A 57,671-nucleotide genomic window follows, 5' to 3' on the forward strand; every position below is an offset into this window, starting at 1 on the left:
ATGGAGATAGACGGAGAGTTATGGCTTTGCAATTGGGGAGCGCTTGCCGACCGTGATGGCACCGTTATTACCGCCGGCGGAGCGCGCATTCCGCTTCCTTTTGAAGTGGCAAAAGGAATTCGTGCTGGCAGAGAACTCGGAGATGTGATGGCGGAATATACAGGAGAAAGAAACATCCGCCATAAAGAAGGAGCGATCGGTGTTTTTACAAACGGTTATGTCGATCGTGCCGGCATGTTTCGACATATTGTTCAGTTATTAGTCGGTCAGTATGAATTTTTTTGTCAAAATCACTGATTCGCGATATCATAAAAAAGACATAGAAAGGAGTTTTTATCAATGAAAACGATTGAAACAGCAGCACAATATGAGGAAGTGAAAAAAACAAAAAAAGCAATATTCGTTTTTTCTGCTGATTGGTGCCCGGACTGCCGATTTATTCAACCATTTTTGCCGGAAATCGAGCAGGCTTTTTCCGAATATGAGTTTTATTACGTTGATCGCGACCAATTGCTCGAAGTATGTCAGCAAGAAAACGTTTTTGGCATTCCAAGCTTTATTGCTTATGATAACGGCAAAGAGTTAGGCAGATTTGTCAGCAAAGATCGCAAAACGAAAGAGGAAGTTGAACGGTTTATCCAGAGCTTGTCATAATATAGGGGGCATATCCATGGATAGTAAACAAATGTATGAGGAAATAAAAAAAAGGCTTGCCCGCGATGATTGGACGTTTCAATTTGACCGAAAAAAGGATACGCTCCGCATTGAAGATAAAGAAACGAAAAAAGGGGTAACGATTTCGCTTCCGGGTGTCATTGCAAAATGGCACGAACAAAAAGACGAAGCCGTTGACGAAATCGTATATTACGTTGAACAAGCGCTAAATACCATGCATGAAAAACATACGCTTTCCGGCAAAGAAAAAGATATTTACCCGGTTATTCGCTCGACATCGTTCCCGACGGAGACAAAAGAAGGCATTCCGCTTCTTTATGATGAACATACGGCGGAAACCCGCATTTATTATGCACTTGACTTGGGCAATACGTATCGGCTGATCGATAAAAAGATGATGGAACAAGAACAATGGAATGAAGAACGAATAAAAGAAATTGCTCGTTTTAATGTCCGTTCGTTGGATGTTCATGTCAAAGAAGACAAAGTAGCCGGAAATACGTTTTATTTTGTGAATACAAATGATGGCTATGACGCAAGCCGCATTTTAAACGAGCCATTTTTAGCGAAAATGAAAAAGAAAATAACGGGAACGATGGCGCTTGCTGTGCCTCATCAAGATGTGCTGATTATTGCTGATTTGCAAAATGAAGTTGGATACGATGTGCTCGCGCAAATGACGATGAGCTTTTTTGCGAGTGGACGAGTGCCGATCACCGCTTTATCATTTTTATATGAAGATGGAGAACTCGAACCGATTTTTATTTTAGGAAAAAATTATCGCAAAAAATAAGGAAGAAAGGATGAGTGGGGATGAACGTATTTTATAACCGTCAAGGAGTCGGCGATGTACTGCTCGTTTCATTAAAACCGATTCAGCCAGATCAGCGGGCGTTTGAAAAAAAAGGAGACGTTGTCCGCATCTTTGATGAAAAAACTGGAGAAACAGCAGGATATAATATTTTTCAAGCTTCTACTTATCATCATTTTGACGGTAACGGCTTATTGGAGTTGAACGAGGAGCTTGTTTCTGTCATTAACAATATATTAAAGAAAAACGGTTGGAACGAAACGATTGAAGTCGATCTTTCTCCAAAATTTGTAGTTGGTTATGTAAAAGAGAAAAAGAAACATCCGAATGCGGATAAATTGAGCGTATGCCAAGTGGACGTCGGAACAGAAGTATTGCAGATTGTATGTGGCGCACCAAATGTGGAAGCAGGGCAAAAGGTCGTTGTCGCTAAAATCGGTGCGGTGATGCCAAGCGGACTTATTATTCAGGAGGCAGAATTGCGCGGTGTTCCTTCGTACGGGATGATTTGTTCCGCGCGCGAATTGGAATTGCCAAACGCTCCGCAAGAAAAAGGCATTTTAGTATTATCCGATGAATATGAAGTGGGTCAGCCATTTACTTGGTAATGCGATGATAGTCACTAGATGGATTCTAGTGACTTTTTTTCCGAAACGAATTTAACAGAAAGAGTGATTGAGCGATGAAATGGTTAAAACGATTCGTTCGTTATTTGCTGGAAACAGAGGAAGAAGAACAATACGTTTCGTCGCAGAAAAAACAGAGGGAGAAACTTTCTTCTTCCCAATTGGACGTAAAGGTGGCGTATCAATATCCAAAAGGAAACTTCCGGTTTCCGCTTATTCCAGATGAACCAACATCGAAGCGCCGTCATTCATCATTTCGTCAAGAACATCATGAACGTGTTTCTTCTGTATGGCATTCCGATCATTTGCCAAGACGTGTAAAGGAAAGCCAACAAGACCATTTGGCAGATTCAGAAAAAAAACAGTTCCGGCCTTCTGATGTGCTGTCTCCTGTTTATGGATATAAAAGAGTAACGAAAAAGAACGAACCTGTAATAGAATGGGAGCTGCCATCTAGCTCCATAGAACGTGCAACAGATCTATTGCCATCTGTACCGGAAGAAAAAGTAGATGAAATCAATGATCCGATACCAACGCCGTCGGAACGATTAGAAACAAGCGAAAAAGAATCAGTGGACAACGCTCCTCAAGAAAAAGAGGATGGATTTCAATCACCAAAAGGCGAAGAGGAAGAACAAATCGAAACGATCGCGGCGGAAAAGGAGACGAATTTACAAGAAACGGAAGCAGAAAAAAAAGAAGAGACAAAGACAGATATGCCCGAAAACGACCATCATACGAGCAAACAATCATCCCATTCGACACGTTCTCGCATTCCATACAATGTCATTATGCTAAAACAAGATCGAAAAAAGTGGGAAGAAAAAAGACAATCTGCTGCAAGTGGGTATCAATTCCCGTCCTTATCGCTGCTAGAGAGCCCCAAACGAAGCCAAGAAAGCGATGAGCAATGGATTCGCGAGCAATGTGAACGTCTGAATCGAACATTTGCCAGCTTCCATATTGGCGCAAAGGTGGTCAACACAACACAAGGGCCAACGGTAACGCGGTTTGAAGTACAGCCGGACCTAGGGGTAAAAGTAAGCAAAATTACGAATTTAGCAGATGATATTAAACTAAATTTAGCAGCAAAAGATATTCGGATTGAAGCGCCGATTCCAGGAAAACGTACCATCGGTATTGAAGTTCCAAACTTGAAAAGCCGGCCTGTATGGATTCGGGAAATTTTAGAAAGCGATGCGTTTCAAAACAATCCATCCCCGTTAACGGTGGCGCTTGGGCTTGACATATCGGGAGCGCCAGTAGTAACGGATTTAAAAAAGATGCCGCATGGATTAATTGCTGGAGCGACCGGCTCAGGAAAAAGCGTGTGTATTAATGCAATGCTTGTCAGTTTGTTGTACAAAGCTGCTCCACATGAAGTAAAATTGCTCCTGATTGACCCAAAAATGGTGGAGCTCGCTCCATATAATGATATTCCGCATCTTGTCAGCCCGGTCATTACGGATGTGAAGGCAGCAACGGGAGCGCTAAAATGGGCGGTGGAAGAAATGGAGCGGCGGTATGAAATTTTCGCACATGCAGGTGTCCGTGATATTCAAAAATACAATGAGCTCGTGAAACAGAAAAACGGTCCAGAACATCATCTCCCGTATATTGTTATTATCATCGACGAGCTCGCGGATTTAATGATGGTAGCGCCGGCGGATGTCGAAGAAGCGATTTGCCGCATTGCGCAAAAGGCAAGGGCGTGCGGAATTCATTTAGTTGTTGCGACACAACGCCCATCCGTTGATGTGATCACCGGGTTAATCAAAGCGAATATCCCGACAAGAATCGCCTTTTCTGTCTCATCCCAAGTCGATTCACGGACGATTATCGATACGAATGGTGCGGAAAAACTGCTCGGACGCGGCGACATGTTGTTTTTAGAAAATGGATCATCGAAAACGGTACGTGTTCAAGGAAATTACGTATCTGATGAAGAAATTGAGCGGGTAGTAGCCCATGTGAAAACGCAGATGGCGCCTTCTTATTTGTTTCAGCAGGACGATTTTGCCAAAAAGACGGTTGCTCATCATGAGGAAGATGAACTTTTTTATGAAGCTTGCGAATTCGTTGTGCAACAAGGAGGAGCTTCTACATCGAGTTTGCAACGTCATTTTCGCATCGGCTATAATCGCGCAGCCCGCTTAATAGAGATGATGGAAGAACAAGGAATCATTTCTGAAGCACGAGGCAGCAAACCGCGGGATGTATTAATTACTGAAGAGGAATTGGCGAATTTGCAAGAAAATAGTATGATATGATAGTACATCACATGAAGATATAGGCGAGGGAGCAGCGATGAAGGAAATCGAATTAAAATTGCAAGGGAAAATTAAACGATTAACGAATAAAACGTTTAAATTTGATGAGCGGATTCGCGATGGCTGGTTTTCCGCCGTTTATTTTTTAAAAACGCGTGAAATTGTCAAAGAGTTTTGTCCAAATAATATTGTTACGATGCAATTTTTTCAAAAGGAACATGCTGTATTATGTGGAACAGATGAAGTGATCGCACTCATCAAAACATTTGCGGATGAACCTGAGAAGTTAGAAATTTATTCATTAAAAGACGGGGATAAGATCAGTCCATTTGAAACCGTATTGACCATTACCGGCCCGTATCAAAATTTCGGGTTTTTAGAAGGGATTATTGACGGCATTTTAGCCCGGCGTACGTCAGTGGCGACGAACGTTTACAATGTCGTGAAAGCGGCGGCATTATCCGGTGTGCAAAAACCAATTATTTTTATGGGAGACCGCGACGATCATTACACTCAACAAGCCGGTGATGGCTATGCGGCGTTTATTGGCGGTTCAACGGCGCAAGCGACCCATGCGATGAATGAATGGTGGGGGAAACAAGGAATGGGAACAATGCCGCATGCGCTCATCCAGTTATTTGACGGCGATGTTGTTGCGGCGGCAAAGGCATATCACCAAAAATATCCAAATGATGACTTAATTGTGCTTGTCGATTACAATAATGACTGTATTACCGATGCGCTTCGCGTTGCCCGTGAGTTTGGCGATAAATTAAAAGGGGTTCGCGTCGATACATCGAGAACGATGATTGACCAATATTTTATTCGGCATCCGGAAGTGCTCGGAACGTTTGATCCCCGCGGCGTCAATCCACCGCTTATTTTTGCGCTCCGTGAAGCGTTAGATCGTGAAGGATTCCACCATGTGAAAATTGTCGTCAGCGGCGGATTTAATGAGGAACGCATTATCGAATTTGAAAAGCAAGGCGTGCCTGTTGATATGTATGGTGTCGGCAGAAGCCTTCTTAAAATTCATATTGGCTTTACCGGCGATAATGTATTGTTAAACGGAAAGCATCAGGCGAAAGCAGGGAGAAGATATCGCCCAAACCCGCGCTTAGAAAGAGTCGATTTGTCGGAAATATAAAGGTTGCTGATAGAAAGACCGTCCCATTCGTTTTCTTTTCGGATGTACTCATAGTTTTTAGAAGCAAACAATGATATAATGATGAAATGTGAGAATACATACGCCAAATGAAATAAATGGCAAAACTAGATGAACGTCATATACTGTCTTACAGATAGACGATTGTTGGAGGGCTTAATTATGACAGTTTACCATTTTGTTGGCATTAAAGGAACAGGAATGAGCGCTTTAGCGCAAGTTCTTCATGATATGAATTATACGGTCCAAGGTTCAGATGTTGAGAAGCGTTTTTTTACCCAAAAAGCATTAGAGGAGCGGGGAATTCCCATTTTGCCCTTTAACAAAGAAAATATTAAACCGGGCTATACGGTGATTGCAGGCAATGCTTTTCCTGATACGCATGAAGAAATACAAGCTGCTCATGAATTAGGAGTGCCTGTGATCCGGTATCATCGCTTTTTAGGGGAATTTTTGCAAAAGTTTACAAGCATTGCGGTTACGGGATCGCACGGAAAAACATCGACGACTGGCTTGCTTGCACATGTGATGCAAGGGGTGCATCCGACATCATATTTAATTGGTGATGGAACGGGAAAAGGGATAGAAGGAAGTAAATATTTTGTATTTGAGGCATGCGAATACCGCCGCCACTTCTTATCCTACTTTCCAGATTATGCAATCATGACAAATATTGATTTTGATCACCCTGATTATTTTGCCAATATCGACGATGTATTTTCAGCGTTTCAAGAAATGGCGCTGCAAGTGAAAAAAGGGATTATCGCCTGCGGGGATGATGAATACTTACAAAAAATTCAAGCAAAAGTGCCGGTGTTGTTTTACGGATTTGGGGATGATAATGATTTCCAAGCGCGCAATGTGGTGAAAACAACAGAAGGAACAGCATTTGACGTGTTTGTCCGCAATACGTTTTTTGCTTCGTTCGAAATTCCGCGATTTGGCGACCATAACGTATTAAATGCGCTTGCCGTCATTGCGCTTTGCCATTATGAAGAGATGGATGTCCGCATTATTCAAGAACGATTAAAAACGTTCCAAGGCGTAAAACGCCGCTTTAGCGAAAAAGTGCTCGGCAATCAAATTTTGATTGATGACTATGCGCATCATCCGCGGGAAATTATCGCAACGATTGATGCGGCGAGACAAAAATATCCGGGGCGCGAAATTGTTGCGATTTTTCAGCCGCATACGTATACGCGAACACAAACGTTTTTGCGGGAATTTGCGGAAAGCTTGCAGCAAGCTGACCAAGTATATTTATGTGATATATTTGGCTCTGCTCGCGAGCATCATGGCAAATTGTCGATTCATGACCTGCAGGCGCAAATTCCAAATTCCCGTCTCATTCAAGAAGATAATACATCTATATTAAAACAGCATGAAAACGCGGTATTAATTTTTATGGGCGCAGGAGATATTCAAAAGTTTCAAGAAGCATACGAGCGGACGGTTCGCTCATAATTTGGTGCTTTTTAGTAAAAATGAAAAACGAGCTAGGCATCCACTTGCCGGCTCGTTTTTTATCACCAAATTTATCATCTCACATTGTAAATAAGTAAGCATGTCTCGTAGGAAATTTCACTGCCTCGATATCCTGAAAGCTGCTTATTATGACCATGCCGCGATGAATGAGCGTTATGCAATGCCCTTGTTGGAATGGAAACATTGATTTCACATCATTTTTTGAATGAATATACTTGCAGGAATTTGTCGGATGGACGTCGAACGTTTGAAAAGGGAAAAATGTGGAGAACCCAAAACGGCTGCTAGCAAGGAGGAAATTAAGTGAAAATCATTTTATATGCCAGCATCGCGTTGATTGCCATCTCTTTTTTCATATTAGTCATTTATATCGCAAGAACATTAACGGTATTGCAGGAAACGATCCGCCGCTTAACGGCGACCATTGACCATTTAGACAAAGAAGTGCAGGGCATTACGACGGAAACGGCACAGCTGTTAAAGAAAGCGAATGCGCTTGCTGATGATGTTCAGAAAAAAGTGGAAGGATTGAATTCGCTTGTCCATGCCGTAAATGATGTCAGTTCTACCGTTCAGTCGTTCAACCATTCGTTGCAACAATTTTCTTCCTCTGTGACAAAGAAAGTAGATGCATACCAAGAAAAAGTAGTAAAAGTAATGCAATGGGGAAATGCTTTTATGGAAATATGGGAAAAATGGAAGGAAAGGAAGCAAAAAAAGACGAAGGAGGCTATGTTTAATGGCAAAAAATAATGGAGGATTTTTGTTAGGAGCGATTGTCGGCGGAATTGCTGGTGCGGTGACGGCGATGCTATTGACAAGCGAAAAAGGAAAACAATGGCTCGCTGAAATCAATGAAACAGGAAAATTAGAGCCGATGAAAACAACAGCAACAGAATGGTTAGAAGTCGCCAAAGAAAAAACGAAAGAAGTAACGAAATTTATTCCAATTGGAAAAACGAACGAGAAGATATCTTCTTCTGAATCCACAACGCCGTCGGAAACATCGGTCATCCCGATTTCGGTGCCGGCGAGCGAAAAGGATAAAGAAAATATAGAAAAATTGTTGAAAGAAGCAGAAGAAGCGTTCCATGATGCGGAGCAAAAATTGCAAAAACAAAATGAAACGGAGTGAGCAAAGTGGGAAAGAAGAAACTGGAGACGATTGAACAATTTCAAGAAGTGTTAAAAGAAGGGAAACGGTTTTTATTCATCAAACATAGTCTTACATGCCCAATTAGTCAAGCAGCGTTTCAAGAGTATGAAAAATTCGCAGCCGACTACCCGGAAGTGGATACATATTATTTGTTTGTGCAAGAAGCGCGTCCACTTTCGAACTATATCGCTGAAACGTTTGGTGTGAAACATGAATCGCCGCAAGCACTTTTGTTTGAAAATGGATCTGTCGTGTGGCATACATCGCACTGGAATATTACATATGACTCTCTAAAAAAAGAAGTAATACAAGCATGAATGGCATCTTTGGCCGAAGACTCCATTTCTAACATATAGCTGTAAAGACATGCACTTCCAAGCGTTTACGAAAGGATGGTGCATGTCCTTTTTTCTTTATTGTCCATTGGCGTTTGTTTCCGAGTGATTCGGACACTTTTTTATGCAATTCTCATAAAATATCTTATGCAATTCTTATAAAACACTTTATTACTTAAAAGCGTTTAATAAATAAAGTATTTTTTGATGACAACTGCTTCTGTTTCCATTATAATAATGACTAATTAAAAAATAATCAATCATAAAGTCCGTGACTGGAGTCATCGGGATAAGGTGGAAAACGGTTTTGAACTAAACTGCACGAAAGAAAGGATGGGAAAGCATGAGCAATAAGAGATTAGATGAGCTGCGCGCAAAGGTGGATGAAATTAACTTACAAATTTTGGAATTAATTAATGAACGAGGGAGACTTGTTCAAGAAATTGGAAAAATCAAGGAAACGCAAGGAACATATCGTTATGACCCAGTGCGTGAACGGAAAATGCTTGATTTAATTTCTGAGCACAACGATGGGCCGTTTGAAACATCGACATTGCAACATATTTTTAAAGAAATTTTTAAAGCTGGTCTTGAACTGCAAGAAGATGATCATCGTAAAGCATTGCTTGTATCGCGCAAGAAGCATCCGGAAAATACGATTGTTGATGTAAAAGGAGAAAAAATTGGCGACGGCAACCAATATTTTGTGATGGGACCGTGTGCGGTCGAAAGCTATGAACAAGTTGCGGCTGTTGCAAAAGCGGTGAAGAAACAAGGATTAAAACTTCTTCGCGGCGGTGCGTACAAACCGAGAACATCGCCATATGATTTCCAAGGACTAGGCGTGGAAGGATTAAAAATTTTAAAACGAATTGCCGATGAGTTTGACTTAGCTGTGATTAGTGAAATTGTCACCCCTGCGGATATTGAAATAGCGCTAGACTATATTGATGTGATTCAAATTGGTGCGCGCAACATGCAAAACTTTGAGCTTTTAAAAGCGGCAGGCCAAGTGAACAAGCCAATTTTGTTAAAACGCGGGCTAGCGGCAACGATTGAAGAATTCATTAATGCGGCAGAGTACATTATGTCGCAAGGAAACGGTCAAATTATTCTTTGTGAACGCGGTATTCGCACATATGAGCGCGCGACAAGAAATACGTTGGATATTTCTGCGGTGCCAATTTTAAAGAAAGAAACACACTTGCCTGTATTGGTTGATGTTACTCATTCAACAGGCCGTCGTGACTTATTAATTCCTTGTGCGAAAGCAGCGTTAGCAATTGGCGCGGATGGAGTAATGGCAGAGGTACATCCAGATCCAGCGGTTGCATTATCGGATTCGGCACAACAAATGGATATTGCTCAATTTAATGAATTTATGGAAGAAATAAGAGCGTTCCAGCGGCAAATGGTAAAAGCATAATGGAATTCAACGATCCCCCTTCAGCAATTCTCTGAAGGGGGAATTTTCTGTTTACTGCCATTTGGGTTATGATGTTTTTTTGGAATGTACGTTTCGCTTTCCAAGATGTAGCGCGGATTTCCTGAACTAATTTTCGTGAATGCATTATTTTATGAGAATTTGCGTTCGGTTGCAAAATATATCGAAAACGGAATGGAAATGGACCATAAAGTTATCATTGTTCATAGGTTGGGTATGATATACATAGAAAGTTTTCCTCAATATTAGTGAATTGTTTGTGAAAACATTTGCAAAATAGTTGCCAATTCGTTGCGATTCAGCCATAATGTATCGTATGATATTTTTGCATAAACGGATATTTGTTGTTATGAAAATAACAATCGATGTTTATTTATAAAAAAGAGGAGTGAAATCGATGAATGTAACGATTTACGATGTGGCACGAGAGGCAAACGTGTCGATGGCGACCGTGTCTCGTGTCGTGAATGGAAACCCAAATGTGAAGCCATCAACAAGAAAAAAGGTGTTGGAAGCGATTGAACGTCTAGGCTACCGGCCAAATGCGGTTGCACGGGGACTTGCTAGCAAAAAAACAACGACCGTTGGGGTTATTATTCCTGATATTTCTAGCATCTTTTTCGCGGAATTGGCACGTGGAATTGAAGATATTGCCACGATGTACAAATATAATATCATTTTAAGCAACTCTGACCAAAATAAAGAAAAAGAATTGCATTTGCTCAATACGATGCTCGCTAAACAAGTGGACGGCATTTTGTTTATGGGTGGAAACATTACCGAAGAGCATGTCAATGAGTTTCAGAAATCACCTGTGCCAATCGTGTTAGCCGCAACGATTGAACCAAATAATACCATTCCATCAGTCAACATTGATTATGAACAAGCTTCCTTTGAAGCGGTTACTTATCTTGTAGAAAAAGGAAACAAACGGGTCGCCTATGTGACGGGACCGACGGATGATCCAATAAACCAAAAGAAATTGGCGGGCTACCGCCGCGCTTTAGAAACGCATGGAATAGCCTATGACGAAGAGCTTATAATTGAAGGAGATAACTCCTATGATTCCGGCATTGAGGCATATGAAAAAATCGCTGAATTAGCCGAGAAGCCAACCGCTGTTTTTGCTGGAACTGATGAGATGGCGCTTGGCATTATCCATAGCGCGCAAGATCATGGCGTTCGCATTCCGGATCAATTAGAAGTGGTCGGTTTTGACAATACACGGCTTGCGACAATGGTTCGTCCTCGTTTAACGACGGTAGTGCAGCCGATGTATGACATCGGTGCGGTTGCGATGCGTTTATTAACCAAATATATGAATAAGGAAAACGTCGAAAACCATATCGTCGTGCTGCCGCACCGTATTGAATATCGTAACTCAACGAAATAACAAAAAGGGGCTATCGTTTTTGCTAAGCCCCTTTTTGTTTTTTATGAAGATGACAAAATATCATTTATTAGAAAATAGTTTGATCGGTTGATTTTTGTCGCTGACTGCGAATTGGATATAACGCTTTTTCTACCGTTTGAGCATTTTTTTCGGTAATTTCCGCTTTTCGTGGAATCGGTGGATATAGTGGTTCCGGATCATCCCATTCTTGCGGCAATGGGACAGGAGAACGCGATTGCCATTTATCAAGCCATGGCTTCGGTAAGTTTCCGGAAATATTCGATTGTTCTGTCATTTCCAACCAAATAAGCGCCCATGCCCGCGGAACGACGCGCCAAATATCGTAACCGCCGCCGCCAACTGCGATCCAACGCCCGTCACAATATTCGTGAGCGATTTGATGGGCGAGTTTCGGGATTTCACGGTATGTTTTCATCGTTACGGACAAATGAGTAAGCGGATCGTAATAATGAGCGTCCGCTCCGTTTTGCGTGAAAATCACATCGGGCCGGAAAAATTCCGCAATTTCTCGAAGCGCTTGTGTATAAGCATCAAGCCATGATTCATCTTCTGTAAACGCATCTACTGGAATGTTAAATGAATACCCATATCCTGCCCCGTGTCCGCGTTCGTTCACATTTCCTGTTCCGGGAAATAGATAGCGGCCTGTTTCATGAATGGAAAACGTACATACATTTGGGTCATCATAAAATGCCCATTGGACGCCGTCTCCATGATGGGCATCCGTATCGACGTAAAGAACGCGGAGTCCGTATTTTTCTCGAATATACTTAATGGCGACAGCGCTATCATTGTAAACGCAAAAACCGGATGCTTTGCCGCGAAAGCCGTGGTGAAGCCCGCCGCCTAAACTTAACGCATGCTTTGCTTTTCCGGATAGCACATAATCGACTGCAGTTAATGTGCTTCCTACCAACAAAGCGCTTGCCTCATGCATATTTGGGAAAATTGGCGTATCTTCTGTCCCTAGTCCGTAGTTTAAGGCTGCCTGTTCAGGCAACTGGCCTTTTCCAGCTGCTTTGACCGCTTCAATATATGATTGATCATGAATTAAGGCAAGTTCTTCGTCCGTTGCGACTCTTGGTGCGACAATTTGTTCATCTTCTAATGCATTCATCGCGCGCAATAAATCGTACGTGAGTTTAACGCGAAGTTGGTTAAACGGGTGCTCATCATGAAATTTATACCGAAGGAAATCATCACTGTAAATAAATACACAATCTTTTTTCATGACGAAACCCCCGGTAAGTTTGGCCATAACACCGTATAGCCAGCATTTTTTAGATCGTTAATAATTCCAATCGGATTCATTGTCTGCACGCGGAAGACAAGAATTTGGTAGTTTTCGTCTTCGTCAGGATATAAAAGAACGCTGGAAATATTCGTATGTCTTTTGGCGATAATAGCGGCCGCTTTGCTTAACATGCCGCTTTCATTAGGCACTTTCACTTCAATTTGTGAACTAGGTTGATGCGCCCCCGTAAGCTGAATGAGCGTATATAATAAATCTGTTTCCGTCACGATGCCGACAAGTTTGCCGTCTTGGACGATAGGTAAACAGCTGATTTTATGCTCGTAAAACAGCGCCGCTACTTCTTCCACAAAATCGAGCGGATGTCCGACGATGACGTCTTTTTTCATAATCGTGCTGAGCGGTTTTTGTAAATCTTCGAGATGTTCGTGAAGACGAAAAATAGAAGGGCTTGCATCGCGAAGATCTCGATCTGTTACAATGCCGATAACATGGTTTTCGGCATCAACAATCGGAATATGGCGAATGCGCAGTTGTCGTACTAACTGAATCGCTTCTGCAATCGTATTTGTCGGCTGGAGTGTAACGACAGGAGTTTTCATAATTTGTTCGACAATCACTGATTCCTCTCCCCTTTGTTGTCAAGAAAGATTTTTAATACATGTACCGATTCATAAAACGAAGGCGATCGAATTTTTGGATAGATTCTTGATCGACCCGTTTGCCGATGCGAACCATTAAGCAGTTAGCCGGATGGGAACAAATTTCAGGATCATCCGTTGCATACCAAACAAGCCCGCCGGCGTTCATCATTTTCTCCATTAATTTCCGGTATTCCCATACATTTAACCCCGTCCCTTTTAAATCCCAATGCCAGTAATATTCTGTTGTAATAATAATGTAATCTTCCATTGCATCATCCATCATCGATACAATCAGCAAATTTTTTCCTACCCCATAGCCGCGAAACTCCGGGATGACTTCAATCGCGCCTAACTCGATTAAATTTTCCATGTTTCCTTGTGACCAACGTTCAAGCGGGTCGGGATAAAGAAACGTAACATAACCAACAATGGTTTGGTTATGACGGGCGATAATAATTCTTCCTTCTGGCAGCTTTGCGATTTCAATGAGTGCTTTATGTTGCTGCGGCGGCTGGCGGAATGATGTCAAATCGTGATGAAATTCGTAACTTGCTAGTTTTTCAGCAGATACTGGGCCCTCAATAATTAATGCCCCTTTTGGGGTTTTTAGTTCTTTCGCATTATACGTTTTTTTATGTTCCATAGAGCACCACCTAGATTTGTCTTTCTGCTAACATTATACATGAAAAAACGACTGGAAGACCGGTTTCAAAAAAAGTTCATAAAAAATAAAAAGAAAATTTTTAAAAAATTGAGAATTCGTAAGAGATATACTATAATAGGACTGTAACCACTTACATAAGGGGGAGTCGGAGAATGAAAACGGAAGTACTACCGGTCATACAAGGGGACTATAATTTAAAAAATTATGAAGAAACATATAAAAATTTTGATTGGAAAGAAGTAGAAAAGGAATTTTCGTGGTTTGAAACAGGCCGGGTCAATATGGCGTATGAAGCGATCGACCGCCATGCGGAAACGTTTCGAAAAAATAAAGTAGCTCTCTATTACCGTGATGCATCGAGAAATGAAAAGTATACATTCAAAGAAATGAAAGAAATGTCCAACAAAGTTGCAAATGTACTAAAACAAGTAGCAGAGATTGAAAAAGGAGACCGCGTATTTATTTTTATGCCGCGCTCTCCGGAATTGTATTTTTCTGTATTAGGAGTCATTAAAACAGGCGCGATTGTTGGTCCGCTGTTTGAAGCATTTATGGAAGGAGCGGTGCGCGATCGGCTTGAGGATAGTGGAGCGAAGGCAATCATCACGACACCGGAACTGTTGCCGCGGGTTCCAGTCAATGATCTGCCTGAGCTGAAATACGTTTTTCTTGTCGGGGATAACATTGTGGAAGAAGGTCCGTATATTGACTTAAAGAAACGAATGAACGAAGCGAGCAAACATTTTGACATTGAATGGGTAGACCGCCAAGATGGACTTATTTTGCATTATACATCTGGTTCTACCGGCAAACCAAAAGGGGTTTTGCACGTTCACAATGCAATGATTCAACATTATCAAACAGCAAAATGGGTGCTTGATTTAAAAGAAGATGATATTTATTGGTGTACAGCTGACCCTGGTTGGGTAACGGGAACATCATATGGTATTTTCGGTCCTTGGTTGTGTGGCGCTTCAAGCGTCATTATTGGAGGACGTTTTAGCCCGGATGCATGGTATCAAGCGATTCAAGATTTCGGCGTAACAGTGTGGTATAGTGCGCCAACGGCATTTCGCATGTTGATGGGAGCCGGCGATGAAATTGTCAAAAAATACGATTTAAGCTCACTTCGCCATATTCTCAGTGTTGGAGAACCATTGAATCCAGAAGTCATTCGCTGGGGGATGAAAGTATTCGGGCGACGCATTCATGATACATGGTGGATGACAGAAACAGGAGCTCATCTTATTTGTAACTATCCTTGCATGGAAATTAAGCCGGGGTCGATGGGGAAACCGATTCCTGGTGTAAAAGCAGCCATTGTTGATGATCAAGGAAATGAGCTGCCACCATATCGTATGGGCAACTTAGCGATTAAAAAAGGATGGCCGTCGATGATGAAAACGATTTGGAATAACCCACAAAAATATGAATCGTATTTCATCGGCGATTGGTACGTTTCCGGCGATTCCGCCTATATGGATGAAGACGGATATTTCTGGTTCCAAGGTCGTGTCGATGATGTGATTAATACATCTGGAGAACGCGTTGGTCCATTTGAAGTAGAAAGCAAGCTAGTTGAACATCCAGCGGTGGCGGAAGCCGGGGTTATCGGTAAGCCAGATCCGGTGCGCGGGGAAATTATTAAAGCGTTTATTTCGCTTCGGGAAGGATATGAACCATCAGAGGAATTGAAAGAAGACATTCGCCAGTTTGTCAAAAAAGGATTGGCGGCACACGCAGCGCCGCGGGAAATTGAATTCCGCGACAAACTGCCAAAAACGCGAAGCGGAAAAATTATGCGCCGCGTCTTAAAAGCTTGGGAACTCAACTTGCCGACAGGGGATTTATCGACAATGGAAGACTAAGAAAAAAGCTGATCGATATGATCAGCTTTTTTTAATGGTTCTTCGAAGGGCTATCTGATGTTTTCTTTTTTCCTTGATTTGGTACAACGGCATTTTGTTCAGAAATGATGTTCGATGGTGGGGATTCATTGCCGCTTATATCTACTGCTGCCACATAATATGTTGCTTTTGGATGTAGATTGGAAAATGTTAAAGATTTCCCAGCTTTAACGATAGAGACAACACGAAACGGCGCTCCTTTTTGTTCCGCACAATATACACGATAGCCAATGACGTCGTTTTCGTGATGCGGCTTCCAAGTTATTGTTTCATTGGTTAGTTGGACGGCAGGCGGGTCTGGGTGTTTTGCGTTTTCTTTCATTTCACTAACCAATAGTGTTCCGTTCCACTCGGCGGAGTTTATATTGTAGATTCCTAGTTTTTTGAGCAATTTCTACCCCGCTTGAAACAAACTCGCTCGGTGTTGTATTAAGCGCGATGTACCGTTTGCCGTTGACTTCAACAAAGAGTCCTTCGATTAAATTATTGGTCCTTACTTGGCTTTGGGGTGAATTTTGTATTATATAAATCATAGTTGACTAATCCAGCTTTTTCGCATAAATCAGATGGAACGAACCCTGAAACTGTACAATATGCACGACGGACGATGCCGCCTGGCATATTGAATCGCGTTTTTGGAGCGATTAGCTGCGGCTTTACATCATAAGCCGCATTCATTAGTTGTGCCCATAATAGCTGGGTTCGTTTGCTATAGGATAACCCTTTATATTTTAGCTGCAGCGGTGCCGGAGTATCATATCCCATCCAAACGCCAAATGTAACGTTCGGATTTGTTGCAACAAACCATGAGTCCTGATTATTTTGTCCTGTTCCCGTTTTCCCAGCCCAATCCGCTTGGAATTTTAAATAATACGGGAGAGAGGACGCTGTGCCGTGTCGAATAACGTCTCTCATCATATCAATCATTAAATAGGATGTCTGCGGAGAAAAGACAGGAACAGGTTTGCTTTGATGTTCGTAAATGACTTGTCCATCTTTCGATACGATTTTTTCAATTAAATACGCATCGATAAATGTTCCGTAATTCGCAAATGTGGCATAGGCGTTGACATTTTCTTCTACTGTCACTCCCTTATCCGTTCCTCCGATCGCCAAGGCGACGTGGTTTTCTTCTGTTTTTGCCACACTGGTAATGCCCATTTTATGCAAATATTGTACTGGATGTTGATTCATGATCTTCATATATGTTCGAATCGCAGGAATGTTATAAGAATCCTGCAGGGCGCGTCGAGCGGTGACTAAACCGTGTGTTTTTCGGTCCGCATTTTTTGGAGTGTAATAACCTTTACTTGTCTTGATGCGCAATTCTGTGTCTGGGATGACGGAACCGGGCTGAATAATGCCCATTTCCATTGCTGGCGCATATACGAGCAGCGGTTTCATCGTCGAACCGTTTGATCGATATGCTTGTGTGGCGTGATTTAGCTGCTCTCGCCCGTAATCTCTGCCGCCGACAAAGCTAATAATTCTTCCTGTCTTATTTTCAATAAGGATTGCACCGACTTCGACAGGTTCCCGCTTTGCAATCGTTTTGCCCGTCTGTTGATCTTTTACGTATTGAATAATGTCGTCGCCGTAATATTGATAATTTGTAACTACTTTTTGCATGCGATCGTAAATATTTTTGTCAATCGTTGTGTAAATGTTATACCCGTTTTGGCGAAGCTGTTTTTCTGCTTTTGCTAAATAGCGTTCATAAAGAGATGCGTCTTGCCATAACTGCTGTTTCTCATACCCATCTTTTTGGGCTAAAACTTCCGCTAGCGCTTCTTTCGCACGCTTTTCAATTTCCATCGTGAGCCACGGATATTTCTCAAACGGTGATGGCTTTGGTGGCGCAAAATGTTTGGCGATATCATATTGCAGCGCTTCTTTATATTGCTTTTCGGAAATATAGCCTGCCTGTTTCATGCGTGTTAACACCGTTTTCATGCGATGCAATGCTGGGGATAAATCTTTTTTCACTTTTCCATCGCTTGTAAATGGCGTATAAACGAAAGGGCTTTGCGGAAGGCCGGCCAAAAATGCTGCTTGGGCTAGATTTAAATCTTTTGCATTTACTCCAAAAACGCCTTGGGCCGCTGCTTGGATGCCGGCAATGTTGCGCCCGGATGAGTTTCTGCCGAATGGAACGACATTTAAATATGCCTCTAAAATTTCATTTTTGCTAAAAAATTTTTCGAGGCGAAGCGCAAGCAATATTTCTTTCGCTTTCCGTTCAAACGACGCTTCATTGGTTAATATTTGATTTTTCACAAGCTGTTGCGTTAGTGTGCTTCCGCCTGTTTGCATTGCAGAGTTGGTAGCTTCTTGAAAAAGCGCCCGGATAATTGCTTTTGGAACAATACCATGATGTTCGTAAAAATATTCGTCTTCTGTTGCGATTATTGCTTTTATGACGTAAGGGGAAACATCTTTCAATTTTACTTCTTCTCTCTCTAAATCCGTGCGGAAATTTCCAAGATAAACGTTATTGGCGAAGTAAATATGCGTTGTTTCCTCATAGTTGTAAATATCTGTTTTCATTTCTTGATACGAAGGAAGCGGCATATCTTTTACTAAAAAAGCAAAATATCCGGCGCCAAGACCGACCGCAAAGCAAATGGCGCATAGCGCGAAAATAAGAAAAATAAGAAAAAGATTCCAACATACTTCATATGTAATGAGAAAATAACGCCATGCTTTCTCTAGGGAAAACGTTTGTTTTATATGCTCCATGGGCATTCCCCCTATATAAACAACAAATAAATGTAAACACAGTATATCATATTTTTTGTTGAATATTGCGGCTTTTTGTCATTTTTCTTTCATTATAAATGCGATCTGATTCGGTTTGACAAATTTATGAGAGTATGATAAAAACATGTATATCAAAAACGATATACATAAAAGCGATGACAGGAACGAGTAGTGTTTATCTCCCTGTTTCAGAGAGCTAGTGGCTGGTGTGAACTAGCACATAGATAAACACGAATTACCTCCTCGAGCAGCTTTTGCGAACGGATTGTCCAAGTAGCAAAAGACGGCATTTGCCGTTATCGAAATGAAGTGAGAAAGCGCTATGCTTTCTAAGTAGGGTGGTACCGCGATGTCAATCGTCCCTTCAGAGTTTAAGGGGCGATTTTTTTATGAAAAAATAAAAAAGGGGTGGATCAAATGGACTTGTTGCAAGAGTTGGAATGGCGCGGATTAATTAACCAAGTCACGGATAAGGAAGGGCTTCAGAAATTACTAAATGAGGAAAAAGTGACGCTATATTCCGGATTTGACCCTACGGCGGACAGTTTGCACATCGGACATTTATTGCCGATTTTAACGCTGCGCCGATTTCAGCTAGCTGGTCATCGTCCAATTGCGCTTGTTGGCGGTGCGACCGGGCTAATCGGAGACCCAAGCGGAAAAAAAAGCGAGCGTACATTAAATGCAAAAGAAACGGTGCAACAATGGAGTGAACGCATTAAAGAGCAATTGTCAAGATTTTTAGATTTTGACGCGAAAGAAAATCCGGCGAAAATCGCCAACAACTATGATTGGATTGGTTCGCTTGATGTGATTACTTTTTTGCGCGATGTTGGAAAAAATTTCGGGCTAAACTACATGCTGGCGAAAGAATCGGTGCAATCACGCATCGAGACAGGCATTTCGTTTACGGAGTTTAGCTATATGATTTTACAATCATTGGACTTCTTAAAACTTTATCAAAACGAACAATGTCGTTTGCAAATTGGCGGCAGTGACCAATGGGGAAATATCACAGCAGGATTAGAGTTAATCCGAAAAACGGAAGGAGATGCAAAAGCGTTTGGATTAACCGTTCCGCTTGTTACCAAAGCAGATGGAACAAAATTCGGGAAAACAGAGAGCGGAGCCATTTGGCTTGATCGGGAAAAAACGTCTCCATATGAGTTTTACCAATTTTGGATTAACACAGACGACCGTGATGTCATTAAATATTTAAAATACTTTACGTTCTTATCGAAAGAAGAAATTGAAGAGCTAGAAAAACAATTGCAGAAAGCTCCGGAACAGCGTGCGGCGCAAAAAGCGTTAGCTGAAGAAATGACGAAACTTGTCCATGGAGAAGAAGCCTTGAAGCAAGCGATTCGCATTTCAGAAGCGCTCTTTAGTGGAAGTGTGTCACAATTAACAGCCGAGGAAATTGAACAAGGGTTTAAAGACGTTCCTTCTTTTGAATATGAGGGAGAGGAAGTTCCGCTAGTGGAACTCCTTGTCATGGCGAAGATTGTGCCATCGAAACGGCAGGCGAGGGAAGATATTACAAACGGAGCGATTTACATCAATGGCGAGCGCATACAAGACGTCAATGCAGTGATTACAAAAGAAAACCGCATCGAAGGGCGTTTTACCATCATTCGCCGCGGAAAGAAAAAATATTATTTAATTCGCTACCAATAAAAAAACCCGGGAAGACCGGGTTTTTTTATTGGGAGATGATCACAAAACAGAAAAAATCCCTCCAGAACCATATCTGAAGGGATGCGGCGCATTAACGAGAGTAGAACTCAACGATTAATGCTTCGTTAATTTCTGCTGGCAACTCGGAACGCTCAGGTAAACGAGTATACGTGCCTTCCATTTTGTCTGCATCTAATGTTAAATAATCAGGAACAAAGTTGTTTGCTTCCAATGCTTCTTTAATGACTTGAAGGTTGCGAGATTTTTCGCGAACAGAAATCGTTTGGCCAGGTTTCACACGGTAAGATGGAATGTTTACACGGTTTCCGTCAACTAAAATATGGCCGTGCGTTACAAGCTGACGAGCTTGGCGGCGAGTGCGCGCAAAGCCTAAACGGTAAACAAGGTTGTCTAAACGTGATTCTAAAAGAATCATAAAGTTTTCCCCATGTTTACCAGGCATTTTGCCAGCTTCTTCAAACGTTTTGCGGAATTGACGTTCGTTTACGCCGTACATATGGCGAAGTTTTTGTTTTTCTTGCAATTGCAGACCATATTCCGAAAGTTTTCTGCGTTGACCTGGACCATGTTGACCTGGTGGGTAAGGACGTTTTTGCAACTCTTTACCTGTACCGCTTAAGGAGATTCCTAGGCGGCGAGAAATTTTCCACGTTGGACCTGTATAACGAGCCATTCAATGCTCCTCCTTTTGCTTTTATTTCGGGTAAAATAAAAGCAGGCGTGCGTCAACAATTATGGCCATTTTGTTTTCATGTATCCTCGCTCTAGCAGCTAAGAGTTACACGATACACCTCGTTATCGAGGAACAAAATGGAACCATAAAGGTGAGCACTAAGGCTGCTATATTTTACACAAAGGCTATTATATGATTTTTATAGAGCAAAGTCAATATTTTTATTTTCCTTATTTCGAGATAATATGATATAATAAAAGATGTAATTTTTTGAAAAGTTTTGTATATACTCCATTCTAACTAACTGGAATGAGAACATCAGTTTAGGTGAAAAGGGCGATGAAATTAGAAGAAGAAAAAGTATACGGAGCCTTTAAACAAAAATTTTTTCATTGGTTTTTAGCGTATGATGATTATGAGAATTTTTCCAATGTGATCACAGAATTGCTGTTACTACTCAAACAGGAGCTTATGATAAAGCAAGCTGCTTTTTTTGTGTTTGATCCTTTAAATAAATCGTTTTATCCGGAAGCAATCACGAAATCAGAAGAAAGTCACTCTCCTTTCTGTCATCAAATCCTGCCTGACAATATAGAAGCAATGGTAGATGACGAGCAGCAGACGATACAAATTCATGAAGATGAAAAATATATAACCGCGCAAATTTTCCTTCGTCTTTCTGAGGAGTTAATCGGGATGTTGCTGCTAGTGTATGATCGCCAGCTTTTCATAAGCAGAAAGATGCTAAAAAAAATCAAACAAGATTTTTCAACGCTTTTCCGAAGGTTCAGGATGATATCCCAAGGGCTTAGCGATGAAAAACGTTATGAACAGCTTCATCGATTTGCCGCGAAGATTCATTCATCGATGAAGATTGATGATGTGCTCGAGGAAATTATTAACACTCTTAAGCAAGTATATCCGTCCTTTACATACTATTTGCTTTTGTCGCACGATAATCAGCATCACGGGCATTTGCCAATCAAACCGCTTGTTTTTGATGAAAGCGACGAAAATATGGCAGCGATGCAGGCTTTTTTGACGGGGAGAATTCAGTTTGAAGACTCCATTTCGCTGCGTCGTTCCGTTTTGTATGCGCCGATTAAAGGAGTGCAAGGCGTTTACGGCGTTATTGAAATTATGGCCCCTTACATTATGGAGTTTCCAAAAAAGGAAATCAATTTTATTTCTTTGCTTGCCAATACGGCGGGAAGCGCGTTGGAAAATGCGAAATTGTATGAGCAATCCCGTCGTCTCGTTGCGGATTTGCAGTTAATTAATGAAACGATACACCAGTTGAATGCAAATTTGCGTCTTCAAGATGCCATTGAATTTATGGTAAAGCAAATTAAGCAATCGTTTTGTGCGGATGAAGTCGGTTTTTTCTGGTTTGAAGGGAGGAAACGAAAGCTATTACCTGGGAGCACACCATTTTTTCAATCCTGTAAATCCAAAAAGTATATTGAATTTGTGGAAAAGAAAATGAAAACGGAAAAGGATATCGTCTTTGTTGGAGATGCAAAGATTCATGCTTCTCTTTCCGTTCCTGTCTATCACTCTCTAATGGCTGCTCCTATGATTCAAAATGGGGAGCTAAAAGGAGTTTCGATTGTTTTACATCGCGAACCATACCATTTTACGTTTGAAATGTTTAAACTGTTGCAGTCACTGATTCAACATTCCACCCTCGCATTTACGAATGCGATGTTAAGAGAAGAGCTTGAAAAGCACGTTGTTACGGACTATTTGACGAAATTGTATACAAGACGTTATTTAGATGAACAAATCAAAACATCGATGCTTCATGATGAATTTGGAACGTTTATTTTAGTCGATATTGATAATTTTAAACAAGTAAATGATACATATGGACATCAAATCGGGGATCATGTGCTCGTTCAGGTTGCCAATATCATTCGTTCCAATATTCGTGCTAGTGACATCGGTGCTCGTTGGGGTGGGGAGGAACTCGCCGTCTATTTGCCGAAAGTGTCATTAGCCGTAGGAATTTCGATTGCGCATCGTCTTGCTGAAAAAGTAAGAAAGGAAACACATCCTCCTGTAACGATTTCATGCGGCATTTCGTATTGGAAAAAAAATCGCCCCGAAGAAGCGAAAGATTTATTTAAACGGGCTGATGAGGCGCTTTATGCGGCGAAAAGGACGGGGAAAAATTGTATTTTTGTGAAAGATTATGTTCGTCAATATAAAGTGTAAAAAGGAATCCGTTCATTCGGATTCCTTTCTTCTCGTATTGTTTTCTATCCTATAATGTCGCTATAATGGCATCGACGAACTTTTCCAAATATTTTTGATCTGTTTCATCAAAACGATTTTTGATCGGACTATCAATGTCTAGTACACCGATTACATTCCCATCTTTTATCATAGGTACGACAATTTCTGACTGCGATGCAGCATCACATGCAATGTGCCCTGGAAACAGATGAACGTCAGGAACGATGATGGTTTTTTTGTTTTTTGCGGCGGTTCCGCATACACCTTTGCCAAACGGAATGCGTACACAGGCCGGAAGCCCTTGAAACGGACCTAACACAAGCTCATCGTTTTCCGTTAAGTAGAAACCAACCCAATTGATTTGTTCGAAAAAATGATTTAATAAAGCGGAAGCGTTGGCTAAATTAGCGATGAAGTTTGATTCTCCTTCAATTAACGCACGCAACTGTTGAATGACAAGTTCGTAGTTTTCTTCCCGTGTTCCGTTATAAGCGACAGCATGAAACAATGTTTTTCCGCCTCCTTTATCCATATGAGGATATTCTATGGTGGTTATAGAAACTTTGTCAATCGAAAAACGCCTCTTTTAGCATAACGTCCGTTCCTTGATGTAAATCGTTTGCACTATGTGCGTCTGAACCATATATAATACGGATGTTTCGCTTCATTGCCTCGCGGATTACCCAGTTTGGCGGATACGGCTGCAAACAAAGCGGTTTCCTAGCACCTGCACCGTTATAGTCAAGCTCATAATCGCGGAGTTTTATTTCATCAAGAATCCGTAACAGCGGTTCCGTCATCGGTGAAGAACAAGGAAAGCGTTTTTGAAATTTATGGATAAGCGTCATATGGCCAATGCGTTTCGGTTTATACGGGCCAAGATTTGCGCGAATCGATTGCAAAACTGTATCGTAATACGCTTTGTACACATTGTCGATCGAGCCGAATAATGTTACGATATCGGCGAACATTTCAGAGCTGTAATCGATACAGACGTACTGTCCTTTGCAATAGAGAAAATGTACAGATAAAATGCCGTCATCTAACAACGATCCGACATCTTCTAAAAATCGTGCTGTTTTTTCTTCGAAACCGAGAATAAAATCGACTTCAAGACCGATGTGGATGATAATATCATTTTGATAACGTGCTTTCAAATCGGTTAATGATGCGAAATAATGATCGATTTGTTCGCGAGACATTGCGCTATCTTGATATGGGGTCGGATCGGTAAATCCTTCCGGAAGCGGGGCATGCTCTGTAAAAGAAATTTCTTTATAGCCAAGCATAATGGCCCGTTCAACGTATTGTTCTAGTGAATCGCCGCTTCCGTGCGGACAAAACGGGGTATGGATGTGCCCGTCACGCAAAATGACTCACTCCTTCCTTAATATAAGAAAAATGAAGATTTCTGTGAAAAAAATAAAAAATTTGGTCAAAAAATGTCGTTAACATGGTATCATAAAAACATTGAAAAAACATTACGCAAATTTTTGCCTTCTCGGTTAACCTCATTTTCTTTTGTGACTAACTCGGGTGCAAGGGGGCTATTTCTTGATGGAAATCGCAGTTATCGTTCTACTCCTTCTTGGCGGAGTAATGATATATAATCATGTGTATCGAAAAAAAATGTATAGCGAAATTGATCGACTGGAAGCGTGGAAAATTTCGATTATGAATCGACCGGTGCCCGATGAGCTTTCGAAAGTAAAACAATTGAATATGACGGGAGAAACAGAACAATTGTTTGAGAAGTGGCGGCAAAAGTGGGACGATCTCGTAGCTGTTAAGTTGCCTGACGTGGAAGAAAAATTATTTGATACAGAAGAATTGCTTGATAAATATCGTTATGCAAAAGCAAAAGCGGTGTTGCGTGAAATCGATCAGCTGTTGCGTCAAGCGGAAGAGGAAGTTCAACTCATTATTGATGAAGTGCATGAATTGATCGGCAGCGAGGAGCAAAACCGTACTGAAATAGAAGAGTTAAGAACAATGTATCGTGAAGCGAAAAAAACGTTGTTGGCTTATCGGTATACGTTCGGAGTTGCAGCGGCAAAGCTAGATGAAAAATTAGAAGAGATCGAATCAAAATTTAAACAGTTTGAAGAATTAACAGCATCAGGAAACTACTTGGCTGCGCGGGAAATCGTTCTTTCATTAAAAGGGGAACTAAACGAAGTTACAGAGATGATGAGCCATATTCCAGAATTATTAACAGAGTGTCAAACAACGATTCCAGCCCAGCTGGAAGAGCTTTACGATGGATATAAAGAAATGAAGCAGGAAGGCTATATCCTTGATCATTTACAAATAGATCGGGAAATAGTGCAAAAGCGGGAAAAAATTGAACAGTGTATGCAAATGATTGGCGATTTGCGAGTAGAAGAAGCAAAACAAGGGATTAATGAAATAAAAGAAGAGATTGATACATTATACGATTTATTGGAAAAAGAAGTAATTTCCCATCACTACATAAAAACAGAAATGTCTCGTATTGAAGAAATGTTGAACGAGCTCAACGAAGAAGCGAAAGAAACAAGTGAAGAAACATTGTTTGTACAGCAAAGCTATCGGTTATCGACAAAAGATCTTGAAAAATATCGCAGCATTGAAAAACAAATCCATCAGTTAATGAAGCGTTTTGAAATCATTCAAGCCCGCATTTTAGAAGCGAAAACCGCTCATTCGCTTTTAAAAGAAGAATTAGAGCAGCTGTTGGCGCAAATAGAAATGATGAAAGAAGAGCATGAGGAGTTTCGCAAGATGTTGCAAACATTGCGAAAAGACGAGCTAGTTGCCCGCGGAAAACTAGATGAGATGAGGAAAAAGCTATCGGAAGCAATGCGGCTTGTGCAAAAAAGCCGGTTGCCAGGGCTTCCAAAATCTTACGAATTGCAATTGTCAGAAGCAAAAGATAGTTTGATGAAAGTCGCGGTGCGTTTAGAGGAAAAACCGCTTAATATGTCTGCTGTCCATCAAGCGTTGGAGGAATCCGGAAACATGGTTCAGCGCGTATATGAACGGACAGTGGAAATGATTGAGCAAGCATCTCTTGTCGAAAAAGTGATTCAATATGGAAACCGTTACCGCAGTCGCTATCCTAGTGTAAAAGAAGGATTGGAAGAAGCCGAATTTCTATTTCGCCATTACGATTATGAACAGGCGCTAGAGCAAGCGGTAGCGGCTTTAGAAAAAGTGGAGCCTGGCGCGCTTCAACGCATTCAACAAATTTTTCGTGATGAACGTTCCAAGGAAGAATAAACGATTCGCAAGACCGATAAATATCACTGGATATATAGAGATATTTATCGGTTTTTTTGCGAATAATGTAAGTATAATATGTTTCGGTTGATGTTTAACGGCTTTCTTTATTATAATTACTTACTAGTGTATAATTTGTTAACGATAATCGGAGGATGGACGTAATGATCTATTTAGATAACAGCGCAACAACAAAACCGTTTCCTGAAGTGGTGGATTCATTTGTCACTGTGGCTACAAAGCATTTCGGAAATCCGTCCTCTCTTCACGAATTAGGAATGAAAGCGGAACGGCTATTAACGCAAGCTCGTGAACAAATTGCCGCGTTATTGCAAGTAAAACCGAGCGAAATTATTTTTACATCTGGAGGAACGGAAGCAAATAATTTTGCCATAAAAGGAGTTGCCTTTCAATATCGCCATCGTGGCAAACATATTATCACGACGGCGATTGAGCATCCATCTGTATCAGAGACTTGCCATCAATTGGAACAATTAGGATTTGAAGTGACATATTTGCCGGTGAATGAAAATGGTGTCGTTACAGTTGAGCAAGTAAAAAAAGCGCTGCGTGATGATACGATTCTCGTTTCGATTATGCATGTCAATAATGAAGTTGGCGCTATTCAACCTGTAGAAGAGATTGGTGAGCTGCTTTCGCGCTATCCAAAAACGATTTTCCATGTCGACCGAGTGCAAGGAATTAGTAAAGTACCGCTTGATATGAAAAAAGCGCATATTGATTTATGTACAATGTCGGCTCATAAGTTTCATGGGCTGCGTGGTGCGGGAATTTTATACGTTCGCCAAGGAATTCAGCTTTCGCCGTTGTTAGCGGGCGGAGGACAGGAAATGCAGCTCCGTTCTGGGACCGAAAATGTTCCGGCAATTGTAGCAATGGCAAAAGCGTTGCGGATGTCGCTAGAAAAATACGACAAACAAATCGGTTATTTACTTGAAGTCAAGCAAGCTTGGCTCAATGAATTAAAAGAGATTCCCTTTATTCAAATAAATACGCCATTAGAACATTCCGCCCCGCATATTATTAACTTTTCGTTAGATGGCATTAAACCGGAAGTGTTTGTTCATGAATTGGAAAAAAATGATATTTTTGTTTCCACTACATCGGCGTGTTCTTCGAAAAAGAAGGCGCCAAGTAAAACATTACTGGCGATGGGAATGGAGGACAAACGGGCGGAAAGCGGCATTCGCATTAGCCTTTCCTTTGAAAATACGCTCGAAGAAATCCCGATTGCTATCGCCGTGATGAAAAAGGCAATCGAAAAATTAAGAGAGGTAACGAGGTAATTGCTATGAAATATGACCGTATTTTAATTCGCTATGGAGAAATGACGACAAAAGGTCGAAACCGAAACTTGTTTGTTCGCCGTTTAAAAGATAATGTCGCTAAAAAACTTCATGCATTTCCGAATATTAAAATCGAATATATGCGTGATCGCATGTACATTTTACTAAACGGAGAACCACATGAACCGATTATTGACAAATTAAAAAATGTATTTGGCATTCATTCATTTAGTTTAGCAATGAAATGTCATAATGAATTGAACGAAATAAAAGAAACAGCATTGGCAGCTGTTAAGCAGCTTCCTCATGAAGGAAAAACGTTTAAAATAAGCGCGCGAAGAGTGGACAAGCAATTTCCATATGGAAGCAGCGAGTTAAATTATGAAATTGGCGCTCATATTTTGCGCAATACAGATGGGTTAACGGTAAATGTACATGATCCTGATATCGATGTCCGCGTGGAAGTTCGCCAAGAAGGCACGTATATCACGTGTCACGATATTCCAGGTCCCGGAGGCTTGCCGGTGGGATCGAGCGGAAAAGCAATGCTCATGCTTTCCGGTGGAATCGATAGCCCAGTTGCCGGGTATTTGGCAATGAAGCGCGGATTGGAAATAGAAGCGGTTCACTTTTTTAGTCCGCCGTTTACAAGCGATCGTGCAAAACAAAAAGTGATTGATTTAGTGAAAAAATTAACGACGTACGGAGGAAAAATAAAACTTCACATCGTTCCTTTTACAGAAGTGCAGCAAGCCATTTATACACAAGTGCCAAACGAATACTCGCTTATTTCAACAAGAAGAGCAATGCTAAAAATTACTGATGCATTGCGTCAGCGGCATCGAGCACTTGCGATTGTGACAGGGGAAAGCCTTGGACAAGTTGCCAGCCAAACTCTAGAAAGCATGTTTGTCATTAATGATGTCACCACAACGCCGATTTTGCGGCCGCTTGTATCGATGGATAAAATAGAAATTATCGACATTGCTAAAAAAATTGACACACACGATATTTCGATTCTTCCATATGAAGATTGTTGTACCATTTTTACGCCAAGATCGCCAAAAACAAAACCAAAAAAAGAAAAAGTGGTTCATTATGAAAGTTTTGTTGATTTACAACCGTTAATAGAGAAGGCGATCGCAAATACGGAAACGATGGTCATCGACGAACATTCCGCAACGGAAGATGAGTTTGAACAGTTATTCTAAATCTCAAAATTTACCAATGAGATAAATGCATGAAGCCATATGTTTTCACACATTCTATAGGTACAAGGAGGTGAAAACATATGGCACGCAACAACAATTCGAATCAATTGCTTGTTCCAGGAGCACAACAAGCTCTTGAACAAATGAAATACGAAATCGCTCAAGAATTTGGCGTAAAATTAGGCGCTGATACTACTTCTCGCGCTAACGGTTCTGTTGGGGGAGAAATCACAAAACGCCTTGTTGCTATGGCGCAACAACAATTAGGCGGTACTCAACAACAATTTTAATTGAATATATATGGCTACGAAGGCGGGTTTATCCCGCCTTTTATTATTTTTTAAAAATATTCAAAATATATAAATTATTTTGTATAATGTAGGTAGCATGCGCTAAATTGGCACCTATCATATTGTAAAGGGGAGTTGGAGAAAATGAAGAGGGAAGATTTCATCGCGCCGGAACGCTATAATTTAACGTTTGAGATCGAAAAACATGCGGTGGCTAATCCGGATAAGCTTGCTTTAAAATGGGAAAATGAACAAGGGGAAACACGGGAAATTACATATGGCGATTTAATCAAACACGCCAATCAAATTGGAAGCTCTTTATTAAAACGTGGGCTTGAAAAAGGGGATAAAGTGCTTGTTATGGTGCCTCGCTTAATTGAAGCGTATGAAGTATATTTAGGAACGTTAAAAGCGGGGCTGGTAGTCATTCCGAGTTCGGAAATGCTCCGCACAAAAGATCTGCAATACCGTATTTCCCATGGTGAGGTAAAAGCGATTATTGCGTATGAGCCATATGTGGATCAATTTGAACCGATCGAAAACATTGACCATATTATGAAATTCGTTGTCGGAAAGACGAAACCGAGCGGTTGGATCAATTTAGAGGAAGCGATGAAGGCAGAAAGCGATGAGCTTGTTGCGGCTGACACATCCCGTGATGATATGGCGTTTTTATCTTATACATCGGGAACGACCGGAAATCCGAAAGGGGTCGTTCATTCGCACGGGTGGGGGTATGCGCATTTGCGCATCGCTGCGAAAAATTGGTTATGCATCGAAGAAAACGATCTTGTCTGGGCGACTGCCGGTCCAGGATGGCAAAAATGGATTTGGAGCCCGTTTTTATCGACGCTCGGTTCAGGCGCCACTGGGTTTGTGTATTATGGCCGGTTTGATCCAGAAAAATATTTACAGCTTTTAAGCAAGTACGAAGTAAATGTGCTTTGCTGCACGCCGACGGAGTATCGGCTAATGGCAAAAGTGCCAAATATCGGCGATTATAAGCTTCCGCATCTCCGCAGCGCCGTATCAGCCGGAGAGCCGCTTAACAGGGAAGTGATTGATACGTTTGAAAAATATTTCAACATTCAAGTCCGGGATGGATATGGACAAACGGAAAATACATTGCTTGTCGGCGTTATGAAAGGTATGAAGATCAAACCAGGCTCCATGGGCAAACCGACGCCGGGAAACATCGTTGAGATTATCAACGAAAACGGGGAACCTTGCGCCGTCGGCGAAGTTGGCGATATCGCCGTCCACGTCAACACTCCAACGCTGTTTAAATATTACTATAAAGATCCGGAAAGAACGGCGATGCAATTCCGCGGTGATTATTATATTACAGGGGATAAAGCGAGAAAAGATGAAGATGGGTATTTTTGGTTTGAAGGGCGTGGAGATGATATTATCATTAGCTCCGGTTATACAATCGGACCGTTTGAAGTAGAAGACGCCCTTGTCAAGCACCCTGCGGTAAAAGAGTGTGCTGTCGTCGCTAGTCCAGATGAAATACGCGGTTATGTTGTGAAAGCGTTTGTTGTTCTTCGCGAAGGAGTAGATAAAAATGATCCGGCGCTGATTCCACAGCTGCAGGAGCATGTCAAACAGCTGACCGCACCGTATAAATACCCGCGTAAAATTGAATTTGTCGATGATTTGCCGAAAACGCCGTCAGGAAAAATCCGTCGCGTGGAGCTGCGCGAACGCGAGATGCGCCTTGCGAAGCAGCAATAAAAAAGTAAAAAAAGGACTGTTTCAAACAGGAAACAGTCCTTTTTTGCTCTTAAACGGCATTGTGGACGAAAGATTGTCTCCAGACTGACTCGTCTTATCAAAAAGCTAAATCACAACAAAAGCAAGAACATCCCAGCGGGCGAAGAACGGTTTACTTCCGAAGAGAATTTTCTTATAAAAACACTCGTTTTACTTTGTCCCAGAAAGAATTGTCTTTTAAACGGACGGTTTTAATCACTCTGTCGCTTAAGATGACATCAATTTTTTCGATATGTTGTATGCTTAATGCTTCATTATCTAAACCAATGATTGGAAAATGGCTTGTTTCATCGGACATTTTTAAAGTTAATTTTCGCTCTCCGCTTAAAATAAACGATGAACCGAGCGTCCGGTAACGGTTATTATTGAGTGAAGCTAATTCGCTTACTTGAAAGCAAGGAAGAAGCGGATCAACCACAGCGCCGTTTACCGATTTATTATATGCCGTACTTCCTGTCGGTGTCGAAATGATGATTCCATCTCCACGAAACGTTTCAAAGTGCAGGTCGTCAATAAATACGTCCATCGTTAATGTTTTAATAATTTGCGAGCGAATGGAACATTCGTTTAAACAGAAAAATGAAGCGGTGTCATCAATGGTAACTTGAATAATTGGATATTTTCTTACTTCCAGCTGTAAATTTTTTATTGCTTCTGCCATATGATCGATGTCATCAATTTGAAAGTCGCAGTAAAACCCGCGTGACGGAAGTGTGGAAATCCCGACATATAAACAATCGTTGCGAAATCCCGTTTGACGCACTGCTTGTAAAAACGAGCCATCGTCCCCGATACTGACGATGATATTCGCTTTTTTATGATCATCGACTACCACAAACGGACCTTGTTTTGCAAGCGTGATCAGTGGTTCTACTCGTTTCATCAGTTGTTCATCACGCTTATAAAAAAAATAAAGATGATTGCGCTCGTCTGCCATTTAAAACCCTCCCATTGTCCCGTTGTCATATTTTAGTCAATTGGTAATTATGGTACAATAAGTGAAGTATACATAATTTAGTGTAACACTTTTACACGAAATCTAAAAATAGTTGTTTTCATAGGGGGAAGAATGATGAATCGAAAGCGATGGATCGCGTTATTGATTGCTGTTGTATTATTTGTTTTTTCCGCCTTAGTAAACGTTATTACTACACTGTTAACAAGCGATGCGGAAAAATGGTCGGGAAATTGGCTTGCATTAGCGGAGAATGAGTTCAGCGAAGAGGTTCTTGAAGATGGCGATGAATTGCAAAAAATCGTTGTTCTTGAAGTAAATGGAGTCATTCAAGATGTAGAAGATACGGGGTCGCTATTTGCTGCAGCAGGATATGATCATCAATCATTTTTGCGAATGATTGAGCAAGCAAAAAATGACGATACGGTAAAAGCAATTGTATTAAGAGTAAATTCACCTGGGGGCGGCGTCGTGGAAAGCGCGGAGATTCACGACCAACTGCTGGAACTAAAAAAAGAAACGAAGAAACCAATTTACGTTTCAATGGGATCGATGGCAGCTTCGGGAGGCTACTACATTTCGACGGCAGGGGATAAAATTTTCGCAAGTCCTGAAACGATTACCGGTTCGCTGGGGGTGATTATGCAAAGTTTAAACTATGAAGGACTTGCCAAAAAGTATGGAGTAAAGCTTGTCACGATCAAAAGCGGACCGTATAAAGACATTATGAATCCGACAAGGGAAATGACGGAAGAAGAAAAGAAAATATTGCAGCAACTAATTCAAAATTCTTATGAGGGATTTGTGAAAGTGATTTCCGAAGGCAGACATCTTCCGGAAAGCGAAGTTCGAAAAATTGCAGATGGACGAATTTATGATGGAAGACAGGCAAAACAATTGCATTTGATTGACGAATTTGGTTATTTGGATGATACGATCGCCGCATTAAAAAAAGACCATCATTTGTCGGACGCGCAAGTGGTGAAATATACGAATGAATTTTCGTTTGGCTCCTTATTTCAAATAGCGTTCAATCGAAATGTAACGCCAAAGCATGAAGCAACCGAATTAATAAAATTGCTTTCTAAACCTTCTTCACCGCGCTTAATGTATTTATATGCTGAATAAAGGAAGTGGAAAAATGACCGAAGAGTATCTGCCAGTTTCTGTAGAGGCAAGAAATGAAACATATGTATCTTCTCATGTACGATATGCTGGGTTTTGGATGCGATTTTGGGCATATTTGCTCGATTTGCTTGTTGTCGCCAGTTTAAACCGTTTGCTTATTTTTCCGTTCTTTCATCTGCTGGATATTTCTGTTGATCGGACGAATATGTTTGCGCCAGCGACGATTGCTACGACCTTGACATTTTATGCATATTTTGTATTGATGACAAAATTCTTTCAACAAACGTTAGGAAAAATGGTGTTTGGATTAAAAGTGATTGATGAGTCTGGAAAGCCGTTAACATGGACGACCGTGTTATTTCGTGAAGTGATCGGGAAGTTTATTGCGAAAACGATTTTGTTTATCGGATTTCTTTTTGTCGCTTTTTCAGAAAAGAAAAAAGGGATGCACGACCAGTTTGCTGATACACTTGTCATTCATGAATAAACCTGTCATATTGGCAGGTTTATTTTTTTACGCACATGGTGACAATGGTATGTTGAAGGGGAGTGCTGATGTTGAAAATTGCGGTAAGTATAGTTGTCGCTCTTTTTCTATTGATTTTTGTTTTATCGGTGATGAAGTTGTCGATTACAATTCTTTTTCAACATGCACAAGATGATGATGAATGGAAAATTACGTTTCGAACATTATTTGGGATTATTCGATATACGATACATATACCATTAGTAAAAATAGAAACAGAGTCGCCAGGTATCGTCATTGTTCATAACAAAACGGTAAAAAATATTTCCGAAAGCAAGCCAAAACGAAGCAAGTATACGCTAGAGGATATTATCGATAGCTTTCAGAAAGCAAAGGAGTTTGCCAGACATGTCGTACGACTGAATGCAATTATAAAAAAATTCCTTCGTCATATATCCATTACGAAATTCGAATGGCAGACGAAAATCGGAACAGGAGATGCAGCGGCAACAGGGATGATCGTCGGATTAGGATGGTCGTTGAAATATAGTTTGGTTGCATTATTTAGCAAATATATGAAACTACAAACGTCACCTTGTTTAATGATTACTCCATCTTTTCATGAAGCAATTTCCGAAACGAAATTCGTATGTATGATTCATTTTCGAATCGGGCATGCTATGTTAGCAGGAATACGAGTTGTGAAATATTGGCGTGACTATCATTTGTCAGAAATAAAAACATTTGTCACCCAGCAAACAAATGAAAGCTACTAGGAGGAATATTGCATGAGCAATCATCCAATTCAAGGGCTTATGACAACAGCGATGGAAAATTTAAAACAAATGATTGATGTCAATACAATTATCGGTGATCCGGTCGAAACGCCAGACGGAAGTATCATTTTAACGGTTTCCAAATTAGGTTTTGGATTTGCGGCGGGTGGTAGTGAATTTATGATGGATGGCAATGGCAATGGCGCTAGTCAACAACAGGCTAGTGAGCATCCATTTGGCGGCGGAAGCGGCGGCGGTGTTTCCATTACGCCTATTGCCTTTTTGATCGTTAACTCTTCGGGAGTAAAACTGCTTCATCTTGACGAAAGCACTCATTTATATGAAAAGATATTGGATGTGGCACCGCAGGCGATTGAGAAAATTCAAGAGATGTTAAAGAAAAATAAAAAGGATTCGCCAACAGAAAAACACGATTTTGATATTTGATAAGTCGAAACCATTGAAATTTTTTGGTATTCCCTTTATGATGACAGTAGTACATATTTTAAGGGGGAAGACCAATGGCGCAAGTCACATTTAAAGGACAACCGGTAACATTAGTTGGTAATGAAGTGAAAGTGGGAGACAAAGCACCTGATTTTAAAGTATTGGCTAACGATTTATCGGAAGTCACGCTCGCTGATACGAAAGGCCACGTCCGCTTGATCAGTGTTGTTCCGTCGCTGGATACAGGTGTTTGTGATGCGCAAACACGCCGGTTTAATGAAGAAGCAGCAAAATTGGATAATGTGAAAGTATTGACGATTAGCGTTGATTTGCCGTTTGCGCAAAAACGCTGGTGCGGGGCGGCAGGTGTGGAAAACGTACAAGTTCTTTCTGACCATCGCGATGTTTCCTTTGGGCAAGCGTACGGCGTGCTGATTAAAGAATTGCGTTTACTGGCACGCGCGGTGTTTGTCATTGACAGCAACGATATTGTAACATATGTGGAATATGTGCCGGAAGTAACAAATCATCCGAACTACGAAGCGGCCATCGAAGCGGCAAAAGCAGCAAAATAACCGAAAAGACCTCGACTTGTTCGAGGTCTTTCCTATTTTATCGACACAGGCTTGCGATCGGCAAATGTTCGTTTATCCTTCTTGCTATTGGATTGTGCACATCGTACAATAAAATATTGGACACTTACGGAAAGGTGGAGGAACAATGGTAACTCCAGTAGAACGTTTGTTTACATTATTTGATGAAACAGCCAAAATTTTGCAAGATGAATTACAATGCACCTATTTAGAAGCGGTGGCGGAAACGGGAGAAAATGTGTTTCACGGCGATGTTCTTCAAGAAGAAGTGAGCGAAGTCAACGCGAAACGTCTCAAAAAACAATATGCCGACATTCAACTCGAACGGTTTACGAATGAAGAAATAAGAAAAGCGTTTCAGCTTGCGGTGTTAAAAGGAATGAAGGAATATACACAACCGCATCATCAAATGACCCCGGATGCGGTTAGTTTATTTATAAGCTATTTAGTCAATCAATTTACTCGCAAACATCTGGCGCTTACCATTCTTGATCCTGCCGTCGGTACCGCGAATTTGCTGACAACGGTGCTTAACCATCTTAAAGGGAAGCAAACGAAAAGTTACGGTGTGGATGTGGACGATGTATTAATCAAGCTGGCATATGTGAACGCGAATTTGCAAAAACACGCGATTCAGCTTTTTAATCAAGATGGGCTGCAGCCGCTATTTGTAGAGCTTGCCGATGTAGTCGTGTGCGATTTGCCTGTCGGTTATTATCCGCATAAAGAAAATGCTTCTCGCTTTGTATTAAAGGCGGAAGAAGGACATTCATACGCCCACCATTTGTTCATTGAGCAAAGCTTGTATTATACAAAGGAAGGCGGCTACTTGTTTTTCTTAATTCCAAATACATTATTTTCAAGTGACCAGGCGGCAAAATTGCATGAATTTATTAAAGAACATGCGGTTATTCAAGGATTGTTGCAACTACCGCTATCAATGTTCAAAACAGAAAAGGCAGCAAAAAGCATTTTTATTTTGCAAAAGAAAGGGGAAAACGTAAAAGCACCGAAAAAAGCGCTATTAGTGGAACTTCCTCGTTTTTCGAACAAACAGGCGATGCAGGCGATGATGAGAAAAATCGATGAATGGGTTACAGAAGAAAAAGGAAAGTAAAACAGTTCCCGATTGTCTCGGGGACTGTTTTTATTTTCGGAATATAGTAATTATTCTTATTTTCGGAAGATAAAAACATAAGCTTGTCACCGAATTATCACAAATAATTTGCTTGAAAGGGAGGATCAACAATCATACAATGAAAAAGTATAGTGAAATAATTAAAAATCGAACAAAATAACGATAGCGATAAATTAAAGGAGTTGTTTGAAATATGTCCAAAATTTTAGCGATTAACGCGGGTAGTTCATCCTTAAAGTTTCAATTATTTGAGATGCCGAGCGAAACGGTGCTAACGAAAGGAATCGTGGAACGAATCGGTTTTGACGATGCGATTTTTACAATTACGGTCAACGATGAAAAAATCCAAGAAGTGACAGCGATTCCAAACCATTCGGTAGCTGTGAAAATGTTGCTTGACAAGCTAATCAGCCACGGTATTATTCGTTCGTTTGAAGAAATTGACGGAATCGGTCATCGCGTTGTGCATGGCGGGGAGAAATTCAGTGATTCCGTGCTGATTACTGATGAAGTATTAAAGCAAATTGAAGAAGTATCTGAGCTTGCTCCGCTTCATAATCCGGCAAACATCATCGGTATTAAAGCATTTCAAGAAGTATTGCCAAATGTGCCTGCCGTGGCGGTGTTTGATACGGCTTTTCATCAAACGATGCCGGAGCAGTCGTTTTTATACAGCCTTCCATATGAGTACTATACGAAATTTGGCATTCGCAAATACGGGTTCCATGGTACGTCTCATAAGTATGTAACACAACGTGCTGCCGAATTGCTTGGCCGCCCGATTGAACAGCTTCGCCTCATTTCTTGCCATCTTGGAAATGGTGCCAGCATCGCGGCAGTAGAAGGAGGAAAATCGATCGATACGTCCATGGGCTTTACGCCGCTCGCTGGTGTGGCAATGGGAACGCGTTCAGGGAACATTGACCCAGCCCTTATCCCTTACATTATGCAAAAAACGGGAATGACTGCGGATGAAGTGCTTGAAGTATTAAATAAGAAAAGCGGAATGCTTGGAATTTCCGGTCTTTCTAGCGATTTGCGCGACCTTGAAAAAGCTGCGGCAGAAGGAAATAAACGTGCTGAGCTAGCGCTTGAAGTATTTGCTAATCGCATTCATAAATATATCGGTTCTTATGCGGCGCGCATGTGCGGTGTAGATGCGATCATTTTCACGGCTGGAATTGGCGAAAACAGTGAAGTAATCCGTGCGAAAGTCTTGCGCGGCCTTGAATTTATGGGAGTATACTGGGATCCTGCATTAAATAAAGTGCGCGGCAAAGAGGCGTTCATTAGCTATCCACACTCCCCGGTAAAAGTGTTAGTCATCCCGACGAACGAAGAAGTCATGATTGCGCGGGATGTTGTCAGATTGGCGAATATTGGTTAATATGGAATAAAAGCAGCCTTTTATGAAAGAAGGCTGCTTTTTTATAAAAAATTTTAATCAAATAGGTGATCGATATGAGCGTTACGGAACATAAAAAAGAAGCACCGCACATCGTCCGCTGTAAAGTCATTACGATTAGTGACACAAGGACAAAAGACACGGATAAGAGCGGAAAATTAATGATGGATTTATTAAAAGAAGCTGGTCATGAAGTTGTCAGTTATGAAATCGTAAAAGATGAAAAAGAAGCGATTCGCGAGGCGATTTTGCGCGGATGCGAACAGACAAATATCGATGTGGTGCTAACAAACGGCGGCACCGGCATCGCTAAGCGGGATGTGACCATTGAAACAGTAAAAGAAATCATCGAAAAAGAAATCGTTGGCTTTGGAGAGTTGTTTCGCATGTTAAGCTACACGGAAGATATCGGTTCAGCGGCGATATTATCGCGGGCGATTGCCGGTGTAGCAAACGATACAGCAATTTTTTCCACCCCAGGGTCGTCGGGAGCGGTACGCCTTGCGATGACAAAATTGATTTTGCCGGAGCTTGGCCATGTGGTGCGGGAAATAAGAAAAGATTTACGATGAAAGCAAAAAGTGTCCGTTTAAGGAATCGGACACTTTTTTGCCTGATTAGGTGTTTTTTTGTTTTTCAACTTCTTGATTGCGAAGGATAAATCGCTGAATTTTGCCGCTAGGCGTCTTAGGCAGTTCCGTTACGAATTCCACTTCGCGAGGGTATTCGTGTTTTGATAAACGATTTTTCACGAATAATGATAATTCTTGCGCTAGTTCGTCTGATGGAGTAAATCCATCCGCCAATACGACGAAGGCTTTGACGATTTCCCCTTTTAGCGGGTCTGGTTTTCCAACAGCCGCTGCTTCCACTACCGCTGGATGTTCGATGAGACAGCTCTCTATTTCAAAAGGCCCGATGCGATATCCGGCACTAGAGATGATGTCATCGGCCCTGCCTTGGAACCAAAAGTATCCGTCAGCGTCTTTCGTTGCCAAGTCTCCAGTGAGGAACCAGCTTCCTACTAATCTCTCAGCCGTTTTTTCAGGATCTTTCCAATAACCTTTGAACACGTTTGGAATGGAATTCGTGTTAAAAGCAATTTGTCCAACATTTCCGTCCTCTACCGGAACGCCTTCTTCGCTGAGCAGCGCGACTTCAAATCCCGGCAGCACCCATCCCATCGAACCAGGGCGTATCTCCATGTCAACCGCGTTGAAATTGCCGATCAGCATTAACGTTTCCGATAGCCCATATTGGTCGTGGACAGTAACCCCTAAATGTTTTTGGAAAAAGCGGATCACTTCCGGATTAAGCGGTTCTCCCGCGGAACTCATTGCCCGCACGCGGATATTGTATTTATTGATTAATTCTGCTCCTGCTGCGACCATCGCGCGATAAGCGGTCGGTGCGTAAGCGAAATTCGTTACGTTATATTTTTCCATAAGAGAATAGTACGTTTCTGGTTTAAACGGTCCTTCGTAAAAGACGATTGGCACGCCAAAGCACATTGGCGCAAATGTGCAAAAGATCAGCCCGTAAGCCCATCCCGGATCGGCTCCTCCTAAAAATACATCATCATCCCGTAAATCGACGGCGTATCGCATATAAGGATATATGTTAATGAGCAAGTTGTGCGACCACATGGCTCCTTTAGGCATTCCCGTCGATCCGGATGTGTATTGGATAGCTAGTAAATCATCCACAGTTGTTTCTTCGGTCTGATGATCGACAGACTCTTTTGAAAGCGTTTCCCAAAATGATAAATCGTTATGGTTATTTGTTTCATCAATGACAAAAATATGCTCTAATGTTGGCATTTTTTCTCTTGGAGGTAATTTTGAACGTTGTTCTTTATTCGTCAAAATCACTTTTGCTTCAGAATGATTAATCCGATATTCAATCGCCTGTGGACCAAACGCTGTAAATAATGGAACATAAACCGCGCCAACTTTCCAAGCAGCTAAAATATAAACGACCAGAGCAGGATTTTTAGGCAGAAGAGCGCAAACTCTATCTCCTCTTTTTACTCCAAGTTTGTGAAATACATTCGCCATTTGGTTCGACCAATCCCGCAATTCTCGATAGGTGATGGCTCGCTTTTCGCCTAAATGGTTTTCGTAAAACAGAGCAATGCGAGTTGGATCTTCTGCATAGCGGTCACATACTTCATGAGCGACATTGAAACGTTCACGTGGATTCCAGTCGTAATGTTGAAACACGGTCTCCCAAGAAAAAGAAGTGGTTAATGAAGAATGGGACGTTTTATTTGGCATTTATACCCCTCCACTGTTGTAAAAGGTAGAATCAATATCAATAATAATTGCAAAAGAAAAAATATTCAATATATTATTGAAAAACAAAAATAGTATATTGTATCCAGAGGCAAAAAAAGAAGGAGCATTTTTCCGACATCTTTTCGCTCCTTCATTGTTTTTATTGATGAGCGCGCATCGATACCGTTTGATTCATCCGATACCAAATCCATAAATCGTTGATGATCGAGGCGAGTTCGGCTATTTCCGAATTTAACCGGCATGAGCGCTCAAAATCGTTTTCATCACTCAACTGATCTTGTTTTTCGTTAATAATTTTTTCTAATTCGGCAATACGGTCGGGAATGGTTCCACGAATATTTTCCCATCGCAGCAAAATTGCGTGTTGTTCGTCTTCGCTATAATCCTCCCAGTCTTTTTCAAGTTTCGGCAATGGAATGCCAAGACGTTGATCATAAATGAAATATTGCTCCATGCTTCTCCCTCGCTTTCCCTTATTTTCTATTTTATAAAAAAGAACAGAAAGAACCAACTTTCAGTATTTTTATACTTTTTCATGAATAACTATTGAAAAACCTTATAAAAACTGATAAAGTGATAATATACTTCGTGAATATTTATTTATGTACAAGTATATTTATGTGAAAGGGAAGGGGAATACAATATGACGAATCCGAAACTTGTGCTGGCGTATTCCGGTGGTTTAGATACATCTGTTGCGATTAAATGGTTGCAAGAGCGAGGTTATGATGTCATCGCTTGCTGTTTAGACCTTGGAGAAGGAAAAGATCTTGATTTCGTGAAAGAAAAAGCGTTAAAAGTCGGAGCGATTAAGTCATATGTTATTGATGTCAAGGAAGAATTTGCTGATGAATATGCGCTTATTGCATTGCAGGCACATGCGCTTTATGAAGGAAAATATCCGCTTGTCTCCGCCTTATCGCGCCCGCTTATTGCGAAAAAATTAGTGGAAATTGCGGAATTGGAAGGGGCGGTTGCTGTTGCGCACGGATGTACAGGAAAAGGAAACGACCAAGTTCGCTTTGAAGTATCCATTAAAGCGCTAAATCCAAATTTGGAAGTGATCGCGCCGGTTCGCGAATGGAGCTGGTCGCGTGAAGAGGAAATCGAGTATGCGAAAAAACATGGCATTCCGATTCCAGTCGATCTAGACAGTCCGTTTTCGATTGACCAAAACTTATGGGGCAGAAGCAACGAGTGCGGTATTTTAGAAGACCCTTGGGCGGCTCCGCCGGAAGAAGCATACGAATTAACGGCAGCGTTGGAGAATACACCGGATGTGCCGGAAATCATTGAAATCGGTTTTGAACAAGGCGTGCCGAAGACATTAAACGGCAAGCCGTATTCGCTCGCTTCGCTAATTTTAGAGTTAAACGCCATTGCCGGAAAACATGGGGTTGGACGCATCGACCATGTCGAAAACCGCCTAGTCGGCATTAAATCGCGCGAAGTGTATGAATGTCCTGGAGCGATGACGTTAATTAAGGCGCATAAAGAATTAGAAGACTTAACACTTGTAAAGGAAGTAGCGCATTTTAAACCGATTATCGAGCAAAAATTAGCGGAAGTCATTTACAACGGTTTGTGGTTCTCACCAATTAAAGACGCGCTTGTCGCTTTCTTAAAAGAAACGCAAAAGAACGTAACCGGCGTGGTGCGTGTGAAGCTGTTTAAAGGGCATGCGATTATCGAAGGGCGCAAATCAGAGTTCTCCTTATACGACGAAAAGCTTGCGACATATACGGCGGATGACCAATTTGATCATCAAGCGGCCGTTGGCTTTATTTCCTTGTATGGATTGCCAACGAAAGTATACAGCATCGTCAACAATCAAAAGAAGGTGAACGTGTGAAAAAGCTTTGGGGAGGACGTTTTAAGAAAACAGCGGAAGAGTGGGTCGACGAGTTTGGCGCGTCGATCCCATTCGACCAAGAGTTAGTCGAAGAAGACATAGAGGGCAGCATTGCTCATGTAACGATGCTTGGCAAATGCGGAATTTTGTCAAGTGAGGATGTGGAGAAAATCAAGGCCGGACTGTTTACACTGTTAGAAAAAGCGAAACAAGGCAAGCTCGAATTTTCTGTTGCCTACGAGGATATTCATTTAAATATTGAAAAAATGCTTATTGATGAAATTGGCCCTGTCGGTGGGAAACTGCACACAGGAAGAAGCCGCAACGACCAAGTGGCAACCGATATGCATTTATATTTGCGCAAACGCGTAACGGAAATCATCGCGCTTATTCAAGAATTGCAAAAGGTGCTTGTCGAAAAAGCGGAGGAGCACGTGGAAACAATTGTACCGGGATATACACATTTGCAGCGGGCGCAGCCGATTTCGTTCGCCCATCATTTGCTTGCGTATTTTTGGATGCTTGAACGCGACCGCGAGCGATTCCGTGAATCATTAAAGCGCATTAATAAATCACCGCTCGGGGCAGGAGCGCTTGCTGGAACAACATTTCCAATTGACCGTCATTTGACCGCGGAGCTTCTTGGCTTTGACGGCATCTACGAAAACAGTATCGATGCGGTGAGCGACCGTGATTTTATCATTGAATTTTTAAGCAACAGCTCCATGCTGATGATGCATTTATCACGTTTTTGCGAGGAGCTTATTCTTTGGTCAAGCCAAGAGTTTCAATTTATTGAAATTGACGATGCGTTCGCCACAGGAAGCAGCATTATGCCGCAAAAGAAAAATCCGGACATGGCAGAATTAATTCGCGGAAAAACGGGACGGGTATACGGAAATTTATTAGCGCTTTTGACAGTGATGAAAGGAACGCCGCTTGCGTACAACAAAGATATGCAAGAAGACAAAGAAGGCATGTTCGATACGGTGAAAACGGTCACTGGATCGCTGAAAATCTTCGCTGGTATGATTAAAACGATGAAAGTAAACGTCGATGTTATGGAAAAAGCGACAAAACAAGATTTTTCGAATGCAACGGAGCTTGCCGACTACTTAGCCAACAAAGGGGTACCATTCCGCGAGGCGCATGAGATTGTTGGCAAACTCGTGCTAATTTGTATTGAAAAAGGCGTATTTTTAGCCGATTTGCCGCTGGATGTCTATAAGGAAGCGTCACCGTTGTTTGAAGAAGATATATATGAAGCGCTTAAGCCATACACCGCTGTTAACCGCCGCAATAGCGCGGGCGGAACAGGTTTTTCCGAAGTAAGAAAAGCGTTGGAAAAAGCCAAAAAAATAGTGAACACTCCGTAGCGGATGCTGCGGAGTGTTTTTCTTTATTCTTTTTCGGTTCGCACGACAAGCACATCGCACTTCGCATAGCGGGTGATATGTTCGGAAACGCTTCCAATTAACAGGCGTTCGACTGCGTTTAATCCTGTTGCTCCACAGATGATCAAATCAGCTTTATATTTTTGCGCTACATCTTTAGCGATTTTTACTTTTGGGGAGCCAAATTCAATGTCGATGACCACATCGTTTAATCCAGCGTCCAACGCTTGTTGTTGGTAACCGTTTAAAAGCTCTTTTGCGTATTCTTCAGACCGTTTAACGGCGGTGCTGTCATACAATTCAAATGGGGCGGCAAAGCTCCGTAAATCAATGACGTGAGAAAGAATGAGTTTCGCATTATTACGTTTAGCAATTTGTATCGCTTTTTTGAATGCCCATTCCGCTTCTTTGGAACCATCAATGGCAACAACAATCGTCTTATACGTCATTGGCATTGTTCTCCACTCCCTTTGGATAAAAGTGCTATCTCTATTATTAGTATACCTGCATACAAGCAATGAGAAACTACCATATGTATGATATTTCTATGAACGAGGAGGGATATAATTATGGAAAAAAACTATAGAAAAGATTTCGATTATGATGAAGATGCAGTAAAAATGGTTAGCGAGCAAATTATGGATGCATATCATAGCGGGGTTGTTGATCGTGATGAACTTCACTATAATCCAAAGCGTGAAGTTGGTGAATAATTTCCACTACATCATGGTGTTTATGCGCCATGATGATTTTTTTTAAGCGAGATGGATGCGTTTAGACATATCTTTATAGTAAAGTAAAGACAGGAAGTTGTTAAGGTGAGGAGGAGTAGATGTGCGACATGCCCTCATCACAGCCGGAGCGAAAGGGCTGGGGAGAAAAGTAACGGAACTGTTGTTAGAAAAAGGATATTCGGTAACCGTCAATTATCGGAGTGATGAAACAGCGGTACAATCACTGCAAGAAAAGTATGCTCATCTAAAAGAGCGGCTTCAATTTGTTCGCGGTGACGTCACAAAAAAAGAGGATTTATCTGCGCTTGTGGACGCGGCGTTAGATCGGTTTGGGCGGATTGATTTTTTAATTAATAACGCAGGGCCGTATATTTTTGAGCGAAAAAAATTAGCTGATTATACAGAAGATGAGTGGTACGAAATGATTGAAGGAAATTTAAGTGCGGTATTTCATTTATTGAAAAAAACGATTCCAGTGATGAGAAAACAACGATTTGGCCGCATTATTACATATGGTTTTCAAGGTGCGGCAGGAGCGCCGGGATGGCCGAACCGATCCGCGTTCAGTGCCGCAAAAGTCGGGTTAGTGTCATTAACGAAAACAATCGCGCTAGAAGAAGCGGAATATGGCATTACAGCTAATATGGTTTGCCCAGGCAATATTGTTGGAGAGATGAAAGAAGCGACGATCGCCTATTCGCGTACAATAAAAGACAATGAGACACCAATTGGGCGCTCGGGAACAGGGGAAGATATCGCTCGTGTTGTTGCTTTCTTATGCGAAGAAGATTCAGACATGATTACAGGAGCGATCATCGATGTGACAGGAGGAGTAAATGTTATTCATCGATACTGGACATAAGCGCATTTTTCCAAAAATCACCTTGCTCGATGCAGTGGGGTGATTTTTCTGTTTTTCTATGTTCCATTGGATGTGAAAAAAAACATTTGATAGATAAAAGTGATCGTTTATTTAAGTGAAAATAGGAGAAAGATAAGTAATGATGATCTCACCTTTTATTAACAAAATAATATGTTATAGTAAGCAAATGAGCTAGGAGGAATTCGTTGCAATGAAAATCGGTGTTCCAAAAGAGATAAAAAATAACGAAAACAGAGTAGCGATCACACCGGCCGGAGTAATGACATTAGTGAAAGCAGGACATGAGGTATATATAGAAAAAGGAGCGGGGCTTGGTTCAGGATTTTTCGACGAAGAATATGAAAAAGCAGGAGCAACGATTGTTTCATCCGCGCAAGAAGCGTGGTCGGCCGAAATGGTTATGAAAGTGAAAGAGCCGCTTCCACAAGAGTATTCTTACTTTCGCGAAGGTCTTATTTTATTTACGTATTTACATTTAGCGGCGGAAGAAGCGCTAACGAAAGAATTAATCGAAAAAAAAGTAGTCGGAATTGCTTACGAAACGGTGCAGTTGCCAAATGGCTCGCTTCCATTATTAACTCCAATGAGTGAAGTGGCGGGGCGAATGTCCGTACAAGTAGGAGCGCAGTTTTTAGAAAAACCGCATGGCGGGAAAGGAATTTTATTAGGAAGTGTACCAGGAGTGCGCCGCGGAAAAGTAACGATTATCGGCGGCGGGGTTGCTGGAACCAATGCGGCGAAGATGGCAGTTGGTCTTGGAGCGGAAGTGACGATTTTAGATATTAATCCAGATCGGCTCCGCGAGCTCGACGATTTATTTGGGGATCGTGTGACGACGTTAATGTCAAATTCGTATAATATTGCCGAATCGGTGCAACAGTCTGATTTAGTGATTGGTGCGGTGTTAATTCCGGGAGCGAAAGCGCCAAAACTCGTCACAGAAGAAATGATTCGTTCGATGTCACCAGGTTCTGTTCTTGTGGATATTGCTATTGATCAAGGAGGAATTTTTGAAACGACCGATCGCGTTACAACCCATGATGATCCAATCTATGTGAAACATGGAGTTGTTCATTACGCAGTAGCGAATATGCCTGGCGCGGTGCCAAGAACGTCAACATTTGCGCTGACAAACGTTACCGTACCTTACGCGCTGCAAATCGCTAATAAAGGATATCGAGAAGCTTGTTTGCAAAACGAAGCGTTGTTGAAAGGAATTAATACGTTGAACGGTTATATTACGTATGAGGCGGTAGCGCAGGCACATGGATTGCCTTATAAAGATGCGAAAACATTGCTACAACAATTATAATCTTGTTTTCGGCAAAAAGAGCGGCCTTTTCGGCAACATCCCGAAAGACCGCTTCTTTTATTTATCTGTCTTTAAACGATTATAAGCTCTTTTGGATATTTCGTTAAAATTCCTGCACCGTTATCGGTAATGAACACATCGTCTTCAATACGCACCCCGCCGACAGAAGGAACATAAATGCCCGGTTCAATGGTAAACGTCATACCGCGCTCTAGCGGCATCGTATTTGTTGCATTCATAGATGGATATTCATGTAATTCGATGCCTAAACCGTGACCGACGCGATGTGTAAAATATGGACCATATCCTGCCTGTTCAATAATCGATCTTGCGGCTCGGTCGACATTGCCGATTTCCACGCCTGGTTTAGAGGCATCAATCGCCGCAAGTTGCGCGCGCAGAACCGTATCATAAATCATTTGCTGTTCCTCTGTCGCTTCACCGAAGACGACCGTTCTTGTAATATCAGAGCAGTAGCCGTCCACAATGACGCCCAAATCAAATAGAACAAAATCACCGCGTTGAATGGCTGTCAGTCCCGGCACACCGTGTGGGTTAGCGGTGTTTTTGCCGGTCAGTACCATCGTGGCAAACGACATTTCCCGTACGCCTTTTTTCTTCATTTCGTATTCGATGGTTGCGATAATATCTAGTTCTGTTTTCCCTTCGGCAATTGCGTTTACTCCTACTTCGACGGCATAGTCTGCAAGTTCTGCCGCCTGGCGCAATACGACAATTTCTTTCTCCTCTTTGATCATTCGCAATTGCCGCAGCTTTTCTTCCGCGTTTATCCATGAACGCGCTTGGAAATAGGTATGAAGCAATTCGTATCGTTCGAGAGAAAGATGGCTTTTTTCGACAGCAATTCGCTCTACAGCAATATTTCTTGAGCGAACATGCTGCCCAAGAAGCTGCCATGGATTGTCTGTATCGGTGTAATCAATAATTTCGTATGCCCATCCAGCTTGCTTTACGCGCGCCGTTTCCATTTGCGGGCAAATTAATGCCGGCTCTTCTTGCGGAAAGATGAGCAACGCTAAAAGCCGCTCGTGAGGGTCGCAATAAAACCCGCTTAAATAAAAGACATTCGGACTTGACGTAATAAGCGCAAATGAAATATGTTGTTCTTGAAGCCACTCGGAAAATAATTGAAGCCGTTTGTTCATTCTGCACCCTTCCTTTCTATATACTTTGAGAGTAGCAGGAATATAAGAAAATGTAAATGTTTATAAGCGTATGGGCAGGGAAATGCATCCACCACCGCGAATAATAATGATGAAAGGAGAGGATGATCATGAAAGTAACATATCATGGACATTCCGTCGTAAAAATTGAAACAAATGGGAAAACGATTTTTATTGATCCATTTATTACAGGTAACGGCGCGACAGATTTAAAATTGGAAGATGTGAAAGCAGATGTCATTTTGCTTACTCATGGTCATGGCGACCATGTTGGGGATACAGTGCAGCTAGCTAAGAAAAATAATGCGCTCGTCGTTGCTCCTTTTGAATTAGCTACATATTTAGGATGGCAAGGAGTAAATACCCACCCGATGCATATCGGGGGAGCGCATCAATTTGATTTTGGAAAAGTGAAATTAACGCAAGCGTTCCATGGTTCCGGTTATGTGACAGAGGACAAGCAAATTATTTATTTGGGAATGCCGGCTGGAATTTTATTCACCGCCGAAGGCAAAACGATTTATCACGCTGGAGATACGGGATTGTTTTCGGATATGAAACTGATTGGTGAGCGCAATTCTATTGATGTCGCATTTTTGCCGATCGGAGATAATTTCACAATGGGACCGGAAGATGCTGCGGTTGCGGCGGAATGGCTTCGCGCGAAAATAGTCGTGCCGATTCACTACAATACGTTCCCGGTCATCGCCCAAGATCCGCACCAATTTGTTGCGCTGCTTCCTGATGGCGTAGGACGTGTATTAAAACCAGGAGAAGGTATTGAATTATAAATGAAAAAGCGTCTCTTATGGAGGCGCTTTTTTTAGGAACAAGTGTGTTTGGTCGTTTCATTGAATTGAATTTGCTCCACCCGTATAATGAAAATAAGGAGACTATGTAAAGGGTGAAGAAACTTGGCGATGACAAAACACGAACAAATTTTGCAATATATTAATAGTTTACCGGTCGGTGAAAAAATTTCTGTGCGGCAAATTGCGAAAGAAATGGGGGTAAGTGAAGGAACCGCCTATCGCGCCATTAAAGACGCGGAAAATAAAGGGTATGTGAGCACGATTGAACGGGTCGGTACGATTCGGATTGAAAAGAAGAGGAAAGAAAATATTGAAAAACTTACGTATGCAGAAGTGGTAAACATTGTTGATGGGCAAGTGTTAGGCGGGCGCGAAGGATTGCATAAAACGCTGAACCGGTTCGTTATTGGCGCGATGCAGCTGGAAGCGATGATGCGCTATACAGGCGCTGGCGATTTGTTGATTGTCGGAAACCGTACGAAAGCGCATGAACGGGCGCTCGAAGCCGGAGCAGCCGTATTAATCACCGGCGGATTTGATACAGAAGACCATGTAAAAAAATTAGCAGACGAATTACAGCTCCCGATTATTTCGACAAGCTACGATACGTTTACAGTAGCGACGATGATTAACCGGGCGATTTATGACCAGTTAATTAAAAAGGAAATTGTTCTTGTCGAAGATATTTTAATACCGCTTGAAAAAACAGCATATTTATATACGACCGATCCGATTGAACGTTGGTATGAGCTCAATCGTGAAACAAGACATAGCCGGTTTCCAGTTGTGGATCAGCAGTTAAAAGTGCAAGGAGTTGTTACTACAAAAGATGTGCTTGATTTTGACCGAAAATTGCCGATTGAAAAGGCGATGACAAAGCACCCGATCACGGTAAAAGGAAAGACATCGGTCGCCTCCGCTTCCCATATCATGGTATGGGAAGGCATCGAATTATTGCCAGTTGTTGACGAACATAACCGGCTTCAAGGAATTATTAGCCGCCAAGACGTATTAAAAGCGCTTCAGATGATTCAACGCCAGCCGCAAGTTGGTGAAACCATTGATGATATTATTACAAGCCAATTTCAGGAAGCCAATAGTGACGGGAAAGAGGAGATGTTTCGCTGCACGATTACTCCGCAAATGACGAATCATTTAGGAACACTATCGTATGGAGTATTTACAACGATTGTGACGGAAGCGGCTACGCGCGCGCTTCGGGCATATAAACGCGGAGATTTAGTGATTGAAAATATTACGATTTATTTTATTAAACCAGTGCAAATCGAAAGCACGATCGATGTGAAAGCGAAACTGCTAGAAATTGGACGGAAATTTGGAAAAGTCGATGTGGAAGTATATAACGAAGGTGTCGTTGTTGGAAAAGCGCTAATGATGTGTCAATTAATTGACCGTTAGAAGTCGTATCAAAACGGGACGCGATTTACGCCCCGTTTTTTGCTGTTTGTTTTGCTTCTTCCAAAACGAGAGGCAAATAATGCTTATAGGCGCGATAGCCCGCCCACGCGCTTCCGGCGCCAATTAGCAAGAAAATAGTACCGATAATATAGGTGACGGTGGAAGAATGGAGAAAAAACTGATTTAATCCGAAAAAGAACACGAATAGACCGAGAGCAATGCTTGATTTGGCGGAAAGCCAGCGTCGTTCCATCGGACGGTGGGAGCGAAAATACTTTATTTTATAATAGACGTAGAAAGAAAAGGAAAATATAATGAAAATTACGAGCGTTGGCATAAATAGAACCCTCCATTATTTCTTTCTACCTTATTGTACATAGAAATGAGGAAGAATTCTAGCAATGACCTTTCTTGTTCGCGTATAATGAAAAAAAATACAGCCGCAAAAAAAGGGGAAGAAAGATGAAAGAGAAGTGTTTGGAAATTTTAAGAGCGATTCATCAATTTGATACGATAATCATTCATCGACACGTACGTCCAGACCCTGATGCGTACGGCTCTCAAGGAGGATTGGCTGAGATTTTGAAAGCCTCTTTTCCAGAAAAAACGGTGTATACGGTTGGACAGGAAGAAGAGTCGTTGCAATTTTTACGGCGGATGGATGTCATTGAAGACAAAACATATGAAAATGCGCTCGTGATTGTTTGTGATACGGCAAATACAGATCGGATTTGCGATGATCGTTATCGGCTTGGCAAACAATTGATTAAAATTGACCATCATCCAAACGAAGATCCATATGGAGACATATTATGGGTAGATACAAACGCAAGTTCCACAAGCGAAATGATTTATGAATTTTATTTAGCTGGTAAAGAAGAAGGACTTGTGATGACAAAAGAAGCGGCACGTCTTATTTACGCGGGGATTGTCGGAGATACAGGCCGTTTCCTTTTCCCAAGAACGAGCGAAAAAACGTTTCGTTATGCAAGCGAACTGATTCAATATGGATTTTCATTGACGGAGCTATATGATGGATTGTATCGTACGAAGTTGAATGTGGCGCATTTAAGTGGATATGTGTTGCAAAATTTTACGGTATCGGAAGAAGGAGTGGCAGCGATAAAAATGCCGAAATCGCTGCTTGAGCAATATGGCGTTACTGCTTCCGAAGCTTCGCAGTTAGTTGGCCTTCTTGGCAATATCGAAGGAGTTGTCGCATGGGTATTTTTTATCGAGGAAGAGAAAGAAATTCGCGTCCGCCTTCGTTCCAAAGGTCCGATTGTCAATGAAGTAGCGAAAAAATACCGCGGCGGAGGCCATCCGCTTGCCGCAGGCGCTTCGATTGATTCTTGGGATGATGCGGACCGCGTCATTGAAGATTTGAAAGCAGCGTGTCTTTCTCAATAAAGTGAAGGAATGTCCCGGTATAGCAAGATCCGGGACATTTTCTCTTTATGAGGAAGGCAGTGGCTTTAATTTTAGTTCAATCGCTAAGGTAGTAAAGACAAACATCTGATAAATTTCCAGCTTATACGGTTGCTCGTTGATGGTGTATGTTTTATTTTCAATAGCCCGCTTTAGCAACTCCCGGCTGTTATAAACGGTTTCAATATCTTTTGCTTTTAAGTGGGAAACATCCTCCTTTACGCTTTCTTCAATGCGAAACGTCGTATAAGAGTCAAGTTTATATTGCTCCGCGTTGACGAGGTGAACAGAAATTTCTTGTACCATCAATTTTTTTTTGTTTATTTTATTTTGTTTGACGTAGTCTTCTTGCCAAATGCGGATTTCATCTTCCAAATCGGCAATTTTGTCTTGAAGTTCGATGATTTTTCGAACTTGTTTTTCTTGCAAGACGCCGAATAAATGTAAAAAAACAAACCAGCTGATGAGCGCTCCGATCACAACGCCGGCAAAAAAACGCTGCCATGTTGGATAGCGGTAATAAGGCGGGATTCTCATGAAGAAATATGCTCCTGTGTCAGCCAAGTAATAATGGTAACGCCTGTCTGCGCGCCTCCCATCGCGGAAAGAATGAGAAGAAACTGTTTAATAATGTCGCGAGTTTCCCCAAAAAAGAATCCCCGTTCTACCATATAAAACGTATCGAACGTTCCTCCAATGGCAGCAACCACAGCCCAAATTCGCAAATCGCCGGCAAATCGATACATTGCCGTAAGCGGCTGTTCTCCGCTTAAAAACGCGCCGAGCGCCCCGATCATCGCACCGCCTAACAGCACGCCTACAGCAATAAAATAACTTTGAATAAAAGCAGGCAAAAATGGCATCTTTTCGCTCATACTCGTCCCACCCTTTCTTTTACTATGTATATGGACGATCGAAGAAGAGTATGTTTTGCAATGAAAAAGTTTTGTCCACTATAATGGAGGAAAAGGAGGGGGAGATTGTTGTCGTTTGTTCACCTTCACGTTCGCAGCTGCTACAGCCTGTTAACAAGTCCAGCGAAAATCAGCGATTTAGTAAAAAAGGCAAAAGACCTGCAATTTTCTGCGCTGGCATTAACTGATGAAAATGTATTGTACGGAGCAATTCCTTTTTATATGGAATGTAAACGTTACGGCATTCGGCCGATTATTGGGATGATCACAGACATTGTGCTGGAGGGGGAAAGCACATATCCGCTCGTTTTATTAGCAAAAAACGAAACAGGCTATCAGCATTTAATAAAAATAAGCAGTACGATTCAAACGAAAACACAAGAAGGAATTCCAGAAAAATGGCTATGGCATTATCGTGGCGGATTAATTGCACTAACCCCAGGAAAAAGCGGGCAAATTGAAACATTGCTTGCCCATAACGAAATAACAAAGGCAAAGCAAGTGTTAGAACGATATAAGCAAATTTTTGGAGATGATTTTTACCTTTCCGTACAGCGAGGAGAAAATAAGCAGCAAGAACCGTATGAGCAGCAGTTGATTCATTTAAGCAACGAAACCAATACCCCGCTTGTGGCAACAAACGATGTTCAATATATTGAAAAAGAAGATGCGTTTGTGCAGCACTGTTTATTAGCGATCAAACAAGGCGCGGTGATAAAAGCGGGGATGGCGACAGATGGAGAACGATATTTAACATCGCCAGAGGAAATGAAAAAACGGTTTTCTGATTTGCCTGAGGCGTTGGAAAACAGCTGGAAAATCGCGGATCAATGCCATCTTCATATCAGTTTTGACACATTAAAGCTGCCGAAATATCCTGTTCCAGAAAATGAATACGCAGATCATTATTTGCGGAGTCTTTGTCTGAAAGGACTATACGAACGAGTTTCGTCCCCTTCTGATGTTTACATCAAACGGCTTGAATATGAACTCGATATCATTCAGCAAATGAATTTCAGCGATTATTTTCTTATCGTTTGGGATTTTATGAATTTCGCTCGAAAAAAAGGTATTGTTACGGGTCCAGGGCGAGGATCGGCAGCAGGATCGCTTGTCGCGTATACGCTTTATATTACAGACATCGATCCGATTCAATATGGTCTATTATTTGAGAGGTTTTTAAATCCAGAACGGGTGTCGATGCCGGATATTGATATTGATTTTCCCGATGATCGGCGCGAAGAAGTTATTCAATACGTCGCCAATAAGTATGGACAACAATATGTGGCGCAAATCATTACGTTCGGTACGTTTGGCGCTAAAGCGGCCCTCCGGGACATTGGCAAAGTGTTACAGATTGATTCGAAAGAGATGGAAAACATCATCAAGTATGTTCCTAACAAACATGGAATAACGATTCAAGAAGCATATCATCAATCATTTGCTTTTCGCCAAGCGGTTCAAGCTTCTTCCTTGTTGAAACAATGGATTGCAATCGCAATGAAGGTCGAAGGACTTCCGCGCCATACTTCGACACATGCGGCGGGTGTGATTATTAGCAGTGAGCCGCTTTCCCAAATCGTTCCACTGCAGCAAGGCCATGGTGAATTATATTTAACGCAATACCCGATGGACGTGTTAGAGCGGCTAGGTCTATTAAAGATGGATTTTCTTGGCTTGCGCACGTTAACATTGCTTGAACATATATGCCGTCTTATTCAGCAGCAAACCGGAAAAACCATCGATGTGCGTTCCATTCCGCTTGATGATCGCAAAACATACGAGCTGGTCAGCAAGGGAGACACAAATGGGATTTTTCAGTTAGAGTCGGATGGGATGAAGCAGGTATTAAAGCAATTGAAGCCGTCACAATTTGAGGATATCGTGGCGGTGAACGCGTTATATCGGCCTGGACCGATCGATTACATCCCTTCGTATATAAAGAGAAAGCACGGAGAAGAAAAAGTTTCTTATCTTCATCCAGATTTAGCGCCGATTTTAGCGCCGACATACGGTGTTCTTATTTATCAAGAGCAAATTATGCAAATCGCTGCGAACATTGCCGGTTTTTCGCTAGGAAAAGCAGATTTATTGCGCCGGGCAGTCGCAAAAAAGAAAAAAGAAATTTTAGATCAACAGCGGAATGAGTTTGTACAAGGCTGTATCGACCAAGGTTATGACGAAAGGTTTGCAAATGATGTATATGATATGATTGTCCGTTTTGCTAATTACGGGTTTAACCGAAGTCATGCCGTTGCTTATAGCATGCTTTCTTACCAACTTGCTTATTTAAAAGCCCATTATCCGCTTTATTTTTATACAGCATTATTAACGAGCGTGATCGGAGACGAAGAAAAAGTATCTTTATATATTTATGAAGCAAGACGAAAGCAGATTGAATTATTGCCGCCTTCAATTAATCAAAGCCGTTATTCTTTCTCAGTGGAGCATGAAAAGATTCGCTACAGTTTAGCCGCGATTAAACATGTTGGAATAGCGGCAGTCAAAGCGATTGTACAAGAGCGAAAAAAGGGGCTTTTTGCGGACTTTTTTGATTTTTGTGTTCGCTTATTCGGAAAAGGCATCAACCGAAAAACGATAGAATCTCTTATTTTGTCAGGCTGCTTTGATGAATTTGGAATCGAAAGAGCATCATTATTAGCAAGCGTCGATGTTGCTTTAGAACATGCGCAGCTTGTTGGTCCGTATGTCGAAGAAGGATTATTTTCAGATATATCATTGAAGCCAAAATATGTAGAAGCACCTGCTTTGTCATTAGAGGAAAAGTTAATGTACGAAAAAGAATTGCTCGGTGTTTATGTTTCTCCTCACCCAACATCTGCTTATCGGAAGGTGTTCCGTTTGGATGGTGTCCGCTCAGTCATGAGTGTAATAAGAGAAAAAACGGACTTTCCTGTTAAAGTGGGTGTATATATTGTGGAAGAGAGAAAAACACGTACGAAAACAGGAGAGGAAATGGCTTTCTTTACGGTTAGTGATGAAAGCGGGGAAATGGATGTGGTTGCGTTTCCAGATGTATATCGTCGTTATTCTTCAGTTTTAAAAAAGGGAACAGTGCGATTATTAGAAGGAAAAGTGGAGGTTCGTAAAGGGAAAGCGCAGCTGGTCATTCGCAAAGCAGACGTACCTGCGATGGAGGCGCTTTATGTAAAAATTCGTCCGGAACATATAGCGTCTGGAAAATTGTTTACGCTAAAAGAGCTGCTGCAAAAATATCATGGAAAAACGCCTGTCTTTCTATATTACGAGCAAGAGCAAAAGATGGTGAAGCTTACGGAAGAATATGATGTCGCTTTAACAGATGAATGTATCGCTTCATTGAAAGCGCTGCTAGGGGATGAACATATTGTAGTAAAATAATTTATTTCTTTACTATTTTTCAATTTTGTTATATCGTATAAGCATTAAGTGGTCAGACCAGTGATGGGAATTAGAGGAAGGGAATACATGATTTCGTTAGAATTTCCTGAACAATGCATAGAGCAAGCATGCAGGGAGGGGTAACAAGTAAAAGACGCAAAAGTATATATTGAAACGCTTGAACAAATTCGGCGGATGATCAAAGAGGACGGGCTTGTTGCAGGCGATAAGCTTCCATCTGAGCGTGAGTTATCGGAACGATTGCAAGTCGGTCGCTCTTCTGTGCGCGAGGCGTTAAGAGCGCTTGAATTTCTTGGTTTAATTGAAACACGAAGAGGAGAAGGAACGTATATCAAAGAAGTTGGGAATCATCAGCTTATTAATTTACTCGGAATGTTTATTTTACAAGATGAACGAGCAAAAGAAGATTTAGCAGAAACGAAAAGGCTTATAGAACAGCTTTGTTTGCAGCTTGCTTGCCAACGATGGACAGAACAGGAATTGGCTCAACTTGAAAAAAGCGTTCGACAAAAAACGATCGGTTATGAGCTTTTTTTTAAGTGGGTGACAGAGGCTTCGCAAAACTATTTGCTCGAACGGATTTGGCGCGTGCTCCATAACTTTTCGCAAACAATCTATGGTGTGTATACATTTCCAGACGAATTTTATGAACAGATGCTAAAAGCGTTTGCGAAGCGGGATGTTGCCGCTGTGACGAAAATTTGGGAAACATATACGCAAAATCGATTGTCGAAAGAAAGATGACACCATTTTACAAAAAATATAACTTATTTCCGATACAGTAGTAATGATAGAGTGAAAAAGTGGAGGAGGGAGCACCTCATGTGGAAAGACTTGTTTATAAAAAAGAAGAAATATGCATCGATTCCTTCCGAAAAAGTGAGAAGTGAAGTTCCAGAAGGAATTATGACAAAATGCCCCAAGTGCAAAAAAATTATGTATACGAAAGAGCTGGTAAAAAATTTGCGGGTTTGCATGAGCTGCGGTTATCATCATACGATGCCGTCCCGTGAACGAATTAATAGCTTGTTAGACGAAGGAAGTTTTCATGAATATGATGCGGATATGGTGTCAGTGAATCCATTGCAGTTTCCAGGATATATAGAAAAACTCGAAGAAGACCGCCGCAAATCGAACCTAAACGAAGCGGTCATTACTGGCGAAGGAACGCTAAATGGATACCCGATTGTGATCGCTGTGATGGATTCGGCGTTTCGGATGGGAAGCATGGGTTCTGTTGTTGGTGAAAAAATTACGAGAGCGATTGAAAAAGCGAGAGAGCTCCATGTACCATTTCTTATTTTTACAGCTTCCGGCGGCGCGCGCATGCAGGAAGGAGTATTAAGTTTAATGCAAATGGCCAAAACAAGCGCCGCTTTAAAATTGTTTAGCGATGAGGGCGGGCTTATTATTTCGGTGATGACACATCCGACTACCGGAGGGGTATCCGCAAGTTTTGCCTCGCTGGGAGACTATAATTTTGCGGAACCAGGAGCGCTCATTGGCTTTGCGGGCCGACGCGTGATTCAACAAACGGTGCGGGAGGAACTTCCAGAAGACTTTCAAACGGCAGAGTTTTTATTAAAACACGGGCAGCTTGATGCCGTCATTCATCGTCATGATTTAAAAGATACATTAACGACCGTGCTTGATATTCATCAAGGAGGAGGGGGACACGGATGGTGGCAGAGTTAGAATTTGAAAAGCCGCTTATAGAATTGCGCAAAAAAATTAGTGAGTTAAAAGAATTTATGAAAAGCACGGATGTAGACCTTTCATCGGAAATTGAAAAATTGGAAGCGCGACTTGCAAAATTGGAAAATGACATATATGCGAATTTAACTCCATGGGACCGCGTTCAAATTGCGCGTCACCCGAATCGTCCGACAACGCTTGATTACATTGAGCGGCTGTTTACTCATTTTTTGGAATGCCATGGTGACCGTTGTTTTGGAGATGATGAGGCAATTGTTGGAGGGATCGCCAAATATGACGGTCTGCCTGTGACAGTCATTGGTCATCAGCGCGGAAAAGACACGAAAGAAAATATTCGACGTAATTTTGGAATGC

General features: G+C 41.6%; 54 protein-coding genes, 1 pseudogene and 1 other annotated feature (2 of these 56 only partly in view). Of the genes and pseudogenes, 40 read left to right on the forward strand and 15 right to left on the reverse strand.

What is annotated here, in order from left to right:
* The 12 genes from QSJ37_RS12645 to ccpA form a co-directional block, all read left to right on the forward strand.
* Positions 1–297: the 3' portion of a DUF84 family protein gene (locus QSJ37_RS12645; protein WP_285755459.1), read on the forward strand. 222 nt of this gene lie to the left of the window's left edge; only the last 297 of its 519 coding nucleotides appear in the window; its start codon lies beyond the left edge, outside the window; it ends in the stop codon at positions 295–297.
* 42 nt (positions 298–339) lie between these two features.
* Complete coding sequence (locus QSJ37_RS12650) at positions 340–654, forward strand: thioredoxin family protein (protein WP_015864839.1); 315 nt, start codon at positions 340–342, stop codon at positions 652–654.
* Between the two features lie 16 nt (positions 655–670).
* The gene (locus tag QSJ37_RS12655) at positions 671–1,468 is read left to right on the forward strand and encodes a DUF1444 domain-containing protein (protein WP_285755460.1); all 798 of its coding nucleotides are present in this window, start codon (positions 671–673) and stop codon (positions 1,466–1,468) included.
* A 20-nt stretch (positions 1,469–1,488) separates the two neighbouring features.
* Entirely contained in the window at positions 1,489–2,094 is a 606-nt protein-coding gene (gene ytpR, locus QSJ37_RS12660; protein ID WP_285755461.1) for a YtpR family tRNA-binding protein, read from the forward strand.
* 74 nt (positions 2,095–2,168) lie between these two features.
* Positions 2,169–4,382: a DNA translocase FtsK gene (locus QSJ37_RS12665; protein WP_285755462.1), complete on the forward strand. Its 2,214-nt coding sequence runs from the start codon at positions 2,169–2,171 to the stop codon at positions 4,380–4,382.
* 37 nt (positions 4,383–4,419) lie between these two features.
* Entirely contained in the window at positions 4,420–5,529 is a 1,110-nt protein-coding gene (locus QSJ37_RS12670; RefSeq protein WP_285755463.1) for a nicotinate phosphoribosyltransferase, read from the forward strand.
* Between the two features lie 180 nt (positions 5,530–5,709).
* Positions 5,710–7,011 carry a UDP-N-acetylmuramate--L-alanine ligase gene (gene murC / locus QSJ37_RS12675; protein ID WP_285755464.1) on the forward strand — a complete coding sequence of 434 codons (1,302 nt, stop codon included), beginning with the start codon at positions 5,710–5,712 and terminating at the stop codon, positions 7,009–7,011.
* 324 nt (positions 7,012–7,335) lie between these two features.
* Complete coding sequence (locus QSJ37_RS12680) at positions 7,336–7,785, forward strand: DUF948 domain-containing protein (RefSeq protein WP_285755465.1); 450 nt, start codon at positions 7,336–7,338, stop codon at positions 7,783–7,785.
* Entirely contained in the window at positions 7,772–8,167 is a 396-nt protein-coding gene (locus QSJ37_RS12685) for a YtxH domain-containing protein (RefSeq protein ID WP_285755466.1), read from the forward strand. The genes QSJ37_RS12680 and QSJ37_RS12685 overlap by 14 nt, the downstream gene beginning before the upstream one ends.
* 5 nt (positions 8,168–8,172) lie before the next feature.
* The gene (ytxJ, locus tag QSJ37_RS12690; RefSeq protein WP_015864831.1) at positions 8,173–8,505 is read left to right on the forward strand and encodes a bacillithiol system redox-active protein YtxJ; all 333 of its coding nucleotides are present in this window, start codon (positions 8,173–8,175) and stop codon (positions 8,503–8,505) included.
* A gap of 361 nt (positions 8,506–8,866) precedes the next feature.
* Entirely contained in the window at positions 8,867–9,949 is a 1,083-nt protein-coding gene (locus QSJ37_RS12695) for a bifunctional 3-deoxy-7-phosphoheptulonate synthase/chorismate mutase (protein ID WP_285755467.1), read from the forward strand.
* A gap of 415 nt (positions 9,950–10,364) precedes the next feature.
* Positions 10,365–11,360: a catabolite control protein A gene (gene ccpA, locus QSJ37_RS12700; protein ID WP_285755468.1), complete on the forward strand. Its 996-nt coding sequence runs from the start codon at positions 10,365–10,367 to the stop codon at positions 11,358–11,360.
* 67 nt (positions 11,361–11,427) lie between these two features.
* Here the strand turns inward: ccpA and QSJ37_RS12705 are convergent, their stop codons facing one another.
* The 3 genes from QSJ37_RS12705 to QSJ37_RS12715 are packed head-to-tail and all read right to left on the reverse strand — an operon-like array spanning position 11,428 to position 13,920.
* Complete coding sequence (locus QSJ37_RS12705; RefSeq protein WP_285755469.1) at positions 11,428–12,612, reverse strand: acetoin utilization protein AcuC; 1,185 nt, start codon at positions 12,610–12,612, stop codon at positions 11,428–11,430.
* On the reverse strand, positions 12,609–13,253 hold the full coding sequence (locus QSJ37_RS12710; RefSeq protein WP_285755471.1) for an acetoin utilization AcuB family protein: 645 nt from the start codon (positions 13,251–13,253) through the stop codon (positions 12,609–12,611). The genes QSJ37_RS12705 and QSJ37_RS12710 overlap by 4 nt, the downstream gene beginning before the upstream one ends.
* Before the next feature lie 34 nt (positions 13,254–13,287).
* Positions 13,288–13,920, reverse strand: a complete 633-nt coding sequence (locus tag QSJ37_RS12715) for a GNAT family N-acetyltransferase (protein WP_285755472.1) — start codon at positions 13,918–13,920, stop codon at positions 13,288–13,290.
* A gap of 173 nt (positions 13,921–14,093) precedes the next feature.
* Between QSJ37_RS12715 and acsA the strand changes: the two genes are divergently transcribed.
* Positions 14,094–15,809: an acetate--CoA ligase gene (acsA, locus tag QSJ37_RS12720; protein ID WP_285755473.1), complete on the forward strand. Its 1,716-nt coding sequence runs from the start codon at positions 14,094–14,096 to the stop codon at positions 15,807–15,809.
* A 31-nt stretch (positions 15,810–15,840) separates the two neighbouring features.
* Here the strand turns inward: acsA and QSJ37_RS12725 are convergent.
* Positions 15,841–18,587 (reverse strand): annotated as a pseudogene (locus tag QSJ37_RS12725) (transglycosylase domain-containing protein).
* A 167-nt stretch (positions 18,588–18,754) separates the two neighbouring features.
* Positions 18,755–18,975: a binding site (T-box leader), on the forward strand.
* A gap of 50 nt (positions 18,976–19,025) precedes the next feature.
* Between QSJ37_RS12725 and tyrS the strand changes: the two are divergent.
* Positions 19,026–20,285, forward strand: coding sequence for a tyrosine--tRNA ligase (tyrS, locus tag QSJ37_RS12730; RefSeq protein WP_089098020.1), 1,260 nt, complete (start codon positions 19,026–19,028; stop codon positions 20,283–20,285).
* 91 nt (positions 20,286–20,376) lie between these two features.
* Here the strand turns inward: tyrS and rpsD are convergent, their stop codons facing one another.
* Positions 20,377–20,979: a 30S ribosomal protein S4 gene (gene rpsD, locus QSJ37_RS12735; RefSeq protein ID WP_285755474.1), complete on the reverse strand. Its 603-nt coding sequence runs from the start codon at positions 20,977–20,979 to the stop codon at positions 20,377–20,379.
* A gap of 339 nt (positions 20,980–21,318) precedes the next feature.
* Between rpsD and QSJ37_RS12740 the strand changes: the two genes are divergently transcribed.
* Complete coding sequence (locus QSJ37_RS12740; protein WP_285755475.1) at positions 21,319–23,196, forward strand: sensor domain-containing diguanylate cyclase; 1,878 nt, start codon at positions 21,319–21,321, stop codon at positions 23,194–23,196.
* Positions 23,197–23,245: 49 nt separating this feature from the next.
* Here QSJ37_RS12740 and QSJ37_RS12745 read toward each other — a convergent pair whose 3' ends face one another.
* Entirely contained in the window at positions 23,246–23,725 is a 480-nt protein-coding gene (locus QSJ37_RS12745) for a GAF domain-containing protein (protein ID WP_285755477.1), read from the reverse strand.
* Positions 23,726–23,783: 58 nt separating this feature from the next.
* Positions 23,784–24,587, reverse strand: a complete 804-nt coding sequence (gene hisJ, locus QSJ37_RS12750; RefSeq protein ID WP_285755478.1) for a histidinol-phosphatase HisJ — start codon at positions 24,585–24,587, stop codon at positions 23,784–23,786.
* A 187-nt stretch (positions 24,588–24,774) separates the two neighbouring features.
* Between hisJ and ezrA the strand changes: the two genes are divergently transcribed.
* From ezrA to mbcS, 5 genes are all read left to right on the forward strand, one after another.
* Positions 24,775–26,478, forward strand: coding sequence for a septation ring formation regulator EzrA (ezrA, locus tag QSJ37_RS12755; protein ID WP_285756122.1), 1,704 nt, complete (start codon positions 24,775–24,777; stop codon positions 26,476–26,478).
* Between the two features lie 164 nt (positions 26,479–26,642).
* Positions 26,643–27,785, forward strand: a complete 1,143-nt coding sequence (locus tag QSJ37_RS12760; RefSeq protein ID WP_285755479.1) for a cysteine desulfurase family protein — start codon at positions 26,643–26,645, stop codon at positions 27,783–27,785.
* A 5-nt stretch (positions 27,786–27,790) separates the two neighbouring features.
* A complete protein-coding gene (gene thiI, locus QSJ37_RS12765; RefSeq protein ID WP_062679247.1) occupies positions 27,791–28,996 on the forward strand; it encodes a tRNA uracil 4-sulfurtransferase ThiI in 1,206 nt (401 codons plus the stop codon).
* Positions 28,997–29,076: 80 nt separating this feature from the next.
* The gene (locus QSJ37_RS12770; RefSeq protein ID WP_015864814.1) at positions 29,077–29,286 is read left to right on the forward strand and encodes an alpha/beta-type small acid-soluble spore protein; all 210 of its coding nucleotides are present in this window, start codon (positions 29,077–29,079) and stop codon (positions 29,284–29,286) included.
* 144 nt (positions 29,287–29,430) lie between these two features.
* Entirely contained in the window at positions 29,431–31,023 is a 1,593-nt protein-coding gene (gene mbcS, locus QSJ37_RS12775; RefSeq protein WP_285755481.1) for an acyl-CoA synthetase MbcS, read from the forward strand.
* Positions 31,024–31,195: 172 nt separating this feature from the next.
* Here mbcS and QSJ37_RS12780 read toward each other — a convergent pair whose 3' ends face one another.
* A complete protein-coding gene (locus QSJ37_RS12780) occupies positions 31,196–31,999 on the reverse strand; it encodes an NAD kinase (RefSeq protein ID WP_285755482.1) in 804 nt (267 codons plus the stop codon).
* Between the two features lie 135 nt (positions 32,000–32,134).
* On the opposite strand from QSJ37_RS12780, the gene sppA reads away from it, so the two are divergent.
* The 8 genes from sppA to QSJ37_RS12820 all read left to right on the forward strand — a co-directional run bounded on the left by sppA (position 32,135) and on the right by QSJ37_RS12820 (position 38,542).
* Positions 32,135–33,145 (forward strand): signal peptide peptidase SppA, encoded by a 1,011-nt coding sequence (gene sppA / locus QSJ37_RS12785; protein ID WP_285756123.1) that lies wholly within the window; start codon positions 32,135–32,137, stop codon positions 33,143–33,145.
* Positions 33,146–33,158: 13 nt separating this feature from the next.
* Complete coding sequence (locus tag QSJ37_RS12790; RefSeq protein WP_285755484.1) at positions 33,159–33,632, forward strand: RDD family protein; 474 nt, start codon at positions 33,159–33,161, stop codon at positions 33,630–33,632.
* Positions 33,633–33,700: 68 nt separating this feature from the next.
* The gene (locus QSJ37_RS12795; protein ID WP_285755485.1) at positions 33,701–34,387 is read left to right on the forward strand and encodes a DUF2953 domain-containing protein; all 687 of its coding nucleotides are present in this window, start codon (positions 33,701–33,703) and stop codon (positions 34,385–34,387) included.
* Between the two features lie 12 nt (positions 34,388–34,399).
* Complete coding sequence (ytfJ, locus tag QSJ37_RS12800; RefSeq protein WP_285755486.1) at positions 34,400–34,834, forward strand: GerW family sporulation protein; 435 nt, start codon at positions 34,400–34,402, stop codon at positions 34,832–34,834.
* A 74-nt stretch (positions 34,835–34,908) separates the two neighbouring features.
* Complete coding sequence (tpx, locus tag QSJ37_RS12805) at positions 34,909–35,409, forward strand: thiol peroxidase (protein ID WP_015864807.1); 501 nt, start codon at positions 34,909–34,911, stop codon at positions 35,407–35,409.
* Positions 35,410–35,554: 145 nt separating this feature from the next.
* Positions 35,555–36,544 (forward strand): class I SAM-dependent methyltransferase, encoded by a 990-nt coding sequence (locus QSJ37_RS12810; protein WP_285755487.1) that lies wholly within the window; start codon positions 35,555–35,557, stop codon positions 36,542–36,544.
* A gap of 214 nt (positions 36,545–36,758) precedes the next feature.
* Positions 36,759–37,952: an acetate kinase gene (locus QSJ37_RS12815; protein WP_285755488.1), complete on the forward strand. Its 1,194-nt coding sequence runs from the start codon at positions 36,759–36,761 to the stop codon at positions 37,950–37,952.
* Between the two features lie 74 nt (positions 37,953–38,026).
* On the forward strand, positions 38,027–38,542 hold the full coding sequence (locus QSJ37_RS12820; RefSeq protein ID WP_285755489.1) for a MogA/MoaB family molybdenum cofactor biosynthesis protein: 516 nt from the start codon (positions 38,027–38,029) through the stop codon (positions 38,540–38,542).
* Positions 38,543–38,587: 45 nt separating this feature from the next.
* Here the strand turns inward: QSJ37_RS12820 and QSJ37_RS12825 are convergent, their stop codons facing one another.
* Complete coding sequence (locus QSJ37_RS12825) at positions 38,588–40,246, reverse strand: acetate--CoA ligase (RefSeq protein ID WP_285755490.1); 1,659 nt, start codon at positions 40,244–40,246, stop codon at positions 38,588–38,590.
* A gap of 160 nt (positions 40,247–40,406) precedes the next feature.
* A complete protein-coding gene (locus QSJ37_RS12830; RefSeq protein WP_015864803.1) occupies positions 40,407–40,721 on the reverse strand; it encodes a hypothetical protein in 315 nt (104 codons plus the stop codon).
* A gap of 189 nt (positions 40,722–40,910) precedes the next feature.
* On the opposite strand from QSJ37_RS12830, the gene QSJ37_RS12835 reads away from it, so the two are divergent.
* A complete protein-coding gene (locus QSJ37_RS12835; RefSeq protein ID WP_015864802.1) occupies positions 40,911–42,119 on the forward strand; it encodes an argininosuccinate synthase in 1,209 nt (402 codons plus the stop codon).
* Positions 42,116–43,495: an argininosuccinate lyase gene (argH, locus tag QSJ37_RS12840; protein ID WP_285755492.1), complete on the forward strand. Its 1,380-nt coding sequence runs from the start codon at positions 42,116–42,118 to the stop codon at positions 43,493–43,495. The genes QSJ37_RS12835 and argH overlap by 4 nt, the downstream gene beginning before the upstream one ends.
* A gap of 23 nt (positions 43,496–43,518) precedes the next feature.
* Here the strand turns inward: argH and QSJ37_RS12845 are convergent, their stop codons facing one another.
* A complete protein-coding gene (locus tag QSJ37_RS12845) occupies positions 43,519–43,968 on the reverse strand; it encodes a universal stress protein (protein WP_285755493.1) in 450 nt (149 codons plus the stop codon).
* 114 nt (positions 43,969–44,082) lie between these two features.
* Between QSJ37_RS12845 and QSJ37_RS12850 the strand changes: the two genes are divergently transcribed.
* The 3 genes from QSJ37_RS12850 to ald all read left to right on the forward strand — a co-directional run bounded on the left by QSJ37_RS12850 (position 44,083) and on the right by ald (position 46,442).
* On the forward strand, positions 44,083–44,226 hold the full coding sequence (locus QSJ37_RS12850; RefSeq protein ID WP_015864799.1) for a hypothetical protein: 144 nt from the start codon (positions 44,083–44,085) through the stop codon (positions 44,224–44,226).
* Between the two features lie 121 nt (positions 44,227–44,347).
* Positions 44,348–45,109: an SDR family oxidoreductase gene (locus tag QSJ37_RS12855; RefSeq protein ID WP_015864798.1), complete on the forward strand. Its 762-nt coding sequence runs from the start codon at positions 44,348–44,350 to the stop codon at positions 45,107–45,109.
* 211 nt (positions 45,110–45,320) lie between these two features.
* Positions 45,321–46,442 carry an alanine dehydrogenase gene (ald, locus tag QSJ37_RS12860; RefSeq protein WP_015864797.1) on the forward strand — a complete coding sequence of 374 codons (1,122 nt, stop codon included), beginning with the start codon at positions 45,321–45,323 and terminating at the stop codon, positions 46,440–46,442.
* A 71-nt stretch (positions 46,443–46,513) separates the two neighbouring features.
* On the opposite strand, the gene QSJ37_RS12865 is transcribed toward ald, so the two are convergent.
* A complete protein-coding gene (locus QSJ37_RS12865; protein ID WP_285755494.1) occupies positions 46,514–47,608 on the reverse strand; it encodes a M24 family metallopeptidase in 1,095 nt (364 codons plus the stop codon).
* Between the two features lie 128 nt (positions 47,609–47,736).
* On the opposite strand from QSJ37_RS12865, the gene QSJ37_RS12870 reads away from it, so the two are divergent.
* Both QSJ37_RS12870 and QSJ37_RS12875 read left to right on the forward strand, forming a co-directional pair.
* Positions 47,737–48,417, forward strand: a complete 681-nt coding sequence (locus tag QSJ37_RS12870) for a metal-dependent hydrolase (protein WP_062679236.1) — start codon at positions 47,737–47,739, stop codon at positions 48,415–48,417.
* A 129-nt stretch (positions 48,418–48,546) separates the two neighbouring features.
* Positions 48,547–49,857: a CBS domain-containing protein gene (locus QSJ37_RS12875; RefSeq protein WP_041269958.1), complete on the forward strand. Its 1,311-nt coding sequence runs from the start codon at positions 48,547–48,549 to the stop codon at positions 49,855–49,857.
* A gap of 25 nt (positions 49,858–49,882) precedes the next feature.
* Here QSJ37_RS12875 and QSJ37_RS12880 read toward each other — a convergent pair whose 3' ends face one another.
* Positions 49,883–50,194, reverse strand: coding sequence for a YtpI family protein (locus tag QSJ37_RS12880; RefSeq protein ID WP_015864793.1), 312 nt, complete (start codon positions 50,192–50,194; stop codon positions 49,883–49,885).
* Positions 50,195–50,319: 125 nt separating this feature from the next.
* On the opposite strand from QSJ37_RS12880, the gene QSJ37_RS12885 reads away from it, so the two are divergent.
* On the forward strand, positions 50,320–51,267 hold the full coding sequence (locus QSJ37_RS12885; RefSeq protein ID WP_285755495.1) for a DHH family phosphoesterase: 948 nt from the start codon (positions 50,320–50,322) through the stop codon (positions 51,265–51,267).
* Positions 51,268–51,312: 45 nt separating this feature from the next.
* Here QSJ37_RS12885 and ytrI read toward each other — a convergent pair whose 3' ends face one another.
* Both ytrI and ytrH read right to left on the reverse strand, forming a co-directional pair.
* Positions 51,313–51,822: a sporulation membrane protein YtrI gene (gene ytrI / locus QSJ37_RS12890; protein WP_285755496.1), complete on the reverse strand. Its 510-nt coding sequence runs from the start codon at positions 51,820–51,822 to the stop codon at positions 51,313–51,315.
* On the reverse strand, positions 51,819–52,160 hold the full coding sequence (ytrH, locus tag QSJ37_RS12895; RefSeq protein ID WP_015864790.1) for a sporulation membrane protein YtrH: 342 nt from the start codon (positions 52,158–52,160) through the stop codon (positions 51,819–51,821). The genes ytrI and ytrH overlap by 4 nt, the downstream gene beginning before the upstream one ends.
* A 108-nt stretch (positions 52,161–52,268) precedes the next feature.
* Here ytrH and dnaE point away from each other — a divergent pair, with 108 nt between their 5' ends.
* The 4 genes from dnaE to accA all read left to right on the forward strand — a co-directional run.
* Complete coding sequence (gene dnaE, locus QSJ37_RS12900; protein ID WP_285755498.1) at positions 52,269–55,580, forward strand: DNA polymerase III subunit alpha; 3,312 nt, start codon at positions 52,269–52,271, stop codon at positions 55,578–55,580.
* Positions 55,581–55,748: 168 nt separating this feature from the next.
* Positions 55,749–56,345 (forward strand): FadR/GntR family transcriptional regulator, encoded by a 597-nt coding sequence (locus QSJ37_RS12905; protein WP_285756125.1) that lies wholly within the window; start codon positions 55,749–55,751, stop codon positions 56,343–56,345.
* A 78-nt stretch (positions 56,346–56,423) separates the two neighbouring features.
* Positions 56,424–57,296, forward strand: coding sequence for an acetyl-CoA carboxylase, carboxyltransferase subunit beta (gene accD, locus QSJ37_RS12910; RefSeq protein ID WP_285755500.1), 873 nt, complete (start codon positions 56,424–56,426; stop codon positions 57,294–57,296).
* Positions 57,281–57,671, forward strand: partial view of an acetyl-CoA carboxylase carboxyl transferase subunit alpha gene (accA, locus tag QSJ37_RS12915; RefSeq protein WP_285755501.1) — the start only. 587 nt of this gene lie beyond the right edge of the window; the window shows 391 of its 978 coding nt (coding positions 1–391); the start codon lies at positions 57,281–57,283; its stop codon lies beyond the right edge, outside the window. The genes accD and accA overlap by 16 nt, the downstream gene beginning before the upstream one ends.

This window comes from Parageobacillus sp. G301 (genome assembly GCF_030268025.1).
GTDB classification, from domain to species: Bacteria; Bacillota; Bacilli; order Bacillales; family Anoxybacillaceae; genus Parageobacillus_B; species Parageobacillus_B toebii.

Excerpts from the sequence above, each read along its gene's own strand:
- ytfJ (WP_285755486.1), top strand. The coding sequence starts at position 34,400 with ATGAGCAATCATCCAATTCAAGGGCTTATGACAACAGCGATGGAAAAT.
- ald (WP_015864797.1), top strand. The coding sequence starts at position 45,321 with ATGAAAATCGGTGTTCCAAAAGAGATAAAAAATAACGAAAACAGAGTA.
- QSJ37_RS12880 (WP_015864793.1), bottom strand. The coding sequence starts at position 50,194 with ATGCCAACGCTCGTAATTTTCATTATATTTTCCTTTTCTTTCTACGTC.
- QSJ37_RS12695 (WP_285755467.1), top strand. The coding sequence starts at position 8,867 with ATGAGCAATAAGAGATTAGATGAGCTGCGCGCAAAGGTGGATGAAATT.
- ytrI (WP_285755496.1), bottom strand. The coding sequence starts at position 51,822 with ATGAGAATCCCGCCTTATTACCGCTATCCAACATGGCAGCGTTTTTTT.
- QSJ37_RS12685 (WP_285755466.1), top strand. The coding sequence starts at position 7,772 with ATGGCAAAAAATAATGGAGGATTTTTGTTAGGAGCGATTGTCGGCGGA.
- rpsD (WP_285755474.1), bottom strand. The coding sequence starts at position 20,979 with ATGGCTCGTTATACAGGTCCAACGTGGAAAATTTCTCGCCGCCTAGGA.
- ezrA (WP_285756122.1), top strand. The coding sequence starts at position 24,775 with ATGGAAATCGCAGTTATCGTTCTACTCCTTCTTGGCGGAGTAATGATA.
- QSJ37_RS12835 (WP_015864802.1), top strand. The coding sequence starts at position 40,911 with ATGACGAATCCGAAACTTGTGCTGGCGTATTCCGGTGGTTTAGATACA.
- QSJ37_RS12825 (WP_285755490.1), bottom strand. The coding sequence starts at position 40,246 with ATGCCAAATAAAACGTCCCATTCTTCATTAACCACTTCTTTTTCTTGG.
- QSJ37_RS12815 (WP_285755488.1), top strand. The coding sequence starts at position 36,759 with ATGTCCAAAATTTTAGCGATTAACGCGGGTAGTTCATCCTTAAAGTTT.
- QSJ37_RS12760 (WP_285755479.1), top strand. The coding sequence starts at position 26,643 with ATGATCTATTTAGATAACAGCGCAACAACAAAACCGTTTCCTGAAGTG.
- murC (WP_285755464.1), top strand. The coding sequence starts at position 5,710 with ATGACAGTTTACCATTTTGTTGGCATTAAAGGAACAGGAATGAGCGCT.
- QSJ37_RS12655 (WP_285755460.1), top strand. The coding sequence starts at position 671 with ATGGATAGTAAACAAATGTATGAGGAAATAAAAAAAAGGCTTGCCCGC.
- QSJ37_RS12670 (WP_285755463.1), top strand. The coding sequence starts at position 4,420 with ATGAAGGAAATCGAATTAAAATTGCAAGGGAAAATTAAACGATTAACG.
- QSJ37_RS12740 (WP_285755475.1), top strand. The coding sequence starts at position 21,319 with ATGAAATTAGAAGAAGAAAAAGTATACGGAGCCTTTAAACAAAAATTT.
- tyrS (WP_089098020.1), top strand. The coding sequence starts at position 19,026 with ATGGACTTGTTGCAAGAGTTGGAATGGCGCGGATTAATTAACCAAGTC.
- QSJ37_RS12705 (WP_285755469.1), bottom strand. The coding sequence starts at position 12,612 with ATGAAAAAAGATTGTGTATTTATTTACAGTGATGATTTCCTTCGGTAT.
- QSJ37_RS12665 (WP_285755462.1), top strand. The coding sequence starts at position 2,169 with ATGAAATGGTTAAAACGATTCGTTCGTTATTTGCTGGAAACAGAGGAA.
- acsA (WP_285755473.1), top strand. The coding sequence starts at position 14,094 with ATGAAAACGGAAGTACTACCGGTCATACAAGGGGACTATAATTTAAAA.
- QSJ37_RS12830 (WP_015864803.1), bottom strand. The coding sequence starts at position 40,721 with ATGGAGCAATATTTCATTTATGATCAACGTCTTGGCATTCCATTGCCG.
- QSJ37_RS12810 (WP_285755487.1), top strand. The coding sequence starts at position 35,555 with ATGGTAACTCCAGTAGAACGTTTGTTTACATTATTTGATGAAACAGCC.
- accD (WP_285755500.1), top strand. The coding sequence starts at position 56,424 with ATGTGGAAAGACTTGTTTATAAAAAAGAAGAAATATGCATCGATTCCT.
- QSJ37_RS12790 (WP_285755484.1), top strand. The coding sequence starts at position 33,159 with ATGACCGAAGAGTATCTGCCAGTTTCTGTAGAGGCAAGAAATGAAACA.
- ytrH (WP_015864790.1), bottom strand. The coding sequence starts at position 52,160 with ATGAGCGAAAAGATGCCATTTTTGCCTGCTTTTATTCAAAGTTATTTT.
- ccpA (WP_285755468.1), top strand. The coding sequence starts at position 10,365 with ATGAATGTAACGATTTACGATGTGGCACGAGAGGCAAACGTGTCGATG.
- QSJ37_RS12770 (WP_015864814.1), top strand. The coding sequence starts at position 29,077 with ATGGCACGCAACAACAATTCGAATCAATTGCTTGTTCCAGGAGCACAA.
- QSJ37_RS12875 (WP_041269958.1), top strand. The coding sequence starts at position 48,547 with ATGACAAAACACGAACAAATTTTGCAATATATTAATAGTTTACCGGTC.
- QSJ37_RS12885 (WP_285755495.1), top strand. The coding sequence starts at position 50,320 with ATGAAAGAGAAGTGTTTGGAAATTTTAAGAGCGATTCATCAATTTGAT.
- tpx (WP_015864807.1), top strand. The coding sequence starts at position 34,909 with ATGGCGCAAGTCACATTTAAAGGACAACCGGTAACATTAGTTGGTAAT.
- QSJ37_RS12870 (WP_062679236.1), top strand. The coding sequence starts at position 47,737 with ATGAAAGTAACATATCATGGACATTCCGTCGTAAAAATTGAAACAAAT.
- QSJ37_RS12850 (WP_015864799.1), top strand. The coding sequence starts at position 44,083 with ATGGAAAAAAACTATAGAAAAGATTTCGATTATGATGAAGATGCAGTA.
- QSJ37_RS12865 (WP_285755494.1), bottom strand. The coding sequence starts at position 47,608 with ATGAACAAACGGCTTCAATTATTTTCCGAGTGGCTTCAAGAACAACAT.
- thiI (WP_062679247.1), top strand. The coding sequence starts at position 27,791 with ATGAAATATGACCGTATTTTAATTCGCTATGGAGAAATGACGACAAAA.
- QSJ37_RS12715 (WP_285755472.1), bottom strand. The coding sequence starts at position 13,920 with ATGGAACATAAAAAAACGTATAATGCGAAAGAACTAAAAACCCCAAAA.
- ytpR (WP_285755461.1), top strand. The coding sequence starts at position 1,489 with ATGAACGTATTTTATAACCGTCAAGGAGTCGGCGATGTACTGCTCGTT.
- sppA (WP_285756123.1), top strand. The coding sequence starts at position 32,135 with ATGAATCGAAAGCGATGGATCGCGTTATTGATTGCTGTTGTATTATTT.
- QSJ37_RS12820 (WP_285755489.1), top strand. The coding sequence starts at position 38,027 with ATGAGCGTTACGGAACATAAAAAAGAAGCACCGCACATCGTCCGCTGT.
- QSJ37_RS12780 (WP_285755482.1), bottom strand. The coding sequence starts at position 31,999 with ATGGCAGACGAGCGCAATCATCTTTATTTTTTTTATAAGCGTGATGAA.
- QSJ37_RS12795 (WP_285755485.1), top strand. The coding sequence starts at position 33,701 with ATGTTGAAAATTGCGGTAAGTATAGTTGTCGCTCTTTTTCTATTGATT.
- QSJ37_RS12650 (WP_015864839.1), top strand. The coding sequence starts at position 340 with ATGAAAACGATTGAAACAGCAGCACAATATGAGGAAGTGAAAAAAACA.
- QSJ37_RS12845 (WP_285755493.1), bottom strand. The coding sequence starts at position 43,968 with ATGCCAATGACGTATAAGACGATTGTTGTTGCCATTGATGGTTCCAAA.
- mbcS (WP_285755481.1), top strand. The coding sequence starts at position 29,431 with ATGAAGAGGGAAGATTTCATCGCGCCGGAACGCTATAATTTAACGTTT.